Annotated in this window: 55 protein-coding genes; 38 read left to right on the top strand and 17 right to left on the bottom strand. The window is 61.6% G+C overall.

The genetic code is table 11. The features are described from left to right. The 5 genes from MOV61_RS09205 to MOV61_RS09185 form a co-directional block, all read left to right on the top strand. Positions 1–808 (top strand): sensor histidine kinase (locus MOV61_RS09205; protein ID WP_247136348.1); only part of this gene is annotated, 808 nt, incomplete at its 5' end. After that, on the top strand, positions 805–2175 hold the full coding sequence (locus tag MOV61_RS09200; RefSeq protein ID WP_247136347.1) for a sigma-54 dependent transcriptional regulator: 1371 nt from the start codon (positions 805–807) through the stop codon (positions 2173–2175). The genes MOV61_RS09205 and MOV61_RS09200, both read left to right, overlap by 4 nt. A gap of 211 nt (positions 2176–2386) precedes the next feature. Next, positions 2387–3370, top strand: coding sequence for a tripartite tricarboxylate transporter substrate binding protein BugD (locus MOV61_RS09195; RefSeq protein WP_247136346.1), 984 nt, complete (start codon positions 2387–2389; stop codon positions 3368–3370). 195 nt (positions 3371–3565) lie between these two features. Beyond that, on the top strand, positions 3566–4027 hold the full coding sequence (locus tag MOV61_RS09190) for a tripartite tricarboxylate transporter TctB family protein (protein WP_038545707.1): 462 nt from the start codon (positions 3566–3568) through the stop codon (positions 4025–4027). A gap of 9 nt (positions 4028–4036) precedes the next feature. Next, positions 4037–5542: a tripartite tricarboxylate transporter permease gene (locus tag MOV61_RS09185; protein WP_247136345.1), complete on the top strand. Its 1506-nt coding sequence runs from the start codon at positions 4037–4039 to the stop codon at positions 5540–5542. A gap of 75 nt (positions 5543–5617) precedes the next feature. On the opposite strand, the gene MOV61_RS09180 is transcribed toward MOV61_RS09185, so the two are convergent. Further along, positions 5618–6670 carry a LacI family transcriptional regulator gene (locus tag MOV61_RS09180; RefSeq protein WP_247136344.1) on the bottom strand — a complete coding sequence of 351 codons (1053 nt, stop codon included), beginning with the start codon at positions 6668–6670 and terminating at the stop codon, positions 5618–5620. A 266-nt stretch (positions 6671–6936) separates the two neighbouring features. Here MOV61_RS09180 and MOV61_RS09175 point away from each other — a divergent pair, with 266 nt between their 5' ends. The 8 genes from MOV61_RS09175 (at position 6937) to MOV61_RS09140 (ending at position 15641) form a co-directional block, all read left to right on the top strand. Then, on the top strand, positions 6937–8187 hold the full coding sequence (locus MOV61_RS09175; protein ID WP_247136352.1) for an ABC transporter substrate-binding protein: 1251 nt from the start codon (positions 6937–6939) through the stop codon (positions 8185–8187). Positions 8188–8299: 112 nt separating this feature from the next. Then, positions 8300–9226, top strand: coding sequence for a carbohydrate ABC transporter permease (locus tag MOV61_RS09170; protein ID WP_247136343.1), 927 nt, complete (start codon positions 8300–8302; stop codon positions 9224–9226). Then, the gene (locus MOV61_RS09165; protein WP_038545695.1) at positions 9223–10104 is read left to right on the top strand and encodes a carbohydrate ABC transporter permease; all 882 of its coding nucleotides are present in this window, start codon (positions 9223–9225) and stop codon (positions 10102–10104) included. The genes MOV61_RS09170 and MOV61_RS09165 overlap by 4 nt, the downstream gene beginning before the upstream one ends. Before the next feature lie 6 nt (positions 10105–10110). Next, positions 10111–11217, top strand: coding sequence for an ABC transporter ATP-binding protein (locus tag MOV61_RS09160; protein WP_247136342.1), 1107 nt, complete (start codon positions 10111–10113; stop codon positions 11215–11217). A 356-nt stretch (positions 11218–11573) separates the two neighbouring features. Beyond that, positions 11574–12374 (top strand): BON domain-containing protein, encoded by an 801-nt coding sequence (locus tag MOV61_RS09155; RefSeq protein ID WP_309493795.1) that lies wholly within the window; start codon positions 11574–11576, stop codon positions 12372–12374. Positions 12375–12451: 77 nt separating this feature from the next. Next, a complete protein-coding gene (locus MOV61_RS09150; RefSeq protein WP_247136341.1) occupies positions 12452–12667 on the top strand; it encodes a hypothetical protein in 216 nt (71 codons plus the stop codon). A 176-nt stretch (positions 12668–12843) separates the two neighbouring features. Continuing rightward, positions 12844–14544 (top strand): sensor histidine kinase, encoded by a 1701-nt coding sequence (locus tag MOV61_RS09145; RefSeq protein WP_247031063.1) that lies wholly within the window; start codon positions 12844–12846, stop codon positions 14542–14544. Positions 14545–14627: 83 nt separating this feature from the next. Continuing rightward, complete coding sequence (locus MOV61_RS09140) at positions 14628–15641, top strand: DNA topoisomerase IB (RefSeq protein WP_247136350.1); 1014 nt, start codon at positions 14628–14630, stop codon at positions 15639–15641. 60 nt (positions 15642–15701) lie between these two features. On the opposite strand, the gene MOV61_RS09135 is transcribed toward MOV61_RS09140, so the two are convergent. Then, positions 15702–16262, bottom strand: coding sequence for a type 1 glutamine amidotransferase domain-containing protein (locus tag MOV61_RS09135; protein WP_247031062.1), 561 nt, complete (start codon positions 16260–16262; stop codon positions 15702–15704). 51 nt (positions 16263–16313) lie between these two features. Then, positions 16314–16511, bottom strand: coding sequence for a hypothetical protein (locus tag MOV61_RS09130; RefSeq protein ID WP_157885169.1), 198 nt, complete (start codon positions 16509–16511; stop codon positions 16314–16316). Between the two features lie 355 nt (positions 16512–16866). Between MOV61_RS09130 and MOV61_RS09125 the strand changes: the two genes are divergently transcribed. Further along, complete coding sequence (locus tag MOV61_RS09125; RefSeq protein ID WP_247136340.1) at positions 16867–17931, top strand: c-type cytochrome; 1065 nt, start codon at positions 16867–16869, stop codon at positions 17929–17931. Between the two features lie 234 nt (positions 17932–18165). Here MOV61_RS09125 and MOV61_RS09120 read toward each other — a convergent pair whose 3' ends face one another. Then, positions 18166–18429 carry a hypothetical protein gene (locus MOV61_RS09120; protein ID WP_247136339.1) on the bottom strand — a complete coding sequence of 88 codons (264 nt, stop codon included), beginning with the start codon at positions 18427–18429 and terminating at the stop codon, positions 18166–18168. A gap of 115 nt (positions 18430–18544) precedes the next feature. Here MOV61_RS09120 and MOV61_RS09115 point away from each other — a divergent pair, with 115 nt between their 5' ends. The 3 genes from MOV61_RS09115 to glgX all read left to right on the top strand — a co-directional run bounded on the left by MOV61_RS09115 (position 18545) and on the right by glgX (position 21224). Then, entirely contained in the window at positions 18545–18832 is a 288-nt protein-coding gene (locus MOV61_RS09115; RefSeq protein ID WP_038545675.1) for a hypothetical protein, read from the top strand. Then, entirely contained in the window at positions 18829–19074 is a 246-nt protein-coding gene (locus MOV61_RS09110; RefSeq protein WP_247136338.1) for a lipoprotein, read from the top strand. The genes MOV61_RS09115 and MOV61_RS09110 overlap by 4 nt, the downstream gene beginning before the upstream one ends. Before the next feature lie 71 nt (positions 19075–19145). After that, the gene (gene glgX / locus MOV61_RS09105) at positions 19146–21224 is read left to right on the top strand and encodes a glycogen debranching protein GlgX (protein ID WP_247136337.1); all 2079 of its coding nucleotides are present in this window, start codon (positions 19146–19148) and stop codon (positions 21222–21224) included. Between the two features lie 79 nt (positions 21225–21303). Here glgX and glgA read toward each other — a convergent pair whose 3' ends face one another. Beyond that, positions 21304–22788: a glycogen synthase GlgA gene (gene glgA, locus MOV61_RS09100; protein WP_247136336.1), complete on the bottom strand. Its 1485-nt coding sequence runs from the start codon at positions 22786–22788 to the stop codon at positions 21304–21306. A 299-nt stretch (positions 22789–23087) separates the two neighbouring features. After that, complete coding sequence (locus tag MOV61_RS09095; protein ID WP_247136335.1) at positions 23088–23450, bottom strand: DUF2934 domain-containing protein; 363 nt, start codon at positions 23448–23450, stop codon at positions 23088–23090. A gap of 174 nt (positions 23451–23624) precedes the next feature. On the opposite strand from MOV61_RS09095, the gene MOV61_RS09090 reads away from it, so the two are divergent. Then, on the top strand, positions 23625–23873 hold the full coding sequence (locus tag MOV61_RS09090) for a hypothetical protein (protein WP_051899820.1): 249 nt from the start codon (positions 23625–23627) through the stop codon (positions 23871–23873). A 101-nt stretch (positions 23874–23974) separates the two neighbouring features. Here MOV61_RS09090 and MOV61_RS09085 read toward each other — a convergent pair whose 3' ends face one another. Beyond that, the gene (locus MOV61_RS09085) at positions 23975–24472 is read right to left on the bottom strand and encodes a ferritin-like domain-containing protein (RefSeq protein WP_038545669.1); all 498 of its coding nucleotides are present in this window, start codon (positions 24470–24472) and stop codon (positions 23975–23977) included. Positions 24473–24557: 85 nt separating this feature from the next. Then, on the bottom strand, positions 24558–24950 hold the full coding sequence (locus MOV61_RS09080) for a BON domain-containing protein (protein ID WP_051899819.1): 393 nt from the start codon (positions 24948–24950) through the stop codon (positions 24558–24560). 145 nt (positions 24951–25095) lie between these two features. On the opposite strand from MOV61_RS09080, the gene MOV61_RS09075 reads away from it, so the two are divergent. Then, positions 25096–25425, top strand: a complete 330-nt coding sequence (locus MOV61_RS09075; RefSeq protein ID WP_038545666.1) for a hypothetical protein — start codon at positions 25096–25098, stop codon at positions 25423–25425. A gap of 33 nt (positions 25426–25458) precedes the next feature. On the opposite strand, the gene MOV61_RS09070 is transcribed toward MOV61_RS09075, so the two are convergent. Then, positions 25459–25638 (bottom strand): hypothetical protein, encoded by a 180-nt coding sequence (locus tag MOV61_RS09070; protein ID WP_038545663.1) that lies wholly within the window; start codon positions 25636–25638, stop codon positions 25459–25461. 193 nt (positions 25639–25831) lie between these two features. Beyond that, positions 25832–26032, bottom strand: coding sequence for a hypothetical protein (locus MOV61_RS09065; RefSeq protein ID WP_247136334.1), 201 nt, complete (start codon positions 26030–26032; stop codon positions 25832–25834). Between the two features lie 110 nt (positions 26033–26142). Here MOV61_RS09065 and MOV61_RS09060 point away from each other — a divergent pair, with 110 nt between their 5' ends. After that, positions 26143–26949 carry a Ku protein gene (locus MOV61_RS09060; RefSeq protein ID WP_247136333.1) on the top strand — a complete coding sequence of 269 codons (807 nt, stop codon included), beginning with the start codon at positions 26143–26145 and terminating at the stop codon, positions 26947–26949. Positions 26950–26967: 18 nt separating this feature from the next. On the opposite strand, the gene ligD is transcribed toward MOV61_RS09060, so the two are convergent. Both ligD and MOV61_RS09050 read right to left on the bottom strand, forming a co-directional pair. Continuing rightward, complete coding sequence (gene ligD, locus MOV61_RS09055) at positions 26968–29499, bottom strand: DNA ligase D (protein WP_247136332.1); 2532 nt, start codon at positions 29497–29499, stop codon at positions 26968–26970. Between the two features lie 2 nt (positions 29500–29501). Further along, entirely contained in the window at positions 29502–30353 is an 852-nt protein-coding gene (locus MOV61_RS09050) for a Ku protein (RefSeq protein WP_247136331.1), read from the bottom strand. Between the two features lie 202 nt (positions 30354–30555). On the opposite strand from MOV61_RS09050, the gene MOV61_RS09045 reads away from it, so the two are divergent. Then, the gene (locus MOV61_RS09045; protein ID WP_080719211.1) at positions 30556–31047 is read left to right on the top strand and encodes a sigma-70 family RNA polymerase sigma factor; all 492 of its coding nucleotides are present in this window, start codon (positions 30556–30558) and stop codon (positions 31045–31047) included. A 112-nt stretch (positions 31048–31159) separates the two neighbouring features. Here the strand turns inward: MOV61_RS09045 and MOV61_RS09040 are convergent, their stop codons facing one another. Together MOV61_RS09040 and MOV61_RS09035 are read right to left on the bottom strand one after the other, a co-directional pair. After that, a complete protein-coding gene (locus tag MOV61_RS09040) occupies positions 31160–31885 on the bottom strand; it encodes a glutathione S-transferase (protein WP_247136330.1) in 726 nt (241 codons plus the stop codon). Positions 31886–31887: 2 nt separating this feature from the next. Next, on the bottom strand, positions 31888–32523 hold the full coding sequence (locus tag MOV61_RS09035; RefSeq protein ID WP_247136329.1) for a UdgX family uracil-DNA binding protein: 636 nt from the start codon (positions 32521–32523) through the stop codon (positions 31888–31890). 170 nt (positions 32524–32693) lie between these two features. Between MOV61_RS09035 and MOV61_RS09030 the strand changes: the two genes are divergently transcribed. Further along, positions 32694–35036, top strand: a complete 2343-nt coding sequence (locus MOV61_RS09030) for a glucose/quinate/shikimate family membrane-bound PQQ-dependent dehydrogenase (protein WP_247136328.1) — start codon at positions 32694–32696, stop codon at positions 35034–35036. Between the two features lie 64 nt (positions 35037–35100). On the opposite strand, the gene MOV61_RS09025 is transcribed toward MOV61_RS09030, so the two are convergent. Together MOV61_RS09025 and MOV61_RS09020 are read right to left on the bottom strand one after the other, a co-directional pair. Then, entirely contained in the window at positions 35101–35376 is a 276-nt protein-coding gene (locus MOV61_RS09025) for a BON domain-containing protein (protein ID WP_038545642.1), read from the bottom strand. A gap of 52 nt (positions 35377–35428) precedes the next feature. Beyond that, positions 35429–37372, bottom strand: coding sequence for a PAS domain-containing sensor histidine kinase (locus MOV61_RS09020; protein WP_247031048.1), 1944 nt, complete (start codon positions 37370–37372; stop codon positions 35429–35431). A gap of 273 nt (positions 37373–37645) precedes the next feature. Between MOV61_RS09020 and MOV61_RS09015 the strand changes: the two genes are divergently transcribed. The 3 genes from MOV61_RS09015 (at position 37646) to MOV61_RS09005 (ending at position 42665) form a co-directional block, all read left to right on the top strand. Further along, positions 37646–38248, top strand: a complete 603-nt coding sequence (locus tag MOV61_RS09015) for a TetR/AcrR family transcriptional regulator (RefSeq protein ID WP_038549637.1) — start codon at positions 37646–37648, stop codon at positions 38246–38248. A gap of 71 nt (positions 38249–38319) precedes the next feature. Continuing rightward, a complete protein-coding gene (locus MOV61_RS09010; RefSeq protein WP_038545634.1) occupies positions 38320–39477 on the top strand; it encodes an efflux RND transporter periplasmic adaptor subunit in 1158 nt (385 codons plus the stop codon). Between the two features lie 26 nt (positions 39478–39503). Then, positions 39504–42665 carry an efflux RND transporter permease subunit gene (locus MOV61_RS09005; protein ID WP_247136327.1) on the top strand — a complete coding sequence of 1054 codons (3162 nt, stop codon included), beginning with the start codon at positions 39504–39506 and terminating at the stop codon, positions 42663–42665. On the opposite strand, the gene MOV61_RS09000 is transcribed toward MOV61_RS09005, so the two are convergent. Continuing rightward, positions 42611–43600, bottom strand: coding sequence for a LysR family transcriptional regulator (locus tag MOV61_RS09000; RefSeq protein ID WP_247136326.1), 990 nt, complete (start codon positions 43598–43600; stop codon positions 42611–42613). The genes MOV61_RS09005 and MOV61_RS09000 overlap by 55 nt on opposite strands. A gap of 184 nt (positions 43601–43784) precedes the next feature. Between MOV61_RS09000 and MOV61_RS08995 the strand changes: the two genes are divergently transcribed. The 13 genes from MOV61_RS08995 to MOV61_RS08935 all read left to right on the top strand — a co-directional run. Continuing rightward, positions 43785–45011 carry an ABC transporter substrate-binding protein gene (locus tag MOV61_RS08995; RefSeq protein ID WP_258718832.1) on the top strand — a complete coding sequence of 409 codons (1227 nt, stop codon included), beginning with the start codon at positions 43785–43787 and terminating at the stop codon, positions 45009–45011. Continuing rightward, entirely contained in the window at positions 45011–45793 is a 783-nt protein-coding gene (locus tag MOV61_RS08990) for an ABC transporter ATP-binding protein (protein WP_247031046.1), read from the top strand. Before MOV61_RS08995 ends, MOV61_RS08990 begins: the two co-directional genes overlap by 1 nt. Next, positions 45793–46494 (top strand): ABC transporter ATP-binding protein, encoded by a 702-nt coding sequence (locus tag MOV61_RS08985; RefSeq protein WP_038545622.1) that lies wholly within the window; start codon positions 45793–45795, stop codon positions 46492–46494. The genes MOV61_RS08990 and MOV61_RS08985 overlap by 1 nt, the downstream gene beginning before the upstream one ends. A 4-nt stretch (positions 46495–46498) precedes the next feature. After that, the gene (locus MOV61_RS08980; RefSeq protein ID WP_038545619.1) at positions 46499–47386 is read left to right on the top strand and encodes a branched-chain amino acid ABC transporter permease; all 888 of its coding nucleotides are present in this window, start codon (positions 46499–46501) and stop codon (positions 47384–47386) included. A gap of 1 nt (position 47387) precedes the next feature. Further along, positions 47388–48386, top strand: coding sequence for a branched-chain amino acid ABC transporter permease (locus MOV61_RS08975; RefSeq protein ID WP_247136325.1), 999 nt, complete (start codon positions 47388–47390; stop codon positions 48384–48386). Between the two features lie 70 nt (positions 48387–48456). Further along, complete coding sequence (locus tag MOV61_RS08970; protein ID WP_247136324.1) at positions 48457–50052, top strand: GMC family oxidoreductase; 1596 nt, start codon at positions 48457–48459, stop codon at positions 50050–50052. A gap of 13 nt (positions 50053–50065) precedes the next feature. Continuing rightward, positions 50066–51145, top strand: coding sequence for an enoyl-CoA hydratase/isomerase family protein (locus MOV61_RS08965; protein WP_247136323.1), 1080 nt, complete (start codon positions 50066–50068; stop codon positions 51143–51145). Positions 51146–51171: 26 nt separating this feature from the next. Then, on the top strand, positions 51172–52065 hold the full coding sequence (gene mmsB, locus MOV61_RS08960; RefSeq protein ID WP_247136322.1) for a 3-hydroxyisobutyrate dehydrogenase: 894 nt from the start codon (positions 51172–51174) through the stop codon (positions 52063–52065). A gap of 99 nt (positions 52066–52164) precedes the next feature. Further along, complete coding sequence (locus tag MOV61_RS08955) at positions 52165–52368, top strand: DUF1059 domain-containing protein (RefSeq protein WP_038545604.1); 204 nt, start codon at positions 52165–52167, stop codon at positions 52366–52368. A gap of 209 nt (positions 52369–52577) precedes the next feature. Further along, positions 52578–53576 carry a thiosulfate ABC transporter substrate-binding protein CysP gene (gene cysP, locus MOV61_RS08950; RefSeq protein ID WP_247136321.1) on the top strand — a complete coding sequence of 333 codons (999 nt, stop codon included), beginning with the start codon at positions 52578–52580 and terminating at the stop codon, positions 53574–53576. An 80-nt stretch (positions 53577–53656) separates the two neighbouring features. Next, positions 53657–54478 carry a sulfate ABC transporter permease subunit CysT gene (gene cysT / locus MOV61_RS08945; RefSeq protein WP_046666499.1) on the top strand — a complete coding sequence of 274 codons (822 nt, stop codon included), beginning with the start codon at positions 53657–53659 and terminating at the stop codon, positions 54476–54478. Positions 54479–54480: 2 nt separating this feature from the next. Further along, complete coding sequence (gene cysW, locus MOV61_RS08940) at positions 54481–55368, top strand: sulfate ABC transporter permease subunit CysW (protein ID WP_247136320.1); 888 nt, start codon at positions 54481–54483, stop codon at positions 55366–55368. Then, positions 55365–55808, top strand: a 444-nt coding sequence (locus MOV61_RS08935) for a sulfate/molybdate ABC transporter ATP-binding protein (protein ID WP_247136319.1), incomplete at its 3' end; no start/stop codon positions are given. The genes cysW and MOV61_RS08935, both read left to right, overlap by 4 nt.

Below are 55808 nucleotides of genomic sequence, written 5' to 3'. Positions count from 1 at the left end.
CACCGCCGATCTCGCCCGCGTCAACAGCCGCATCGAGGAGGAGATCGCCGAACGGCGGCTCACCGAACAGCGGCTGAGACAGACCCAGGCGGACCTCATCCAGGCCGGCAAGCTCGCCGGCCTCGGCCAGATGTCGGCGGCCCTGTCGCACGAACTCAACCAGCCGCTCGCCGCCGCCAAGACCTATGCGGAGACGACCGGCGTGCTGATCGATCTCGGACGGACCGACGAGGCGCGGGACAATGTCCGGCGCATTTCAGCGCTCATCGACCGGATGGCCTCGATCAGCCGACACCTGCGCAACTTCGCCCGCAAGCCGAACGAAAAGCTCGGGCCTGTCGCGCTCGACGATGTGATGCGCGACACGCTGGAGATCGTCGCGGCGCGCCTGAAGGCGGCGGATGCGGAACTGGACATTGAGATCGATCCCAATACTCCCGCGGTGAAGGCAGGCGCGGTGCGGCTTCAACAGGTGCTGGTCAACATCATCACCAATGCCGCCGATGCCGTTGAAGGCCTTGACGACCGGCGCATCTCCGTCTCCGCCAGCCAAACGGATGGCAAGGTCCTTGTCTCGGTGCGCGATCGCGGGCCCGGCGTCGCCGCGGCTATTCACGAACGCATCTTCGATCCGTTCTTCACGACCAAAGGTGTCGGCAGGGGCCTGGGGCTGGGGCTGTCGATCTCCTACAACATCATCAAGGATTTCGGCGGCAGCTTGAGCGTTGCCGATCATCCGGAAGGCGGCGCGGTCCTCCTGATCGAACTCGAAGTTGCCGACGGCAATCTTCTGGAGGCAGCTGAGTGAGCGAGCAAAGAGTTCTGCTGGTCGACGACGAGGAGGAACTGCGCCGTTCGACGGCGCAGGCGCTGGAACTTTTCGGCCTGTCAGTCCAGACCTTTTCCAATGCCGATCATGTGCTGGAGCTGACCGGTTTCGGCTTCGATGGCGTCGTCGTCAGCGATATCCGCATGCCGGGCACCGACGGCATGACGCTGCTTCAGAAGATCCGCGAGCTCGATGCGGAGATCCCGGTCATCCTGGTCACCGGTCATGGCGACGTGCAGCTTGCGGTCAAGGCCATGCGGGAAGGCGCCTACGATTTTCTCGAAAAGCCGTTCACGCCGCAACATCTCGCCGGCATCATCCGGCGCGCGCTCGACCGGCGCAGCCTGGTGCTGGAAAACCGCCGCTTAAGGGCCGTCGCCGGCAAGCGCGACGATGTCGAAGCCCGGCTTCCGGGTCGCACCCAGGTCATGGTCGATCTGCGCTACAGGATCCGTGCCATCGGCGCCACGGATGCCGATACGCTGATCATCGGCGAAACCGGTGCCGGCAAGGAAGTGGTGGCACGGGCGCTGCACGACATCAGTTCTCGCGCCAACAAGCCCTTCATCGCCATCAATTGTGCGGCTCTTCCCGACAACCTGATCGAGAGCGAGCTTTTCGGCCATGAGGCCGGCGCCTTTCCAGGAGCGCTCAGGCCGCGCTACGGCAAGTTCGAACACGGCCGCGGCGGCACGATCCTGCTCGACGAGATCGGGTCCATGCCGGTCGACCTGCAGGCGAAGTTCCTGCGCGTGCTGCAGGAGCGGGTGATCACCCGGCTCGGTTCGAACGAGACCGTGCCGCTCGACGTGCGTTTTATCGCCACCAGCAAGGTGGATCTGGAAGCGGAAGTGGCGGCTGGCCGGTTCCGCGCCGACCTCCTTTACAGGCTCAATGTCGCGACTATCCATGTGCCGTCGCTGGCACAGCGGCGGGCGGATATTCCGCTGCTCTTTCTCCAACTCGTGCGGGAGGCAGCGGCGCGCTATGGCCGCGAGGACTTGGACGTACCGGCCGAGATGACCTCCGCCATCGCCCAGCGCGACTGGCCGGGCAATGTCCGGGAACTGCGCAATGCTGCCGATCGGCTGGTGCTGGGTCTCGATCCGAAGCCGGGCGAAACCGGCGGTGCAAAGGATGGGGCAGGGCGGCTCGCCGACAAGGTCGCCGCTTTCGAGCGCAACCTGATTGCCGGCGAGATCGCAGCGCATGGGGGCGCACTCAGGCCGGTCTACGAATCCCTCGGCATCTCGCGCAAGACGCTCTACGAGAAGATGCAGAAATACGGGCTGGACAAGAAGTTGCTCGGTCCGGAACACATGCTGCAGGATGACAGGGAGCGCTGATTGCGAGCTGCATGTGTGGAAATCCACCCATGCTTTTTGCGAATTGTTTCCGAATCCACCCATGCTGCGTCGCGGTATTCGCTGAAATGGCGCTTTGTGGCTTCCACAACGATTGCGCGTGCTCCGCGCCCTGCCGCAAATAGTGCTCAGGTTGGCGCCGGAGGAAATTTTGGGCGTCCACTGGTCCACATTTCATCCTGGAGGAGCCCCGATGAAAATCCTGAACGCCGTTATCGGCGCAACCGCTCTTGCGGCGCTTTCCCTTTTCGCCGCTTCCGCCAACGCCGCCGGTTATCCGGAGCGCCAGATCACCATGATCGTGCCGTTCGCGGCCGGCGGCCCGACAGACACCGTGGCGCGTCTCGTCGCCGAGTCGATGTCGAAGGATCTCGGCCAGCAGATCGTCGTCGAAAATGTCGGCGGCGCCGGCGGCACCCTCGGCGCGGCGCGCGTCGCCAATGCCGAAGCGGACGGCTACACCGTTCTCCTGCACCATATCGGCATGGCGACCAGTGCCTCGCTCTATCGCAAGCTGCCCTATGACACGCTGAACGCCTTCGACTATGTCGGCCTCGTCACCGACGTTCCGATGACGCTCCTCGCCCGCAAGGACATGCCGGCGAACGACCTCAAGGGTCTCATCGAATATGCCAAGGCCAACAGCGACAAGGTGACGGTTGCAAATGCCGGCATCGGCGCCGCCTCGCATCTGTGCGGCATGCTGTTCATGAGCTCGATCAAGACGTCGCTCGTCACCGTCCCCTACAAGGGCACGGGTCCGGCGATGACCGATCTTCTCGGCGGTCAGGTCGACATCATGTGCGACCAGACCACCAACACCACGAAGCAGATCCAGGGCGGCACGGTGAAGGCCTATGCGGTCACCTCTCCGGAACGTCTCGGCGTCCTGAAGGACATTCCGACCGTCAAGGAAGCGGGCCTTCCGGACATGCAGGTCGGTATCTGGCATGGTCTCTATGCGCCGAAAGGCACCCCGAAGGATGCGGTCGACAAGCTCAACAAGGCTCTCAAGTCTGCGTTGAAGAGCCCGAACGTCGCCGCCCGCTTCGCCGAACTTGGCACCGTGCCTTCGCCCGACAACGACGTCACCCCGGCGGCGCTGAAGGCTAAGCTCGAAGGCGAAATCGCTCGCTGGAAGCCGGTCATCCAGGCCGCCGGCCAGTACGCGGACTAAGGTGTCCGTCGGCGGCCGCCCCTCATCCGGCTGCCGTCACCTTCTCCCCGTTTTGACCGGGAGAAGGGATATGCTGCACCGTTACCGCCATCCTCGGACGATGGATCGGGCACGTTCCCTCTCTCCCCGCAGGCGGGAGAGAGGGTGAGGGGCAACCCCCTCTGCCCGTGCCTCCTCCAGCCTATCGGAGACACCATGAATTCCCTGAAATTCGATACTGCCAATCTGATCTGCGGGCTGCTGCTGATCGCGACGGGCCTGTTTTTCGCCTACCAGTCGTTCGAGCTCGAACTGGGTACGGCGCTGCGTATGGGGCCTGGCTATTTCCCGTTCATCCTCGCCTGCGCGCTCGTCCTGTTCGGCGCGATCATCCTCATCCAGTCGATGCGGGTGGATGGAGGGCCGATCGGAGCGCTCGCCTGGCGCGGCATGTTCTTCATCCTGCCGGCGCCGATCTTCTTCGGGCTCACAGTCCGTGGCCTCGGCTTCGTGCCGTCGATCTTCGTCACAGCGCTGATTGCGTCCTTTGCCTCGGGACGCATGAAACCGCTCATGGCACTGGTCCTGTCGGCGGCGCTGACCCTCTTTTCGGTCGCCGTCTTCAGTTATGGCCTCGGCCTCCCGTTTCGCCGTTTCGGGCCCTGGCTCGGTAATTGAGGTTGAGTGATGGATCTCTTCAATAATCTCGCGCTGGGTTTTGCGACCGCGACGTCGCTGGAGAACCTGTTCTTCTGCCTGATCGGGGTGCTCCTCGGCACCCTGATCGGCGTGCTTCCCGGTATCGGCGCCACGGCGACGATCGCCATGCTGTTGCCGATCACGTTCCAGCTCGAGCCGGTTTCGTCGCTGATCATGCTTGCCGGCATCTATTACGGTGCGCAATACGGCGGTTCCACCACGGCGATCCTGATCAACATGCCGGGCGAATCCTCGTCGGCCGTCACCGCCATCGACGGTTACCAGATGGCGCGCAAGGGCAAGGCCGGCGCCGCACTGGCGATCGCCGCGATCGGCTCTTTCTTCGCCGGCACGGTTTCGACCTTCCTGGTGGCGATCTTCGCGCCGCCGCTTACCCAGATCGCGCTCAAGTTCGGAGCGGCGGAATATTTCTCGCTGATGGTGGTCGGTCTCGTATCCTCGATCGCGCTTGCCCACGGTTCGATCCTCAAGGCGCTTGCCATGGTCGCGCTTGGCCTGCTGCTCGGCCTCGTCGGTACCGACATCTATACAGGCACACCGCGTTTCACGCTCGGCATTCGTGAATATGCGGACGGGCTGAATTTCGTGGCGGTTGCGGTCGGCGTGTTCGGCATCGCGGAAATCCTCCGTAATCTCGAAAACGAAAAGACGCGTTCGGTCCTGATGGCCAAGGTCAGCGGTCTGATGCCGAGCCGCGAGGATTTCAAGGCCATGGTCGGGCCGGTTCTGCGCGGCACGGCCATCGGCTCGATCCTCGGCATCCTGCCGGGCGGCGGCGCGATCCTTGCAGCATTTGCTTCCTACACGGTGGAAAAGAAGGTTTCGAAACATCCGGAAGAATTCGGCCACGGCGCCGTTGCCGGCGTCGCCGGTCCGGAATCGGCCAACAATGCCGGTGCGCAGACCTCGTTCATTCCGCTGCTCACCCTCGGCATTCCGGCGAACCCCGTCATGGCGCTGATGGTCGGCGCGATGATCATCCAGGGCATCGTGCCCGGCCCGAACGTCGCGACCGAGCAGCCCGCTCTGTTCTGGGGCATCATCGCCTCGATGTGGATCGGCAACCTGATGCTCGTGGTGCTCAACCTGCCGCTGATCGGGCTGTGGGTGAAGCTGCTGACCATCCCCTATTACGTGCTGTTCCCGATCATCATGGCCTTCTGTGCCATCGGGGTCTACAGCGTCAATTCCAACGTCTACGATCTCTACGCCGTCGCCTTCTTCGGCCTCATCGGCTACGCGCTGGTGAAGCTCCGCTGCGAACCGGCGCCGCTGCTACTCGGCTTCGTGCTCGGCCCGTTGCTGGAAGAGAACCTCAGGCGGGCGATGATCCTTTCGCGGGGAGATCCGACGACGTTCGTCACGCGTCCCATCAGCGCGGGCCTCCTCTTCCTCGCAGCCCTCGTCCTCGTCGTCGTCTTCCTGCCGAGTGTGAAGAAGAAGCGCGAGCAGGTCTTCGTCGAAGAGGACTGAGAAGCCGCGGACAGCGCGGCGCTGAAACTCTTCGCATGACTTCCTGACGGGTCATGCGGACGGCGCTCCGGGCGGTCAAACCGTCTGGAGCGCCTGCAATTCCTGGATAGGGGCGGGACCGGCAATCCGCTTCAGCAGCAGCTTGCCCATCAGCAGGCCCGCTTCTGTCAGGTCCTCATAGATCGTCTCGACGCGGGGGCGGATCTGATCGAACAGGCCCGAAGTCTGCTTGGCCACCAGCCTGATATCCTGGCCGAGTTCGAGTTGGTGGTCGTAGACGGATGCCATGACGGCGAGCGCCGACACTTCACCACCGCAGATATAACCGTCCGGGCGCTCAGGCTCGGCCATCCGACGGAACAGATAATCACGGATATCGTCCGACTTGCTGTCGAGCGTGACGCCCTTGGCGATCTCGAAGCCGACGCCTTCCTCGCGCACCGCCGTCATGAAGCCGTGACGTAGATGATGAGCGAAGGTGAAGCGCTCCGGCGGCAGGATGATCGAGAGCTTTCTCGCACCCGCGGCGATCAGCTTTTTTGCGGCCTTGTAAGCGAAGCTGTAATTGTCGTAGTCGACGAATGGGTGAGCGGTGGCAAGCTCGGTGCGGCCATGACAGATGAACGGAAAATTGTTCTCCATCAAAAGCTTGACTCGTTCGTCCGCCGGTTCGGTGCGGGTGAAGACGATGCCGTCGGCCATGCGGTTGCGCATGATGTGGCGCACCGGGTCGATCTGCGGCGTATCGGAAAAATGCGGCGTGATGACAAGATGATAGGCCGTGCCGCGCAGGGCTTCGGTCAGCCCGTTGATCATCGAGGTGGCATAACCGAGGATTTCCTCGTGCGGATCGAGGACCAGGCTGATGACATTGGTGCGGCCGGTGCGCAGGCGCTGCGCTGCCCGGTCCGGCAGGTAGCCGATATCGGCTGCGACCTTGCGGACGCGCTGACGTGTTTCGAGCGCGATCTGCGGCGCATCGGCAAGCGCGTGCGATACGGTCGTGACCGCAAGTCCCGTCAGTTCGGCGATCGTCTTCAAGGTAGGCTTTGCATCAACGCGGGGCTTTTCGGTTGCCCGCTGCGACTTCGCCCGCCGACCCTTGTCCCCCAGGTCTTCCAGCGACATATCCTCTTCTCCTCCGTTCCCGCCCAAAAACCGGAGCGAGCCTCATCTATATCGTTGCAAATCTTGCGGAAGTCGCCAGGGATTTTTCTCGGATCCTGAGGAAAATTTGGCCATTCTATAAATTTGCAAGTTTTTTCATCACGTTAACTGCGGCCACCCCGATATCAAAAACTCCTCCGACCGGGTTGACACCGACAGCAATTATATCGTTATAAATCGCCATATCCGGAGAGGAGCCCGGATGCAAAGGGAGATTCTCAATGAATATTCGAATGATTGCCAAACTTGCCGCCGGTGCGGCCCTTATCGCCATGACCGCCGGTGCCGCCAAGGCCGCAGAACAGGTCGAAGTCCTGCACTGGTGGACTTCGGGTGGCGAAGCCGCAGCGCTCAACGTGCTGAAGGAAAACCTGCAGAAGCAGGGCGTCGCCTGGAAGGACATGCCGGTCGCCGGTGGTGCAGGTTCCGCCGCCATGACCGCGCTGCGCGCCCGTGTTACGGCCGGCGACCCGCCGACCGCCGTTCAGTTGCTCGGCTTCGACCTGAAGGACTGGGCCGAAATGGGCGTCGCCGCAAACCTCGACGACCTCGCCAAGAAGGAAGGCTGGGACAAGGTTATCCCGGCCGCTCTCCAGAACTTCTCGAAGTATGATGGCCACTGGATCGCTGCTCCGGTGAACATCCACTCCACCAACTGGCTGTGGATCAACAAGGCTGCTCTCGACAAGGCCGGCGGCAAGGTTCCGACCAATATCGCCGAACTCATCACGCTGCTCGACGCCTTCAAGGGCCAGGGCCTCACCGCCCTCGCTCACGGCGGCGTTCCGTGGCAGGACGGCACGCTCTGGGAAGCCGTCGTGCTTTCGACCGGCGGTCCGGAATTCTACAAGAAGGCCGTTCTCGATCTCGATCCGGCCGCACTTTCCGGCGATACGATGAAGAAGGTCTTCGACACGATGTCGAAGCTGCGCACCTATTTCGACCCGAACTTCTCCGGCCGCGAATGGAACCTCTCGACCGCCCTCGTCATCGAAGGCAAGGCCGGGGCTCAGGAAATGGGCGACTGGTCGAAGGGCGAGTGGCTGCGCGCCAACAAGAAGCCAGGCACGGACTTCGTCTGCATCCGCTTCCCCGGCACCCAGGGCTCGGTCCTCTTCAACGCCGACCAGTTCATGATGTTCAACGTTGGCGGCGACGCCGAAAAGGCTCAGTTCAAGATGGCTTCGGCCGTCGAAGATCCGGCCTTCCAGATCGCCTTCAACACCGTCAAGGGTTCGGTTCCTGCCCGTACCGACGTCTCGAACGAAAAGTTCGACGAGTGCGGCAAGAAAGGCATGGCGGACCTGACGGAAGCTTCTTCCAAGGGCACGCTGATGGGCTCGCTCGCCCATGGTTACGCTCAGCCGGCTGCCATCAAGGAAGCCATGCTCGACGTCATCACCCAGCACCTCAACGGCCAGCTCACCACCGAAGCAGCGCTGAAGCGCCTGCCGGAAGCGGTGAAGGCTGCCAAGTGACCGCGTTTCCGCGAAAGTTCTGACATCCGAGTGGCCGGGATAATCTCCCGGCCACTTTTCAAATTCCGGCTTGCCGGTCTATTTTTCTGTCTGGTATCTGCCGGAGGTCATCATGACGACAATCGAACCGGTTCCCGTGCTTGAGCCGCACAGAGAGCGCCGCTCCATTGCGGACGGAGTGCGCAACGCTCTGCCGAAGATCGTGCTGGCGCCGTCGTTTGCGGTGATCCTCGTCTTTGTCTACGGCTTCATCCTCTGGACGGTCTACCTTTCGTTCACGACCTCACGCATCCTGCCGGTCTACAAATGGGGCGGTTTCGACGCTTATTTCCGCCTCTGGTCGCAGCCGAACTGGTATGTGGCGATGCAGAACCTGGCGATCTTCGGGGTTCTCTATATCGGCATCTGCATCATCCTCGGGCTCGGCATCGCGATCCTCATGGATCAGAGGATCCGCGCCGAAGGCCTGCTCAGGCCGATCTTCCTCTACCCGATGGCGCTCTCCTTCGTCGTCACCGGCACGGCCTGGAAATGGTTTCTCAACCCCGGCCTCGGGCTTGAGAACACCATGCACAATCTCGGCTGGACGAGCTTCAAGTTCGACTGGCTGGTCAATCCCAAGATGGCGATCTACACCGTCGTGATCGCCGGCGTCTGGCAGGCTTCGGGTTTCGTGATGGCGATGTTCCTGGCCGGTCTTCGCGGCATCGACGGCGAGATCATCAAGGCCGCCCAGATCGACGGCGCCTCGACGGTATCGATCTATCGCCGGATTATCATCCCGCTGCTGCGGCCCGTCTTCCTTTCCGCCTTCATCGTGCTCGCGCATATGGCGATCAAGTCCTACGACCTGGTCATCGCGCTGACCGGCGGCGGACCGGGCAATGCAACCGAGCTGCCGTCGACCTTCATGTATTCCTACACGTTTACGCGCAACCAGATGGCCGTCGGATCGGCGAGCGCCGTGATGATGCTGATGGGGATCACTGCCATCATCGTGCCCTATCTCTATTCGGAGCTTCGGGAGAAGCAGTCATGAGCGCGACACAAGAAACCGTCAGCGCCGGCGGCGCCCGCACCGTCCGTTATTTCATTTATGCCGCGCTGGTCATCCTGGCCCTCGTTTATCTTCTGCCGCTCTATGTCATGCTGTCGACGTCCCTGAAGTCGCTCGACGAAATCCGCGGCGGCGACATGCTGGCGCTGCCGCGCGATCCCTCGGTCGCCGCCTGGGTGCGCGCCTGGGGCGAGGCCTGCATCGGGGTCAGCTGCGTTGGCATTAAGGGGTATTTCTGGAATTCCATCAAGATGGTCGTTCCGGCGGTTCTGATCTCGACCCTGCTCGGTGCGCTCAACGGCTATGTGCTGACCAAGTGGCGTTTCCCGGGCCACAAGCTGATGTTCGGCATGATGCTGTTTGCCTGCTTCATTCCGTTCCAGGCGGTCCTGATCCCGATGGCGCGCGTGCTTGGCACGTTTGGGCTCTCGAACTCCACCACGGGCCTCGTTATCGTTCATGTGATCTACGGCCTCGGCTTCACGACGCTGTTCTTCCGCAACTATTATGAAGCCTTCCCGGACGAGCTGGTAAAGGCCGCGATGATCGACGGTGCCGGGTTCTTCCGGATCTTCTGGCGCATCCTGCTGCCGAGTTCCGGACCGATCATCGTCGTGACGATCATCTACCAGTTCACCAATATCTGGAACGATTTCCTGTTCGGCGTGTCCTTCTCATCCGGCACGTCCTCGCCGATGACGGTGGCGCTCAACAACCTCGTTGCCTCCTCCACCGGCGTCAAGGAATACAATGTCGATATGGCGGCTGCCGTGTTCGCAGCGCTTCCGACGCTGTTCGTCTATGTCGTCGCCGGACGCTATTTCGTGCGTGGCCTGATGGCCGGCGCAGTCAAGGGATAACCGCACATGAGCTTTCTTGAAATCAAGGATATTCGCAAGAAGATCGGCAATAACGAGATCCTGAAGGGCATCAATATCGAGCTCGAAAAGGGCGGCTTCCTGGTTCTCGTCGGCCCGTCTGGCTGCGGCAAGTCGACCCTGCTCAACGCGATCGCCGGCCTGCTGCCGCCGTCGTCGGGCGACATCGTCATCGACGGCCAGGTGGTCAACGACCTGCATCCGTCGAAGCGTGATATCGCCATGGTCTTCCAGTCCTACGCGCTCTATCCGAACATGACGGTGGAACAGAACATCGCGTTCGCGCTGGAAATGCGCGGCGTCGAGAAGACGCAGCGCGAGGCAGCCGTCAAGCAGGTCGCAAAGACGCTGCAGATCGAGCATCTCCTGAAGCGCCGTCCAAGCCAGCTTTCCGGTGGCCAGCGCCAGCGCGTCGCCATGGGCCGGGCGCTGGTTCGCCAGCCGCGCGTCTTCCTGTTCGACGAGCCACTCTCCAATCTCGATGCCAAGTTGCGCGTCGAAGTGCGCGCCGAAATCAAGGCGTTGCACCAGAATACCCACGCGACGATCGTCTACGTCACCCATGACCAGATCGAGGCGATGACGCTTGCCACCAAGATCGTCGTTCTGAAAGAGGGCATGGTGCAGCAGGTCGGCACGCCGGCGGAAATCTATGGCCGCCCGGCCAATCTCTTCGTCGCCGATTTCATGGGCTCGCCGGCGATGAACATGCTGAAGGGCAAGGTGTCCGGCGCCAATGGCCAGCAGAGCATTGCGCTGTTCGGCAATGAAGGCGTCAAGGTCGCGATGCCGCCTTCCGTGACCACCAGCCTTCCGGATGGCAAGGACGTTATTCTCGGCCTGCGCCCGGAGACGATCACCGATGCCGGTCTCGTCGATCCGCACGCACGCGCCACCGCCCAGATCGAGGCGGAAGTCACGATGATCGAGCCGACCGGCTCCGATACCTTCGTCACCGGCAGGCTTGACGGCGCCACCTTCACCGCCCGTACCCGTTCCGACGTACATGTCGAGCTCGGCCAGAAGTTCCCCTTCGCTTTCAATCTCGACAAGGCCGTCGTCTTCGATCCGGAGACGACCAGCCGTATCGATTGAGCCGGCAGGCGAGTTTGACCTGCGGCCTCTTTTGATATCTTCGAGCGCTCCAAGCTGTATTCGGAGCGCGCTCGCGGACCAGAAGCAAGTTCATCGCGATCGCCTGCTGCAGCTACGGGCAAATCTCTCGGCCAAGCCGAAGGCCGTACCACCGATTTCCGGTGCCGTCATCCACACTGACCTGCGGACATTGCTGCCGGTGAAACTCTCCCTGGCGTCTCCATGGTCGTGGCCGTCTCCTCCGATTGAGCCCCCTGCATTTCCTCAGAAAACGCGGAACAATCCCGGACAGGCGGGGTTGAATCAGCGTCCTGTGCGAAACGGGACCAAACCAGACCAGACCGAGGAGACAGACAATGGCCAGTGGAAACTATTCCCAATCGGGCGGGTATCGAAATGACCGGATGCGTGACGAGCGCGATTTTGCGCGCGAGTCGTCCAGCGATTACCGTCCCGGCGATACGGGTTATGTGCGTGGTTTCAGCGACGATCTGCGCAGCGGCGATGCAAATCGGGAGGACGGCGATCGTTCGCGGTTTTCCCGCTACGGCCGCAGCGAACAATGGGCTTCCGATGACGGCGGGTTCGAGGCCGGTTATGGCGACTCGGACCGCTCGCAGGCCTGGGCTCGTGAATCCTATCGCGGCCGGCCTTCGTCGTTCAGCTACGAGCCCGGCCGCAACCGTGTCAACCAGGCCTATGGTGACCGTTACGGTTCGGACTATCGTTTCGGCGGCGAAAGCCGTTCCGGTTCGGACAGTCGCGTCCGCGGATCGGAAGACTATGGCCGCAGACGCGGCTTCGTAGAGCGGGCCGGCGATGAGGTCGCCTCCTGGTTCGGCGACGAAGACGCCGAACATCGCCGGATGATGGATGAGCACCGCGGCAAGGGGCCGAAGGGCTATCAGCGCTCCGATGCCCGTATCGAGGAGGACGTCAACGATCGCCTCAGCGACGATCCGGTGCTGGACGCATCCAATATCACCGTGACCGTCCAGAGCGCCGAAGTGACGCTCGACGGTTTCGTGTCGAGCCGCTGGGACAAGCGGCGAGCAGAGGATCTGGTGGACGATGTTTCCGGCGTCCGGCATGTGCAGAACAACCTGCGAGTCAACAATAGTTCGACCGATACGCTGGCGGGTTCGACCACTGTCTGATCGGTTGAACCATGCGTCAGGCCGCTGTCGGCGGCCTGACTTCGTTGGGGCCTGACTTCATTCGGGAATGAGACATTATGACCGAGAACAATAACAGAGCCAAAATCCACAAGGATGCCGAGGGGCAGTATGCCAAGTCCAAGGCCGACCGCAAGTCGAGCGGCGTCGCAAGTGCCAAACCGACGGTCATCACCGGCTCCGACGATGCCACGAAACACCGCACCCCTCCCGGCCAGAAGGCGCCCAAAAAGAACTGGGACGTGAATTTTGACGTGGCGGAGCGTCCTCGCTGAACCGCAGCCGTCCTTCCGGAAAAACATATCGCCGGCAATCAATCCTTGGCCCGGCTCTCAAAACCAGTTAGAAAAGACCCCGCTAGAATATTAGCAGATGGCGGGATACGGAAATGGACAATGCCGGCAGGTGGCACAGGCACCTGCAGCTTTCTTCTATAGGGTAAACGCGCGGAATGGTTAGAATTTCGCGGTTTTTCCCGACGGCGCCGATTGGTGCGTACCTGGTCGCTCTGGCGGCTGGCGTGGCATTGCCTTTGCTGATTTTCGTCGGTTATCTGATGATGGAGCTGGAGGCGAACGAGCGGGAGATTCTTGCGAGCGAAACCGCCGAGGATGCCCAGCTTATCGCCCGGTCGATCGACCGTGAGCTGCAGGACATGGCGACGACGCTGAGGCTGCTGATTACGTCGCCGGAGCTTGAGGCCGGCGATCTGCGCGCCTTCCACAACCGAACTCAGAACAGCCTCCGGTCCGATTCGCTCTATATCCTCGTCGTTAATGCGGATGGGCAGCAGCGGCTCAACACGCGCGTGGAGTTCGACGCGCCGCTCGGCAAGATCTCCAACATACCGGCGCTCCAATCGGCTCTGAACAACGGCGTGACCGAGGTCTCCAACGTCTTTTTCGGCGCCACCAGCGGCAAGCATGTCTTCAACATCACAATGCCCCTGCCCAAGGAGATTTCCCATTCCGGCGCCGCGATGATCATGACGCAGAACGCCGAGGACCTGCAGAAACTCGTCTCGACGGAAGGTCTTCCTGTCGGCTGGTCGGTTGCGATCGTCGATGGAGCCGGAAAGGTAGTGACCTCGCTCGGCGCCCATGCGCTCAGTTCCGGCACCGCGTTTCCGGCCGATACGCTGAAGCTGATGACGGGGTTCAAGGGCACGATCGAAGATGTCGATGGCAACCGCCGGCAGATGTACGGCTACGCGCAGATCACCGGCTGGACATGGAAGGCCATCGTCTGGGGACCGATCGATGCGGCCCAGGCGAGTATCCTGACGACGTGGCGGCAGTTGATTGCCGGCGGCGCGATCTTCCTTGCCGTCGGAATGCTGATTGCATGGCTTGTCGGCCGCCAGCTTCGCATCCCGATCCGGCAGATCGCCGAAATGGCCGAGCGGATCGGCAAGGGCGAGATCGTCTCTCCGGTGGAGACGAAGATCCGGGAAGCCAACCAGGTCGCGGTGGCACTTTCGAATGCCTCGTTCGACCGCAGCGAAGCGGAGGACCGTATCCACCTCATCCTGCATGAACTGGTGCACCGGACCAAGAACATTCTGACGCTGATCCAGGCGATGATGCGCCAGCTGGCGCGCCAGGACACCACGATGGAGGAGTTCCAGAAGGCAATCAGCACGCGTCTACAGGGTCTCGGAAAATCGATCGAGGCGTTGGCGAAGGAGCAATGGGCGGGAGTCTCGATCCGGCGCGTCATCGAAATCCACATGAGCACGTTCGCGGACGCGGCCGACCGGGTCGAGCTGCAGGGCGCAGATTTTATCCTGAAGGCCGAAGCGGTCCAGAACCTTGGCCTCATCCTCCATGAGCTTGCGACCAATTCGGTGAAATACGGCGCGCTCTCGGTGCCGCAGGGCAAGGTGCTCATCGCCTGGAAGGATCTGGTCGAGGAGGACGACGGCGAAAACCGGCTGGAACTCGTCTGGGAGGAGAGAAATGGCCCCGCGGTCCATGAGCCTTCCCGCACCGGGTTCGGCACGACGATCATCAAGCGCCATGCGGCGGCGGCTTTTGCGGGCCGTGTCGAGATCGACTTCCGCACCGAGGGGCTTTGCTGGACCTTGAACGCACCACGCTCCGCCTTCGAACGAGGCGAGGGCGCCGAAAATCTCAAGGACATCGCTATCTAGCTGTTTATCGTAGCGAGTGCCGGAACGAAGGCGCGGGCCTCGCCGTTTGATCGGCCATGGACGCTATGCTTACCACGATCGACATCGATCAAGACTCCCTCAGGACAATCGGCCTTACTTATGTCAGCGATACGGAGCCCGGCATCCGACGGCTCAAGCGCGGCAAGGGCTTCACCTACCGCCTGCCGGACGGCACCTTGCTTGCCGATCCGGAACATCGCCTGCGGATCGCGTCGCTCGGCCTGCCGCCTGCCTATGAGAATGTCTGGATCTGCCTTGATCCGCGCGGACATCTGCAGGCGACGGGCTACGATTCGCGCGGCCGCAAGCAGTATCGCTACCATCCCGACTGGCAGAATTTCCGCAGCGAACGCAAATTCGATCAGCTCGTCCGGTTCGGCGAGGCCTTGCCGCGCATCCGCCGCAAGGCGAAACGCGATCTGGAGCTTGGCCTCGACACGTCCGATGCGGTGATCGCCGCGCTGGTGGCCCTGATGGATGCGACCCATCTGCGGGTCGGCAACCGTCTCTACGCCAAGAAAAACAAGACCTACGGCGCGACTACGCTCCTGAAGCGCCACATGACGCTGTCGGGCGAGTCGATCATGCTGCGCTTTGTCGCCAAGGGCGGCAAACGCGTCCAGCACACGCTGAAGCATCCCCGTCTGCAGCGCATCCTGGAAGAGATCGCCGACCTTCCGGGCCGGCAGCTCTTTTCCTGGCCGGACGAGCAGGGCGTGCCGCATCCGATCGATTCGGGCCGGCTCAACGCCTATCTCGCCGAGGCCGCGGGGTCCGCCGTCTCGGCCAAGACGTTCCGCACCTGGGGTGGCAGTCTCACCGCCTTGATGGCAGCCTGGGAGGTGGCGGAGGAGGGCGGGCGCCCGAAGATCAAGGCGATGTGCAAGGCGGCGGCAGAAGTTCTGCACAATACGCCGGCGGTCTGCCGCTCAAGTTACATCCACCCGAGCATTCTCACACTCTCGGAGGATGTCTCGCCGCTGGAAAAGGTGATAAGGGATAAGGCGGCGCTGACGCGGCCGAAGGAGTTGCGCGCCAACGAACGGCGGCTTCTCGCTTTTCTAAAGGAAGTCTAGGCTTCCGCGTCGGCCGCCCGCGAGGAGGTTGCGGGCGGCCGGAGCCGAGCTGACGTCAATTTACGCTGCCCGGCGATTGTGGCGCCCTTCCTGGACCTCCTCGACAATCTTCGCCACGAATTGCGGCAGATCTTCGGGTGAGCGCGAGGTGATGATGCCGTTGTCGACTACCACCGCCTCATCCTTCCAGGATGCGCCGGCATTGCGGACGTCGGTGCGGATCGAATGATAGGACGTCGCCTTGCGGCCGCGAAGCGCATCGGCCTCCACCAGCAACCATGGGCCGTGGCAGATCGCCGCGACTGGCTTGCCGCTTTTCACGAAGTCGCGCACGACCTTCATCGCATCTTCGTTGTCACGCAGGATGTCGGGATTGATCTGGCCGCCCGGCAGCACGAGGGCATCGAAATCCTCCGCCTTGACGTTCTTGGCTTGCAGATCGACCGAGACGCTATCGCCCCAGTCCTTTCTGTCCCAGCTTTTGATTTCTCCCGCCTTGATGGACGCGATCTTGACGGCGGCGCCGCGGTTTTTCAGTTCCTCCAGCGGGACGCGCAGTTCCGATCGCTCATAGCCGTCTGCCGCGAGAATCAGGATGTTGGCGGACTCGATGGTGGTCATACTGGTCTCCTTTGGTGGACAGTTCTGTTGTTCGCAAAGTTTCGACCGGGTTTAAAGCCGGCCGGTCGAGAGATCCCGGCCGTTGATGGAGGCGGGGACGCTGATTTCTTCTCGGGGCGATTTGGGTAGCGGAAGGACGACGGCCTCGGGTACGACGACCTGCAGTTCTTCCGGATGGGCCACGGCGAAAGTTTTCTTCTGCTGAGTGCCGGTGAGCCTGTTTCTGAGCATTTTTAGAAAGTGTCTCATGGTTTTCTCCCGTCGCGAATGCTGGGCTATTGCCCGTTCACACGGGAGCAAACCCGTCGTCCAAGGATTCGTTCCATCTTTTTCACAGCCGGTTACACAAAGTTATCACGGGGCTGGAACAAATTTCGGGATGGTACGTTTGGTGCCGAATTTTTCGCCCGCTCCTCTCCCGAAGTCGCCGACCTCTCCTGACGGTGCTGCGGGACGTGCTGCTTTCCCTTTCTCCCCATCCGTTTTACGGTGACGGCCGAGACGAGCCGCCTCGCCGTGGACGCTTGCGCCGTTGCGAACACAGGGGCTGTCGCCCTGCATGCCGGACGGCGCCGCGCTGGGGGCCTTTGTGGAGGAGTGGCCGATGACGATCCGCTGGAAATATCTCGCGATCCTGGTGATCGTGGCGCCGCTTCTGGGGCTCGGGTTCGCCTGGTCCGGACTGATGAGCGTCAAGGCGAGCACCGGTCATTGGGGAATGACCGACTGGTTCCTGCACTGGGTGATGCGTAATTCGATCCGGACTGCGGCTCTTTCCATCGAAGCGCCGCCGCTCGATAATCCGGCATTGCTGCCGCCGGCGGCCGGGCATTTCGAGACCGGCTGCGCGATCTGTCATGGCTCACCGGCGCAGGGGCGCTCCGGCGCCGTGCTCGCCATGCTGCCACCACCGCCGGACCTGAAGACAGTGGTTTCCACCTGGAGCGATGCGCAGCTCTTCGAGATCGTCAAGCACGGCGTACGCTTCACCGGCATGCCGGCCTGGCCCGCGCAGGTGCGCGACGACGAAGTCTGGGATATGGTAGCGTTTCTGCGAAAGCTGCCGGGCATGGACAGCGGTGCCTATCTGCAGGCATCCGGCCTGCATGGCATCGGCACCGCAGGCGAAGTCTCACCGCTGCCGATCACCTGCGAAAGCTGCCATGCGGAAAAGCGGCTCAACGGCAACAGCATCATTCCGCGACTGACTGGCCAGTCGGAAGCCTACCTGCTCAACAGCCTGCGCGCCTATGCGCACGGTGAAAGGGCGAGCGGCATCATGAAGGTTGCGATCGGGACTTTGCCCGACGAGAGCCTGCCGGAGCTTGCAAGCTATTATGCCAAGCAGGCGAGGCCGCCGCGACCCGCTGCGCCTTTGAACGCACAGCTCGTGGAAAAGGGCCGCGAGATTGCGGAAAGGGGAAGAGCGGCAGACAAAATTCCCGCCTGCCTCAGTTGCCACGAAAAGCCCGGCGGCAATCCTGCCTATCCGCGCATCTCAGGTCAAAACGCCCCTTATCTGGAGCGCCAGCTCCGCCTCTTCCACGCAGGTGTCCGAGGCGGGTCTTCCTTCAGCCACCTGATGACGGAGGTGGCAAAAAAATTGAATGAAGAAGATTTTGCTGCTCTCGCGACCTTCTTTGCCAGCCGCGAGAGCAGTTGGCCCTGACCTCAAGGCCGCTCTCCTCCCCAGGAGTTCAAAAAACTCAGACCGGGATGACCATCATGTAACAGGCGGCGATCACCAGCACAAAGCCTGCCGCTTCTACCCATTCTCTGACCATCGTCGCCTCCATCGCTTCGGTCGTGAATGAACGAGAAAGTCGTATTGTAGTTCCACGAAATGGCCATAAACGTGGCGGGATCGCCCTAAATGTGAAATCGCTTGGTTAACAGGGCGTTGTCATTTGTCCGCTTCCGCTCGGGCGCGAGCAGCGCCGAGGATCGAACGAACCTCGCGGGCAGCGGCGTTCTCGATCGCGAAGGCTCCTTCCGGCAGCAGACCCGGGTCCTCCTCATTGTCCTTGAACGTGGCGTCATCGCGCAGCCGTCTGAGGAACGAGGTGATGGTCACTTCGCCGCCGATCATGGCGGACAAGAGCTCGATGAGCACTTCGCGATGCGCATTTAATCGCCCTTCCAGTTCCTGGGGTGTCAGCGTCGACATGGTTTCCTCTCCTTATCCGTACCTCGCCTCTTCAAGGAGATAGTGGAACCTTTCGCAGAGGGAACAATCGCTGTGACCGAAAGTTCATCCTTCAGCAAGAACACGGAGGAAGACCATGGCAGAATTTGCCAGATCGGACGGTAATCAGGGTCGGCGCGATGTACGCGACCGGCTGATCCTTGCCCTTTACGCCCAGCTGAAGGCCGAACGGCAGACCCGCGAGGCATTGGAATATGTCATCCGCAATGGGGCTCTGGCGCCTGAAGTGCTCGAAGCCATTGCCGGCGACCCTATTCCGGCTGCAACCGCCGAGGATGTCGCCGCAGTCGAAAAGGTGATCGCGCTCGATGCGCATCGCCGGCAGGCCGCATTCCGAAAGTCCCATGGAGAAGACAAGACATGAAGCGCTTCGTTGTGGCGCTGTCGGCTGTCGCGCTTTTGAGCGCCTGTAGCGACGGTGGCGAAAAACAGAGCGATCCGATCAACAACACGCCGCCGTCGCAACCCAATAACACGGCGCCCACGGATCGCAGCCCTTCACCGCAGACCGGTACAGGTGGCCAAAGTCCGGCGACGTCGCCATCCGGCACCACCAATACGACGCCAGGAAGCCCGCCGTCGGCACCCGGATCGGGCAATCCATAGTTTTCCCGGAGCCGAAGGAACGAAATGCTGTGTCGCACCATTATGACGCCAGTCTTTCAATTGGGTGCGACATGGATACGAAATCGAACCATTTTGTCATCGAGCCCGGCTCCTGGCTTCAGCTCGGCGCCAACTTTGACGGCGAGGGCGTCAATTTCGCGATTTTCTCGGCCCATGCGGAGCGCGTCGAGCTGTGTCTCTACGACCCAAGTGGCAAGATAGAGATCGCCAGGCTGGAGCTCCCGGAATACACTCATGAGATCTGGCACGGTTATGTGCCGGGACTGAAGCCGGGCGCCCTCTACGGCTTCCGTGTCCACGGCCCCTACGATCCGGAAAACGGTCATCGCTTCAATCCGAACAAGCTGCTGATCGACCCCTATGCACGCGAACTCGTCGGCAAGGTCGATTGGAACGAGGCACATTTCGCCTACGATCTTTTGCACGAAGACAAAGATCTCACTTTCGACGAGCGCGACAGTGCGCCGTTCATGCCGAAATGCCGGGTCATCGATCCGAACGAATTCGATTGGAAGGACCAGAACCGGCCGAACATCGCTTGGCCGGCAACGACCGTCTATGAAGCTCACGTGAAGGGCTTCACCCAGCTGAACCCTGACGTTCCGAAGGACCTGCGCGGCACATTCGAGGGCATAGGGCACAAGGCCTCGGTGGATTATGTCAGGAGCCTCGGCATCACATCGGTCGAACTGATGCCGGTCCATTATTTCCCCGACGATCAGCATCTCCTCGACAAGGGCCTGCATAATTTCTGGGGTTACAACACGCTTGGCTTCTTCGCGCCGGCATCCCGTTATTATGGCCCCAGAGGCATCCAGGGGTTCCGCGACATGGTGCGGTCGTTTCACGACGCGGGCATCGAGGTCATCCTCGACGTGGTCTACAACCACACGGCGGAAGGCAACGAGCTCGGGCCGACGCTGGCGTTCAAGGGGATCGACAACTTCTCCTACTACCGGACCATGCCCGACCAGCACCGCTATTACATCAACGACACCGGCACCGGGAACACGGTGAACACCTCGCACCCGCGCGTGCTGCAGCTGATCATGGATTCCCTGCGCTACTGGACCGAGAGCATGCATGTCGACGGGTTCCGTTTCGATCTCGGTACGATCCTCGGCCGCGAGCCGGAGGGTTTCGACGAGCGCGGCGGTTTCTTCGATGCGATCAGTCAGGATCCGGTGCTCTCCAGGGTGAAGCTGATCGGCGAGCCGTGGGACATCGGTCCCGGCGGTTATCAGGTCGGCGGCTTTCCGCCCGGTTGGGCGGAGTGGAACGACAAGTATCGCGACACGGTGCGCGAGTACTGGAAGGGCACCAATGTCTCGACGGATTTCGCCGCCCGCCTGCTCGGTTCCGGCGATCTCTACGACCAGCGCGGCCGGCGCCCGTGGGCGAGCGTCAACTTCATCGCCGCCCATGATGGTTTCACCCTGAACGATCTCGTCTCCTACAACGACAAGCACAACGAGGCGAATGGCGAGGACAATAACGACGGCCACAACGACAACCGCAGCTACAATTATGGCGCCGAGGGTCCGACCGAGGACGAGGGCATTACCGCAGTGCGCGATCGCCAGAAGCGGAATTTCCTTGCCACCCTGTTTTTCTCGCACGGCACGCCGATGCTGCTTGCCGGCGACGAGTTCGGCCGCAGCCAGATGGGCAATAACAACGGCTATTGCCAGGACAGCGAAATCTCCTGGGTTCATTGGGAGGACTTGCCGGAGACTTGCGAGGAGCTTCGCGAGTTCACCCGCCAGATCATCAGGCTGCGCCGCGAACAGCCGCTGCTGCGTCGGGAAAACTGGCGCGACGGCCTGGACATCAAATGGTTCAACGCCGGCGGCGGTTTTCAGACGCCGGAGCAGTGGGACGAGGGCTCCACGCTCGGCCTCCATATCGGCCGGACCGATCTTCGGGAAGAGGAGGGCATCTGGCACGACGTCCTGCTGCTCTTCAACCCGTTCGAGGGCAATGTGCCCTTCCGCATCCCGCAGTTCGGCGAGGGCGGCTGGGTGCTTGAACTCACCACCTCCGACCTTTCCAAGCGTGGCCTGGTGATCACCAAGGAAAAGGATTTCGAGCTCGAAGGCCGCAGCCTGGCACTCTTCCGGAGGCCGTAAGGGCTTCAACTTCCTCCCATAGCCAAGAAGAACCCGGCTCTCAGGCCGGTTTCTTTTTGTCAGCTGGTTGGTTGGGACCTTAAAGCGTCGCGCGGCGGATATCCGAGCTTGTCGAGACAACATGTCCGGATTTCAGCACAAGATTGGCATAAACGGCAGCATATTGCTGGGCGCTACGTTCCCAGGAGAATTTCGCCTTCATGCCTTGGTTCTGCAGGCGCGCCCACATTTTCGGATCGGCATAGGCGTGCAGCGCGCGGCGAAGCGCCAGCCGCAATCCATCGGTCGTCACCGGATGGAACTGAAATCCGGTCGCAACGCGGGCGGACATCGCCGCGTCATTGGCATCTATGATGGTCTCGGAGAGCCCGCCGGTGCGGGAGACGACCGGTACGCAGCCATAGCGAAGCGCATAGAGCTGCGTCAGGCCGCAGGGTTCAAAGCGTGAGGGCTGGACGATCGCGTCCGATCCGCCGTGGATCAAATGCGCCGTTGGCTCGTCATAGCCGAAATGAACCGCCATCCGGCCCGGAAAACGCGCGGCGGTGTCGGCGAGCGCCCGCTCGATTTCCCGATCACCTTGCCCGAAGACGATTACCTGACCTCCGTGGCGAATGATCTCGTCCGCCGTATCGGCAAACATGTCGAAGCCCTTCTGCCATGTCAGCCGACTGACGGCGGAAAATAGAGGGCCTTCCCGACCGGCATCCAGCCCGAATCTTTCGAGCAGAACGGCGCGGTTCTCGCGCTTGCGGCGCAGCGTGCCGACGTCGTAATTGCGCGGCAGGTGCGGGTCGGTCGACGGATCCCAGATATCGAGGTCGATGCCGTTGACGATGCCGCGCAGGTCGGAGACGCGGGCGTTCAGGACCCCGTCCATGCCCATGCCGAAGCGTGGCGTGAGTATTTCGCGCGCATAGGTCGGGCTGACGGTGGTGATCGCATCGACTGTCTGCAGGCCACCCTTCAGGAAGCTGATATCGCCGAAATATTCCATGCGGTTCATGGAATAGGCCTCCGGCGGCAGGCCGATGCTCATCAGTACGCCAGCAGGATACTGCCCTTGGAAGGCAAGGTTGTGGATGGTCAGCACCACGGGCGTCCTGCAGCCGCGCTCGCGCATGTAGACCGAGGTCAGCGCCGACTGCCAGTCATGGGTGTGAACGAGGTCCGGAACCCATCCGGGGAGCACTCCATCGGCGATTTCCGCCGCGGCAAGGGAAAGTGCGGCGAAACGCCTCCAGTTGTCCGGATGGTCGATGCCGTCTTCGTCGACATAGGGGCCGCCCGGCCGATCGTAGAGAGCTGGCGCATCGAGCACGAAGAGGCTGAGGCCTTCGACCCGGGTGTGGAGGAGCGAGGCTTTTTCGCCCAGCAGATTTTCGAATGTGACGAGCGGCATGGCGCTCTTCAGCTGCTGCATGACCTGCGGATAACCGGGGATCAGAGACGTCGTCTCGATGCCGAGGGGAGCAAGTGCCTTGGGCAGGGAACCTGTCACATCTGCAAGCCCACCTGTCTTCACAAGAGGAAAGATTTCGGACGTGACCGAAAGAATCCTCATTCCCGGAAGCCCCCGCTTTCCATAACCTGTCTTGATCCCCTGATCCATTGCGCTCCGCTCATCTCGACGGGGTTCGTCGAATGGGACGTAAGCGTTCATCATGCGTGCCTCAGCCATCTGCCAGTCTCACCCTCAAGAACGTTTCGGCCTTGGCCAACGTTCCCCGACAGAGTGGAGCCACGGCCAAGTTCAGACGCAAAAGCCATTTCGATTTTTCCAGGGTAAATAAGTCCGGGGCCGCGATGATGTCAGTCGCCGCGACCAATAACGATAGTGATGAAGTTGGGTGGCGGGCGGCGTCAAGCGCCAGCCGGAACCTTCTTGGAGCGCTTCTTGGCCGGTTCGACGGCTTCCGGCATGGCAACGGCCGGTGCCTTGGACGTTGTCTTCGCCGGAGAAGCCTTGGCTGCGGCCGTTTTCACGGCCGGTTTCGGAGTTGCAGCCTTCGCCGCCGCTTTCGGCGACTTCGCGGCGATGGCTGACTTGCCGGCTGACTTGCCGCGCGACCCTGCCGCAGGCTTCTTGGAAGCGGTCGGCCCGAGCGTCGCATATTCCAGCTTGGCCCGCTCCCAATGCTCCCTATCCTTGCCTGAGGGATAGCCTTCTTCTTCCCACAAAATGTAGGCCCGCTTTCTGATCCAGACTTCTTCGGATTCCGCCATTCTTGTCTCCATTCGCCCAAGCGCCGAAACGTGTGCGGCGCAGAAAAGTTCCCTGGTAAAAACGAAAAATCGCAACCCGGCCGAGACGCGGCCAACACTTGAAAAAAACTTCCCCGGAGGCGGAACTTTTGGCTGTCAAATATACTTATGGCCGCCGGGAAGGAGACACATCCAATGGGAAAGTACTGCGATATCGTCCCACACGCAACCGGCTGGGTCTATGTCATCGACGGCGTTCAGTCTGCGTCCTATTATCACACCTATGAGCTCGCCATGGAGGCTGCCAAAGCACATGTGGCACGCGACCGAAGCGGGCGGGTGGAGATTTTCCGGCGGCAGGCGCTGAACGGCGAAATGTTGCCGGTTCCCCCAATGCAAGGGAACCCGGACCCGTCGGCACTAAGGCGATCTTTCCCGGCTTGAGAAGGCCGGAAGGGAGGAAAAGCCCCGGATCGTCTCCGGGGCTTTTTTCGGGTCGATGAAAAGGCGCGGCCGGCGCCGCGCCTCTCATGGGATCGCGAATGTCACGCAGCTTTCTGGGCCGCGGTGTTCACCGCGGTCTTGGCGAGAGCCGTCAGGGCCTCGTCGGTCTTGCTTTCCTCGGCGAGCGTCTGTTCGAGAAGCGTTACGGCGTCCCGGTGACCGAGCTGCTGGGCCCAGGCACGCAGGGTGCCGTAGCGGCTGATCTCGTAATGTTCGACGGCTTGCGCTGCGGCGAGCAGCCCGGCGTCGAGAGCTGGCGTGCCCTTGAACTCGTCAAGGATCTCCTCGCCTTCTTCGATGATGCCGTCGATCGCGGGGCAGGTCTTGCCCTGGGCCCGCTTGCCGATAATCTCGAAGACCTGCTTCAGGCGATCGATCTGACCTTCGGTTTCGTCCCTGTGTTTCTCGAATGCTGCCTTCAGCTTCGGATCCTGGGCGCCGCGTGCCATCTTCGGCAGCGCTTTCACGATCTGGCGCTCGGCGTAATAGATGTCCTTCAGGGTTTCATGAAAAAGGTCGTCGAGGGTCTTACTGGCCATGGGTCTCTCTCCTTGTTGATGGGTGTTCTTATGGGGGGATTGCGAGGCACCTAACGAGCGGAGCGCCTCGCGGGTTCCACGGAAATCAATGCCTTTCGGGGGCAATTCGAAGATTATTGCGGCAGCCGACGACACCCTCGATGTCGAGAACGACGTCTTCGGCACGGGTTTTGTCGGCAAGCTGAGCGACGTATCCCTCCAGCGTCACCTCGCCGTTCTCCACCGAGACCATCATGTTGGTCGGGTCGAGAAAGGCATCCTGGGTCAGGTGCTCATTGACGTCCTGTGCGATCAGATCGTCGGGTCGGTCGTAACCGTTCGGCGCCTTGCCGATCTGCTTTTCCTGTTCCGGTCCCTCGGCGAAGATATTGGCTTCGCCCTGAAGATAACCGCTCGGGCGGCTTTCTGCCGGGCCCTCCCATCGAGGCCATTGCGAGGTCTCGCCGGGACGGCCAGCTTTCGGCTGCTCATTCTTCATCGGCTTTCTCCTTTTCAGGGGCATGATCGCCCGCAGCGGAGGAACCCACGGTTGCCGGAAAAGTTCCATGCGACTTGATGGAACCGGAACGCCCGAAACGCGTTTGGACCGTCAACTAGAAAAATGTTTACGACGGGAGAGACACATGCAGGACAGGCTGAAGATCTATCGGCTGGTGCCGACTGCTGCGCCACATGATCCGAACTGGCAGAACTCGCCACCGCACGGCGAGGTGGTGGTCAGGGCAAAGACCGCTGGCGATGCGCGCCTCGTGGCGAGCCAGGCGGAACTTGATTTCATGGAAATCGACGCTTCCCCCAGCGAAGGCAATTCGACGGAGATGGCGAGCGCCTTCCGTAGCGACAAGCTCTATACGGTGATCGAAGACAGCAGCGGGCGGTTTGCGCCGAATGGGCCGCGGTGCGTCATTGGCGGCCGTGTGCGCACGGACAACCTGATTTCCACCCAGCTCTGATGCTTGGGGCAAAGGTTCGCAGGAGCGAGAATATCAGTCGGTACGACCGTCGATCTTTTCGTTGAGTGCCTTCTGCAGCGCTCGCGCCAGGTCGAGCAGCCGATCAGGAACCTCTTCCTTCTCGATCTCGGTCAGAAGGACCGAAACCTTGCGGCTGACCCGCCGTCCCATCCTGATGTCCTGTTCCGCAACCGGAGTGTCTTGTTTCGCCATCCCGACCTCTGACGTAATCACTACCGGCATCCGTTGCCGAAACAATAGGCGCCCGCCATAACGCTGCATTAGCCTTCCATACATCAGGAAGGCTAACTTCGGATATCCCGAAAAAGTCACAGAGGACAAATGAAATAAGACGACTCCCTATCCAGGAAGCCGCCCAATTTGTTCCATAAGTTTTTCAGAAAGATCAGTGCCGGGGCGGTTTCGGCGTGCCGGAGGGGATCGACGTCACCGTGGTCGACACCGGATCGCTTGCCGGAAAGGTATTTTCCAGGCCCTCGTTGAGCTGTTCATCCAACTCCTTCTTTTCGCCGCGCTCGCGAGCCGACTGCTCGGCTTTTTTGTGCGAGTCTTTCTGCGCAGGGTTCGGGGTGCCGCTGGTGCTCATCTCGTTTGCCTCCTTGGCCTGTTTCGTCATGCAAACGGTTTGGTTCGAAAGTTTGTTCCGGAACCAAGCAGAGGCAGCGCGGGTTATCGGGCAAACGAAGGAGTTTTGTCGTGGCCCCGCGCGTATTCTGGAAAGGTTATCTGAAGCTCTCGCTCGTCACCTGTCGGGTGACGATGACGCCGGCGGTCTCCGAAGGCGCCAAGGTGCGGTTCCACAATATCAACCGCAAGACCAATAACCGCGTCCTCAGCCAGTATGTCGATGTGCAGACAGGCGAGGCGGTCGAGGATGACGATCAGGTCAAAGGGTATCCGAAAGGCGAAGACGATTACGTTCTTCTCGAAGACGAAGAGATCGAGGATGTCGGGCTCGAAAGCACCCGCACCATCGATATCGAAACTTTCGTGCCGGCCGACTCGATCGGCTGGATCTGGTATGATCGGCCGCATTATCTGGCGCCCGACGACGAGGTGAGCGCCGAAGCCTTCGCGGTGATCCGGGAGGCTATGGCGAAGACCAATACTGGCGGCATTGCCCGGCTTGTCATGTATCGTCGCGAGCGGGCGGTTTTGCTGTTGCCGAAGGACAAAGGGATCGTCGTCTGGACCTTGCGTTACGGCGACGAAGTCAGAGACGCTGACGAATACGCGGCTGAGAAACCGAAGGAGAGCGCCGGTTCCGAACATCTGGCGATGATGAAGAAGATCATCGATGAGCGCACCCAAGCCTGGAAACCTTCAATGGCGGACGACCCGGTTCAGGACCGGCTGCTCGAAATCATCGCCGAGCGCAAGAAGAGCCGGAAATCCAGGAAGAAAGTCGAGGAGAAGGGACCCGAGCGCAGCAGCAATGTGATCGATATCACCGCGGCGCTGAAGAAGAGCCTGGAAGCGGAGCGGAAAGCGCCGAGGAAGTGAGGCGTCTCATCCCAGCGTCTACCGTTTCTTCTTTGCCTTGAACTCGATCGGGGCTTCCGCCTTGCGAAAATCTCCCCACGGATCGCTCGTCTGCTGGGCGATGCGCGCCGGGGCGTTGATGACCGTGAAATAGTTGGGGCCGATCGCGCCGCCGAGTTCGTCCCACTCGACCGGCATGGAAACCGGTGCGCCGGGGCGGGCACGGGTGGAATAGGGGGCGACCGCGGTATTGCCGCGCCCGTTGCGCAGGTAGTCGATGAGGATCTTGCCGCTTCGCTTCGACTTGGTGATCGTCGAGACATATTTGGCGGGATCGTCGCCGGCCATGCCGTCGGCGAGCGCCTTCATCGCCGCCTTCACCTCCGGCCATTCTGCCTTTGGTTTGACCGGTGCGACGACATGCAGGCCCTTGCCGCCCGAGGTCTTGACGAAGGCCACCAGCCCCATGTCCTCGAAACGGCGCTTCACCTCATGAGCGGCAGCGATGATATCGGTCCAGGAGACGCCTTCTCCCGGGTCGAGATCGATATTGACCATGTCCGGCTTTTCCCAGTCGTCAAGCGTCGAGCCCCAGGGGTGGATTTCCAGCGTTGCCCCTTGGACGAGGCCGAGCAATCCATCGAGGTCGCGGATGGTGATATCCTCTTCCGCCGGATCGGTGGGGTCCTTCACGAGCACGGCGTTCTTGGTCATGCCCTTCCAGCCATGTTTCTGGAAGAATAGCGGTTTACCGATCCCATCCGGCCCACGCACCAGCGCCAGCGGGCGGTTGACGACGAAGGGCGCCATCAGCCGCCAGACTTCGGTGTAATAATCCGCAAGCCCGGCCTTGGTCACACCGGCATCTGGCCAGTAGACCCGGTCCGGATGGGTAAGATTGATTGTCCGTTTCGGCGGCTTCGGTTCTTCCGCTGCGTTCACAGGCCCGCCCTCCCGGACGATATCCTTCGGATCCTTGTCTTCGCGCAGGCCCCGGAAGGCCGCGTGACGGATATGCGCATCCGCCGTCCAGCCGCGAAACTCCACTTCCGCCACCAGTTCGGGCCGCACGAAAACGACGTCCTTCTTTTCCACCGCTGCGAGCTTTTCGTCAAACGGGCTTTCGCCAGTCTGGATCTCCTGGAGGCGCTTGAAGAGCGATTGCGCCATGGCATTCGAATAACCGGTGCCGACGCGACCGGCATGCCGCAGTTTTCCCTTGTCGTAATATCCCATGACCAGCGATCCGATCGCCGTCCTCGAAACGGAGGAGGGGACAAATCCGGCGATCACGAATTCCTGTCGAGCCGAACATTTCGACTTCACCCAGTCGCGGCCGCGGCCAGGGCGATAGGGCGCATCCGATATCTTGGAAATGATGCCTTCGAGGCTCAGCCGGCAGGCATGTTTCAGGACCAGACCGCCTTCGTCGCTAAAATGCTCGCTGAAGCGCAAGGCCGGGCCGCTGCCGGTTAGCAGTGTTTCCAGCGCCTCCTTGCGCTTCAGAAGCGTCGCGCCGGTCAGGTCGTAACCGTCGAGATGCAACAGGTCGAATGCGTAGAAGGTGAACCGGTCGTCCCGGCCTTCGCTCAGGTCCTGCTGGAGCAGGGAGAAATCGGTGGCGCCGGAACCGGCCTCGACCGCTACTTCCCCATCGATAATCGCATCGGCCGGGCTAAGCTTTCCGAATTCCGCGATGATCTCGTCTCCGAACTTATGCGTCCAATCGAGCCCGGTGCGCGTCAACAGCTTTACCTTGCCATTTTCGATACGGGCCTGCAGGCGATAACCGTCGAGCTTGATCTCGTGGACCCAGCGTTTGCCGGAGGGTGCGCTCTTCACCAGGGTCGCAAGCTGCGGTTCGACGAAATCCGGGAGTTCGGCTTTCCTGGCGCCCTTGATCTTCGAGGCGGCAATGTCGGATTTTTCCGGTCCGCGATCGGATTTCGTCTTCGTCTTCGGTTTGGCCGTACTCTTTCCCGCCGGCGCCTTGCGGCTCCAGATTTCGTCCAGTGTCTTGCCTGACTTTACCGAAAACGGCATTTCGTCGAGAATGTCCTTGTCGCCCTCTGCGCGGGCGAATTCGTCCTCGCCTTTCACCAGCAGCCAGTTCTCGCGTTTTTCGCCCTCTCTGCGGGCCATGCGGATCAGGTGCCAGCGGCCCTCCAGCTTCTCGCCCTTCAACTCGAATTCCATATGGCCTTTCTTATAACCCTTGTGCGGATCGCCGATCGGGTCCCAGGTGCCGCGATCCCAGAGCAGCACGGCGCCGGCGCCGTAATTGCCTTTCGGGATCATGCCTTCGAAACCGCCGTAATCGAGCGGATGGTCTTCCACATGCACTGCCAGCCGCTTTTCGCCGGGGACGAAACTCGGGCCTCGGGTCACGGCCCAGCTTTTCAGCACACCGTCCATTTCCAGCCGGAAATCGTAATGCAGCCGGGTGGCGTCGTGTTTCTGGATCACGAAACTGTTGTCAGATGCCTTGGCCTTGCGACCGCCGGAGACTTTTCCTTGAGGCTCCGGGGACACCTTGAAATTCCGCTTCTGATTATAGGTTTCGAGCGCCATGATCAGCTCGCCTTTCTCTGCGGGGCGGCAGTCTTACGAGGTACGGTTTTCTTGGCTGACTTCTTCAGCGGGGTCTTCTTGCCGCCACCGGCGCTCTGGCGCAGCGCATCGAGCAGGCTGGAAACCTTCTTCGGTTCCGGCTTCGGCTGCTTCCTGAGCTTGCGGCCCTCGATCTTCGCCTTGATCAGCTCGGCAAGTGCTGCCTCATAGCGGTCGTCGAACTCGCTCGGGTCGAACTCGCCGCGTTTGGTGTCGATGATGTGTTCGGCGAGATCGAGCATCTCGCCCTCGATCTTGAAGCTCTTGATATCGGAAAAGATTTCCTTCGCCGGCCGGACCTCGTAGTCGTAGTTCAGTGTGCTGGCGATCAGGCCTTTTTCGCTGGGGCGGATCAGCAGTGTCCGCAGCCGCCGGAAGAGCACGGTGCGGGCGAGTGCAGCGACGTTCTTCTCCTTCAGCCCCTTGCGGATCAGCTCGAAGACTTCCGCGGCCGGTTTGTCGGCCGGCGCCAGGTAATAGGGTCGATCAATGAAGATGGTGTCGACGCCGTCGCAGGGAATGAAGGTTTCGATCTCCAGCGTCTTGTCGCTCTCGGGTACTGCGGCCTTCACCTCGTCGGGCTCAAGGAAGACATATTGGCCGCTTGAAACTTCGTAGCCTTTGACGATGTCTTCGCTTTCGACCTGCCTGCCGGTGTCGGCATCGACCATCTGGCGGTGGACGCGGTTGCCCGTCTCCCGATTGATGATGTGAAAGCTGACACGGTCGGATGTCGAGGCGGCGGTATAAAGCGCCACCGGGCAGCTTAGTTCGCCGACCTTCAGATAGCCTTTCCAGTTTGCACGCGGTGCCATTCCGAACTCCCGGCAGAACTCCGTGAAAGTCCTATCAACAGGCCTGCCGGCCCGTTTGTTCCCTTGAGTGGTGCGCGGTTTTCGTCAGGAAGATGAACAGGGCGTCCATCTTGGCGGAACCAAATACGCGAGGCGTGCGTTTGCCCCCGTCATTCCAGCCATGAAGACTTCGGAGAGGTAGGCAACGGTGTCTGAATCACAGTTGAATGGTGATCCTGCACGTGCAGACATAGTAAGGCTTATCCCGGCTCTCCGCGCATTTGCCCGTACTTTCTGCCGCAATCCCAGCGATGCAGACGACCTGGTGCAGGAGACGTTGATGAAGGCGCTCGCCAATCTCGACAAGTTCGAGCCGGGCACCAAGTTGAAAAGCTGGCTTTTCACCATCATGCGCAACACCTTTTATTCGCGGGCCAAGGTACTTGGCCGAGAGGCGCCGGGGATCGAGGAGAACATTTCCGGCGATACGCCGGTCGCAGCGAGCCAGGAGGTTGCTGCTCGGGCGCAGGAAGTCCAGCGGGCGCTCCAGAAATTGCCTCCGCATTATCGCGAAGTGCTGACGCTGGTGGCGATCCTGGGCGAAAGTTACGAGGCGACGGCGGAGATATGCGATTGTGCGGTGGGCACGGTGAAAAGCCGCCTCAACCGGGCACGGCATCAAATTCTGCAGGAATTGGGAGAAGAAACGAACTGAGCTGCCTCATCCGGCAGCTTTTATGCTTTGGAGGTCGCCGTGAAGTTCACTTTGATCGCGGCGGCGATCGTTCTTGTGACGATCGCCCCGGTTTTCGCATTCATCTAGCAGATCAGGCCGGATCCTGGTCAAGGTCCGGGTAATGCCGGAATATGCCCGACTCATTGAACGCGAGCCGGCGTTTCGACCTTAGATAGGCCTCGATATTCGGACGTTGGGCGACCGCGTCGCGTAGTTTGGCGACATGGGGATAATCATTATCGAAATTTTTCATCGCACGCGGGAAGGCATAGGCGAGACCTTTGGCGAGCTGGAAGAGCGACAGGTCGGCGTAAGTCAGGGTGTCGCCCACCGCATGGCCGCTCTTGGTAGGGTTTGCGGCGATGATACGGTCGAAATAGCCGATGAATTTCGGCACCCGGTGTTTCAGGAAGGCCTTGGAACGCGCCTTGGCCTCCTGCCTCTGATCCTCGTAGTAGTCGGCGGTGCTGATCGGGTGGTGCGTATCATGCACTTCCGCGAGGAAATCGGTGACCGTCAGCTGGAGGCCGTGGGCGAAGAGGCGGGATTTCTCGTCTTTCGGCACCAGATTCAGCTTCGGCCCGAGGTAATTGAGGATGTTGGCGACGTGTGAGACGACCAGGTCGCCATCCTTGAGAAAGGGCGGTGCGAACGGCATGTCGTAACCGTGCTTGCCGTGCATATAATCCATCATTTTCGCAGTGCCGCGTTCGCCGCGGGCTACGTCCACATAGTCGGCTCCAGCCTCTTCCAGCGCCAGCCGCACGAATTCGCCGCGGCCCTGAAGGCCGTCCCAGTAATAAAGTTCGTAAGTCATAGTCACTCCAGAAATTCTGCGATCTTCTTCAAGTCTTCGACGAAGCGGGCCCGGTTGAGCTCCGCGTCCGGCTGATCCAGCGTCCTCAGCAGTGCCGAAGGATGGATGGTCACCAGTACCGGCAGGCCGTCCGGCGATCTCAACATCGTGCCGCGATCACGGGTCACTTTCGCCTGCCTTCCCAGCAAGGCATAAAGCGCTGTCGCGCCGAGCGCTACGGCAAGTTTCGGTTTGACCAGGCGCAGCTCCGCTGCCAGCCACCAGGCGCAGGCCTGGACCTCGCCGGTATTGGGTTTGGCATGGATGCGGCGCTTGCCGCGTGGGGTGAACTTGAAATGCTTCACCGCATTGGTGACGTAGCAGATATCGCGTTCGACGCCGGCTTCCTCCAGACAGCGATCGAGGAGCTTTCCCGCCGGCCCGACGAACGGCTTACCCGCCTGATCCTCCTTGTCTCCCGGCTGCTCGCCGACAAAGAGCACCTTGGCCTTGGGCGGCCCCTCTCCGAACACGAGATGGGTGGCGTTCCTATAGAGGTCGCAACGCGTGCAGCTTTCCGCATCCTGCTCAACGTCCGGCAGTTTTTCGCCCTCCGCGCCCGATGTCTCGAAGGCTGGGCCTTTGCGCGATGTCAGCATGTTCGCACTCCTTGTAGACGGTTTAGAACCGGCTCGCCCGTCTGACTGTTCCTTTAAATTTGCATGGCGCGAATATGGGTTGGAACTTTTGCACAAAGGTTGGGTTGAAGGCTCGTCTGGTTTGGCAACGTTTTTCGCTCGAGATTTTCAAGTTTGGCAGGATTTTGAACATGGCTATCAGGATTACCGCGATCGTTTTTATTTTGATCGGTTTGGCGTTGGCCGTCGGCGGCGGACAACTGGTACTGCTCGGAGGCAGCGCCTATTACATTATCTGCGGTCTTGGCTTCGTGGTGACCGCCATCCTGCTTTTCCTCCGGAATGCCATGGCGCTCAGGGTCTATGCAGTTGTCGTGCTCGCTTCGCTCGCCTGGGCGATCTGGGAGGTCGGGCTCGACTGGTGGCAGCTCGGCCCGCGTGGCGGGCTGATCATCCTCCTCGGTCTCTGGCTCCTGACACCCTGGGTTCGCACCCCGCTCGGCTTTTCGAGCCCGACCGGCATGCGCTACGGCGCCAGTGCACTGCCGCTCGGTATTTCGCTGATGATCGCGATCGTCGTCGCCATAGTTTCGATGTTCCTCGATCCGCTCGACCGGAGCGGCGAGCTGCCGCAACAGTCGGTCGCTGCCGCTCCGCCTATGGGCGGCAACGTGCCGCCCGGCGAATGGCATCAGTATGGACGGACGCCCTATGGGCAGCGTTATTCGCCGCTCGACCAGATCAAGGTCGACAACGTCGCCAAGCTCACGGAAGTCTGGCGCTACCAGACCGGGGACGTGAAACGGCCGGACGATGTGGGCGAGACCACCTATCAGGTGACGCCGCTCAAAGTCGGCAATTCGCTCTATCTCTGCACACCGCACAATCTTGCCATCGCGCTCGATGCGACGACCGGCAAGGAGAAGTGGAAATACGACCCTAATTCCGGCATGAACCCGGATCGCCAGCACCAGACCTGCCGCGGCGTCAGTTATTACAAGGACGCCGCCGCCGCTGCCGGCAGCCCGTGTGCGGAACGGGTCTATCTGCCGACCTCGGATGCGCGGTTGATCGCCCTCGATGCAGCGTACGGCCAGGTCTGCACCTCCTTTGCCGACAACGGAACGCTGCAGCTCACCAGCGGCATGCGGTACAATCCAGCCGGCTACTATTATTCGACCTCTCCGCCAGCGATCGCCGGCAACAAGATCATCATCGGTGGTGCGGTCAACGACAACTATTCCACCCAGTCGCAATCCGGCGTGATCCGCGCCTTCGACGTCAATACGGGACAGCTGATCTGGAACTGGGATTCGGGCAATCCGAGCCAGACCCAGCCGCTGCCGCCGGGTCAGACCTACACGACCAATTCGCCCAATAGCTGGTCGGTGTTCAGCGTCGACGAGGAGTTGGGGCTTGTCTATGTGCCGCTCGGCAACCAGGTGCCGGATCAGCTCGGCATGGGCCGCAGCGAGAGCGTGGAGAAATATTCCTCCTCGATCGTCGCGCTCGATCTCAATACCGGTGCCGACCGCTGGGTGCGCCAGACGGTGCATCACGATCTTTGGGACATGGACGTGCCTGCCCAGCCGGTCCTCCTCAACATCTCGAGGCCGGACAATACGGTCGTGCCGGCTCTCGTCGGCCCGACCAAGCAGGGCGACATATACGTGCTCGACCGCCGCAGCGGCGAGCCGATCATCCCGATCACCGAGGAACCGGCACCGGGAGGTGCGATCCCGGAAGATCGTACTGCGCCGACGCAGCCCACCTCAGCCTTGTCCTTCAAGCCGAGACCGCTCGAAGAACGCGACATGTGGGGCGTCACCATGTTCGACCAGATGGTCTGCCGCATCTGGTATCATCAGTACAATTATCTCGGCCGCTACACGCCGCCGTCGCTGAAGGGCTCGATCATCTATCCGGGCAATTTCGGCACATTCAACTGGGGCAGCGTGGCGGTCGATCCGGAACGGCAGGTGATGTTCGGCATGCCGACCTATCTCGCCTTCACCTCAAGGCTGGTGCCGCGTGCGGATATCCCGCCGAAGGCACAGGATCAGAAGGGCAGCGAACAGGGCCTCAACCGCAATGACGGCGCACCTTACGGCGTCTACATGGGTCCGTTCCTCGGGCCGCTGCAGATCCCCTGTCAGGCGCCGTCCTGGGGGTATGTCGCGGGCGTCGACCTGCGCACCGGGCAGATCGCCTACAAGCAACGCAACGGCACGGTCTATGACATGACGCCGCTGCCGCTGCCCTTCAAGGTCGGGGTGCCCGGCATCGGCGGGCCGATGATCACCAAGGGTGGCGTGGCGTTCCTTGGCGCTGCCGTCGACAACTATCTGCGCGCCTACAACCTCACCAACGGCCGCGAGCTCTGGAAGGCGCGGCTGCCGGCCGGCGGCCAGGCGACGCCGATGACCTATGCGGTCGACGACGGCCGACAGTTCGTGGTGATGGTGGCCGGCGGACACGGTTCGGTCGGCACCAAGCCCGGCGACTACGTGATCGCCTATGCGCTGCCGCGATAGACGCAGCCAAACGAAAGGCCCGGGCGTCCGACGCCCGGGCCTTTCTGGTTCCATTTATCGGGGGTTACATCGGGCGGTTGAAACGGAGTTCGTTGCGCACGGTGGTCACGCCGGCAACGTTCAGGGCCACGTCCTCGGCTCGTGCGATCTCGCTTTCCAACTGGACCGTCCCGCTCAGCGTTATCTCGGAACCGCGGGCGATGACGGCGACGTCGCTTGCATCGACGCCGCCAGCGGAAGCCAGGGCATCGGAAACCGCCCCTTCGAGCGTCGCGCTTGGAGGAAATTCTACTTCGACCTCAGGGGGCGTCTCGTGAAAATGCTGATGCTTCAAGACCATTGTCGTACTCCGTTCTGACACGGCACGACAACGCGCGGCGAGGGCGATTGGTTCAGCGTCCGCCGGCGAGAACCGTGACGATGATCTCCTGAAGCTGGTTCTGCGAGAAGGGTTTGGGCAATCGCGGCAGCCGATTGTCGCCGCCTGTCGGCAATTCCGCGTAACCGGTCGCCAGCACCACCGGCAGGCCCGGTCTCTCTTCGCGGATGACGGCGGCCAGTTCGGAGCCGGTCATACGCGGCATCGAATGATCGGTGATGACAAGATCGATGTCATGGGCGCCGCTTCTCAGCTCCTTCAGGGCGTCGGTGCCGCTATAAGCCTCGATCACGGTGTGGCCGAGATCCTCCAGCATCAGCGTGGTGTTCATCAGGACCAGCGCATCGTCATCGACGGCGAGAATTGTCAAGCGTCCTCTGGGAGTTGCGGCGGGCGAGGGCATGGTCTGCTCCGAAGACTGCGGACAGTCGTTTGCATCGGCCACAGGCAGATAGAGCGAAACCGTCGTGCCCTTGCCCTTTTGGCTTTCGATTTCGAGTTTGCCGCCCGACTGTTCGGTTAGGCCCTGCACCATGGAAAGTCCGAGCCCTGTCCCCTTGCCGACACCCTTGGTGGTGAAGAAAGGTGTCGTTGCGCGGATGAGGGTTTCCTCGTCCATGCCTTCGCCGCTGTCGGCGACAGCCAACCGCACATAACGGCCGGGTTTCAGCCTCTCGGTATTCTTGTCGGCGAAATACTCCTCGGCGCTGATGACGATCATGCCACCGCCCGCCATCGCGTCTCGGGCGTTGACGACGAGGTTCAGAAGCGCGGTCTCGAGCTGAACCGGGTCGCTCGTGACATGCGGCAGGTTTTTGGCAAACCGGGTTTCGACGGATGCGGAGGCGCTGAGCGAGCGCTGAACGAAATCCATCATGCCACTCACGAGTGCCGGCACGTTGATGGCTTGCATATTCAATTCCTGGCGCCGGGAGAACGCGAGCATGCGCTGGGTCAGGGCAGCACCCCGTTCGGCGCCCTGAATGGCATTGTCCAGCAGTGGCGTCAGCGCCGGATCGTCGGGCAGGCGTTTCTTCAGAATTTCCAGGCTGCCCAGCACGGCCATCAGCAGATTGTTGAAGTCGTGGGCGACACCACCGGTCAACTGGCCGATCGCTTCCATCTTCTGGGATTGGAAAAGTTCCTCACGTGCCTGGGTAAGAGCCTTCTGCGCCTCGACTTTTTCGGTGATGTCGCGCGTGATCTTGGCGAAGCCGAGGAGCGTGCCTTCCTCGTTGCGGATCGCATCGATGATCACATGTGCCCAGAAACGCGTGCCATCCTTGCGCTGCCGCCAGCCTTCCTTCTCGAGTCGTCCCTCGCGCCGCGCGGTCTCCAGGCTTCGGTTTGGTTCGCCGCGCTCGCGGTCCTCCGGAGTATAGAACTGCGAAAAATGCTGGCCGACGATCTCGTCCGCCGTATAGCCCTTGATGCGCGTGGCACCGGAGTTCCAGTTGCTGACGCGGCCATCTGGGTCGAGCATGTAGAGAGCATAGTCGGTGACACCCTGGACGAGGATCTGGAATTTCTCTTCGCTCAATCGGAGTTCCGTCTCGGCCCGTTTCCGTTCCGTCAGATCGCGGGTCACCTTGGCGAAGCCGAGAAGTTCGCCGGACCTACTCCAGATCGGGTCGATGATGACGTGGGCCCAGAAGCGGCTGCCGTCCTTGCGGACGCGCCATGCTTCCTTTTCGAAGCGGCCTTCTGTCGCAGCCGTCCGCAACGCGTGTTCGGGCGCCCGCGCCAATCTGTCTTCAGGCGTATAGAAGCGGGAAAAATGCTCGCCCAGGATTTCCCATGCCTCGTATCCCTTGACGCGCTGGGCGCCGGGATTCCAACTCGCGATCTTGCCCTCCGGGTCAATCATGTAAATCGCGTAGTCCGTGATGGAGTCGACGAGCAGACGGTAACGTTCCTCGTCAAGCAACGAAACGTCATAACTTTGCGGCACGCTCATTAATTATCCCCGTCCCACGACGTTTTTGCCCCTGGCGTGATGCAACAACGAACTTCGTAGCTCTGCAGCACGCTCATCGCTGGTCCCTGGTCCACGAAGCTTATGATCTAACGCGACTTAATGCCTAAATCCCATTTTGGTTCCCTGTTTTGCAGATTTTTATCCGGCGTCGAATGGGGCGGTCGTGTGGCAGGGGTTGACTGATGACGGATTTCCGTTTACGAATGACGAAAGATGAAAATCGTCACACATAAAACGAAAGCCATCAGCGGTATGGATACCAACGAAAATACCCTGGACACGTCGCGCCAAGACAATGTCGGCCGTATTCTCGACGCGGCGGAACGGCTGTTCAAGCATTACGGCTATACGAAGACGAATGTGGCGGATATCGCGCGCGATCTCGGTATGTCGCCCGCCAATATCTACCGCTTCTTCTCGTCCAAGGCGGATATCCATCAGGCCTTGGCAAGCCGTATGCTGGACGGCAGCTATCAGGCGGCACTCGCCAATGCAAAGCGGCCGGTGAGCGCCACGGAACGGCTGCGCAATCACGTCCTGCAGCAGCACCGCTTCACGCTCGAGACCATGCTCGACGAAAAGAAGGTGCATGAGATGGTGGTGATCGCCATCGAGCAGCAATGGCCGGTCATCGAACAGCATCTCGAACGCATCCGTGTCGTCATTGCGGGTCTCATCAAAGATGGCATCGAAGCCGGTGAGTTCCGCGAACAGGATCACCAGCTCGCATCCGAATGCTTCATGTCGTCCATGGTCGTCCTTTGTCATCCGCAGCTCATCGCGGATTGCCTTCTGGAGAGTCGGATCGGCAAGCCCGAGGACCTCGTGGAATTCGGCCTCAGGGCCCTCAGATAATTCGCCTGAAATAGTTCCGGGGCGCCAAGGGGGCGTCTTGATCGAAAACCCGCCACCAGGAGTGCGGAACCATGTTTTTCGTAAAGACCAGACGTAATGTCTCGTTTCTCGTCAAAGGCCTTTTAGTCGCGACCGCGTTCGGCGCGCTGACGGCCTGCTCGCAAGAGAAGAAAGTCGAAGCTCCGGAAATCGTCCGCCCGGTGAAGGTGACCGAGGTTGCCGCCGCCGATCACGGCCGCAAGCTTCAATATTCCGGCTCAGTCAAGGCGCGCACCGAAATGAACCTCGGCTTCCGCGTCGCCGGCAAGATCACCGAGCGGCTCGTCGATGTCGGTCAGCGTGTTCGCCCCGGCGACGTGCTCGCAAAGCTTGACGCCGTCGATTACCAACTCGCGGTGCGCCGCGCCGAGGCCGATCTCGCCTCCGCCCAGAAGCAGGTGGAAATCTCCGGCCTCGCCCGCCGGCGGGCCGAGACGCTTGCCGAAAAGAGCATTTCCTCCCAATCGCAGCTCGAACAGGCGCAACTGGCCAATGACCAGGCCGTTTCGCAAAAGGAATCGGCCCAGTCGGCACTCGACCAGGCCCGCAACCAGGTCGCCTATACGGAATTGAAGTCCGACCAGAACGGCATCGTCACCGCGGTCAGCGCCGATATCGGTCAGGTGGTCGCGTCCGGCACCCCGGTCCTCTCCGTTGCGGTAGAGGGCAGCAAGGAAGTGCAGATCGCCGTTCCGGAAATGGACGTCGCTCAGTTCAAGCCGGGCAAGACGGTGAAGGCCCGCTTCTGGTCGGCCACCGATCTCGCGCTCGATGGCAAGGTCCGCGAAGTGGCCGGCAGTGCCGATGCCCAATCGCGCACTTTCGCGGTTCGCGTCAGCCTGCCTGCGGATACACGGGTGCTGCTCGGCATGACTGCGACGATTGAGGCGGACGAAGACAATGCCGTCGCCACCTATGCCGTTCCGCTTGCCGCGCTTTCCAAGAAGGACGGCCAGTCCGTCGTCTGGATCGTCGACCGCGGCAAAGGCACCGTCAGTTCGCGTGCCGTCAAGGTCGCCGATTTCTCCGATGACGGCGTTCGTGTCGCCGACGGCGTTGCCAAGGGCGACCTCGTCGTCTCGGCCGGCACGCAGTTCATGAAGGAAGACATGAAGGTCAAGCTGCCGGAAAACATCGCCTCACGCTTCGGCAGCGTCAGCAGCCTTACCACCGCTTCGCTCGCGCCCTGATCGCCCGGCTTAAAGGACCCAAGACCATGAGCTCCTCTCATCAGGCCAATCCCCCGGAAAAGGCCCGGTTCAACCTGTCCCGCTGGGCGATTGCCCATCCGAGCATCGCCCGTTTTCTCTTCGGCCTCATCATCGTCATGGGCGCACTCGGCGTCATGAACATGGGGCAGAAGGAAGACCCGGACTTCACCTTCCGCGTCATGGTCGTGCAGACCGTCTGGCCTGGCGCCTCCATTCAGGAGATGCAGGACCAGGTCGTCAACAAGATCGAGCGAAAGCTGCAGGAAACCCCGCATCTCGACTGGGTCAAGTCCTATACCCGCGCCGGCGTGGCGATCACCACGATACAGATCAAGGGCGACACCAATACCGCCCAGGTCAACGACGCCTTCTATCAGGTTCGCAAGAAGGTCGGGGACATCGCCCAGGATCTGCCGGCCGGCCTGCTCGGTCCCTATTTCAACGACGAGTTCGGCGATACCTACATCACCCTCAACTCGATCAGCGGCGAAGGCTACAGCTATCCTGAACTGAAGCAGTTCGCGATCCAGGCCCGCGACATGCTGCTCGCCACACCCGGCGTCGAAAAGGCGGTCATCCTCGGCGACCAGCCGCAGAAGATCTTCATCGACGTCTCGTCGAAGGCGCTCGCCGAGCGCGGCCTCACTGTCCTCAACATCCGCGATGCGTTGTCCGGCCAGAACAATATCGATCCCGCCGGCAACGTTCAAACCGCCGATCGGTCGGTGCGGATCGCGGTCGAAGGCGGCGTCACCACGCCGGAAGACATCCGCGAACTACGCCTCAAGGCCGGCAGCCAGGTGATCCGGCTCGGCGATATCGCCACCGTCACCGCCGGCCTCGAAAACCCCTATCAGCGCAAGTTCCGCTTCAACGGCCACGACAGCGTCCAGCTTGGCGTCGTCATGGCCAAGGGCTTCAAGGTCACCGATGTCGGCCATCAGGTCGAGGCGACCTATGAGCGCTTCGAACAGACGCTACCGGTCGGCGTATCCGTCGAGCAGGTCTCCAACCAGCCGGAAGTCGTCACCGAAGCGGTCGGCGAATTCACCCAGGCCCTGCTGGAAGCTCTCGTCATCGTCCTCATCGTCTCGCTGATCTCGATCGGCTGGCGTTCGGGCATCGTCATCGCCATCACCATTCCGCTGGTTCTGTCAGCTACGTTCGCGATCATGTTCTACATGGGCATCGAGCTGCAGCGCATCTCGCTCGGCGCGCTGATCATCGCGCTCGGCCTGCTCGTCGACGATGCGATGATCGTCGTCGAGATGATGGAACGGAAGCTGGAGGAGGGGCTCGCACGCCTCGATGCCGCTACCTTCGCCTATTCATCCACCGCCTTTCCAATGCTGACCGGCACATTGATCACCACTGCCGGCTTCATCCCGGTCGGGTTCGCCGATTCCACCGCCGGCGAATACGTGCGCACGCTGTTCTACGTGGTGGGCATCGCGCTCGTCGTGTCGTGGTTCGTGGCCGTCTATTTCACTCCCTGGCTCGGCTACATGATCCTCAAGCAGCGGGCGCACGCAGGCACCCATCACGATGCTTACGACACACGGATGTATCGTGGTGTCCGACGTGCGGTCGGCTGGTCCGTGCGTCACAGGGCGATCGTGCTGCTCCTCACCCTCGGCGTCTTCGCGGGCAGTCTCTGGTCCTTCCAGTTCATCCCGCAGAGCTTCTTCCCGCAGTCCTCGCGGCCGGAAATCCTCGTCGATCTGTGGCTGCCGGAAGGCACGGCCATCGAGGAAGTGGAACGCCAGGCAAAAGCCCTTGAAGACAAGATCCTGCCCGACCAGGACAAGACCTTCGTCGCGACCTATATCGGCGAAGGCGCCCCGCGCTTCTTCCTGCCGCTCGACCAGCAGCTCCGCAACCCGAACTACGCGCAGCTCCTCATCATGTCGAAGGACGTGGATGCCCGTGAACGGCTGATCGTCAAGCTCAGGGGTATCCTCGCACAGGACTTCCCGACCGTACGCGGCAAGGTCGATCGTCTGTTCCTCGGCCCGCCGGTCGGCTGGCCCGTCCAGATGCGTGTCACCGGTCCCGACGCGGCGGAAGTCCGCCGGATCGCCGACCAAGTCAAGGAACGTTACCAGCAGCAGCCGCTGTTCGGCGCCATCCACGACGACTGGATGGAACCGGTGACGGCGATGAAACTGGTCATCGACCAGGATCGTGCCCGCGCTCTCGGGGTCACCTCCCAGCGCGTCCGCCAAATGCTGCAGTCCGCTACCGCCGGTGCGCCGATCAGCGACTTCCGCGATGGCGAAGAAACGGTCTCGATCGTTGTCCGCGAGCCGGATGCCACCCGCAACCTGCTCTCGGCCGTCCAGTCGGTCTACGTGCCGACGGATTTCGGCGGCTTCGTGCCGGTCTCGCAGATCGCCAAGGTCGTGCCGGTTCTCGAACAGGGTATTGAGTGGCGCCGCGACCGCCTGCCGACGATCACCGTCAAGGCGACGCTGCCAGACGGCGTCGAACCGACCCAGGTGTCGCTCAACCTCTACAACAGCATGGCCGACCTGCGCGCCAGCCTGCCTGCCGGCTACCATGTCGACATCCAGGGCGGTGCGGAGGATGCAGCCGAAAGCCAGAACTCGATCGCTGCCAAGGCCCCGATCATGCTTCTGGTCATCCTCGTGCTGCTGATGATCCAGCTGCAGCATTTCGGCAAGGCGATGATGGTGCTGGCAACCGGCCCGCTCGGCATCATCGGCGCCGCCATGGCGCTGCTTCTGACCGGCGCGCCGTTCGGCTTCGTGGCGATCCTCGGGGTCATCGCGCTGCTCGGCATCATCATCCGCAACTCGATCATCCTGGTCGACCAGATCGACCAGGACATCGCGGCCGGCATGGAGCGGATGGAGGCGATCGTCGGCGCGGCCGTGCGTCGTTTCCGGCCGATCATGCTGACGGCGCTGACAGCCGTGCTGGCGCTCTACCCGATCTCGCGGGGCGTGTTCTGGGGTCCGCTCGCCTATGCGATGATGGGCGGCATCCTGGTTGCCACCGTGCTGACCATCCTGGTCCTCCCGGCCGCCTATGCGCTGTTCTTCGGCCGCGAGCCGAAGAAGGCCAAAACCGACGACAGGACGCCCGCCAATCAGGGCGACCTTTTCGACAGCCGCGACGACGACCTGCCGATGGCAGCGGAGTGACGGCGAGCGCCTTCCTCGGGAGCCTGGTAACTCCTGAGGAAGGCGTGCTGATTGGCCCGGACGGACTGGAAGATATAGTCCGTCACCATCCGCACGCGCGGGATCTGGCTCAGGTCCCGATGGCACATCAGCCAGTAGCCGCGTCTCAGCTCCACCTCGTCAGGCAGCACGATTTCGAGGTCAGGCTGGACGCGGGTGATGAAATGCGGCAGCACGCAGAGGCCGAGCCCGTTCAGCGTCGCGGTCAATTGCGCAAAAATGCTGGAGCTCTGGAAGCGCGCCTTGATGCCCGGATGGACGTCGCCGAGATAGTCTAGCCCTGGCGCGAAGATCATGTCCTCGATATAGCCGATGAACGGATGCGACAGCAGATCCTGCCGGCTGCGGATCGGACCCACCTTGGACAGGTAGGATTTCGCCCCATAGACGTTGAGGCTGTAGTCGGTAAGCTTTTCCGTAAGATAAGGCCCTTCCTTCGGCGGATCGAGCGAGACCGCGATATCCGCCTCCTTGCGCGACAGCGACATGATCTGCTGGATCGTCACCAGTTCCAGCGAGATGTTCGGATGGCTGTCGCAGAAGCTGCGGATCTTGTCGGCGAAGAAGAAATTCGCAAACCCTTCCGGGGTGCTTAAGCGCACCACGCCGCGCTGTGCCGTGGTGCCCGAGGCGACATCCGCCTGCAGCCGGTCCGCCTCGGTCTCGATCCGTTCCGCGGTCTCGATGAACCGCTGGCCCATGCTGGTCAGGACATAACCACGTGGATTGCGCTCGAACAGCTTGACCTTGAGTGCGAATTCCAGCCGGTCGATACGCCGGGACACGGTGGCGTGGCTGGTGCGCAATTGGCGAGCCGCGGTGGACAGCTGGCCGCTGCGCGCCACTGCCAGAAAATATTGAAGATCGTCCCAGGTGAAGTTCTGATTGTTGCTCAATACGTTCCCGTCTGTTCAAAAATGCACAGATGCTGTTTGCAATTAATTACAGAGACCTGCTTGCGTCAACGGCGGTTTTCCTGAACCATGCAATCCGGAGCAGCCGCTTTGAGGAGAACGGCTCACCAATTTTGAACAGACCTCTGGCCAAATTTTCTGGGCACATTCTCTGGGAGGAGAAATCATGCACAAGACAATTCTGACATCACTTGTAACATCCCTGGCAGTGCTTCTCGCAAACAGCGCGGCATTCGCGCAGAGCGCGCCCGGGGGCGTGTCCGACAACAAGGTCAAGATCGGCATCCTGAACGACCAGTCGGGCGTCTATTCCGAGTTCGGCGGCAAGTCGTCGGTCGAGGCGGCCAAGATGGCGGTCGAGGATTTCGGTGGCAAGGTTCTGGGGCAGCCGATCGAGATCGTCGATGCCGACCATCAGAACAAGCCGGACATCGCCTCCAACATCGCCCGCCAGTGGTACGACACGCAGCAGGTCGATGCGATCATGGAACTGACGACCTCGTCTGTCGCGCTCGCCGTGCAGGCGATCGGCAAGGAAAAGAAGAAGATCGACATCGTCACGGGCGCGGCGACCACCGATTTGACCGGCAAGGCCTGCACCCCCTATGGCTTCCACTGGGCCTATGACACGCACGCGCTCGCGGTCGGCACCGGCGGCGCGCTCGTCAAGCAGGGCGGCGACAGCTGGTTCTTCCTCACCGCCGACTACGCCTTCGGTTATTCGCTGGAACAGCAGACCGGCGATTTCGTGAAGTCTTCCGGCGGCAAGATCGTCGGCGCGGTCCGCCATCCGCTCGCCACCACCGATTTCTCGTCCTTCCTGCTGCAGGCCCAGTCTTCCGGTGCCAAGGTCATCGGTCTTGCCAATGCCGGTCTCGACACGGCGAACGCCATCAAGCAGGCGGCGGAGTTCGGCATCACCGCCGGCGGCCAACGCCTTGCGGCGCTGCTCTTCACGCTCGCCGAAGTGCACGGCCTCGGCCTGCAGGCGGCACAGGGCCTGACCCTGACGGAAGGTTATTACTGGAACCTCGACGACAAGAGCCGGGAGTTTGCGAAAAAGTTCTTCGCCCGCACCAAGAAGATGCCGAACATGGTCCATAGCGGCACCTATTCGGCGGTCACGCAGTATCTGAAGGCGGTCCAGAAAGCCGGCACCGACGATGCGGATGCCGTTTCCAAGGCGCTGCACGAAATGCCGGTGGACGATTTCTACGCCCGCGGCGGTACAGTCGCCAAGAACGGTCGGATGATCCACGACATGTACCTGCTGCAGGTCAAGAAGCCGGGCGAAAGCAAGGAGCCCTGGGATTATTTCACGGTGCTGGCCACCATCCCCGGCAAAGAGGCCTACATGGATCCCGCCAAGAGCGGCTGCGATCTGGTGAAGTAATGGCGGTCGCCGCAACAGCAAAACAAGAAGAGCCGCGGGTGGTGTTATCCGCCCGCGGCCTCTCGAAGAGCTTCGGCGCCTTCATGGCGGTGAAGAACGTCGATCTCGACGTCCGTCACGCGCGTGTCCACGCCTTGATCGGCCCGAACGGCGCAGGCAAGACCACGGTCTTCAACCTGCTCACCAAATTCCTGCAGCCGACGGCGGGTTCGATCACGCTTCTGGGCACCGACATCACCAGAACGCAGCCGGACAGGATCGCGCGGATGGGGCTGGTGCGGTCCTTCCAGATTTCGGCGGTCTTTCCGCATCTGACGGTGCTCGACAACGTGCGCGTCGCGCTGCAGCGACAGAGCGGGCTTTCGACGCAGTTCTGGCTGCCCGTCTCCTCGCTCGATCGGCTGAATGCGCGGGCCGACGAATTGATCGAGTCGGTCGGCCTGAAGCGCGAACGCAATGCGCTCGCCGCCGACCTTTCCTATGGCCGCAAGCGCGTGCTGGAGATCGCGACGACGCTGGCGCTCGATCCCAAGGTGCTGCTGCTTGACGAGCCGATGGCCGGCATGGGGCAGGAGGATATTGGCACCGTTTCCAACATCATTCGCGAGGTGGCAAAGACCCGTGCGGTGCTGATGGTCGAACACAATCTCTCTGTCGTCGCCGACATCTGCCACCACGTGACGGTGCTCCAGCGTGGCGAAATCCTCGCCGAGGGCGACTATGCCACCGTCAGCCAGGATCCGCGGGTCCGCACCGCCTATATGGGCACGGAGGAGGCTTGATGGCACCCTTGTTGCAAGTTTCCAACCTCAATGCCTGGTACGGCGAAAGCCACGTCCTGCACGGCGTCGACATGACGGTCGGCGAGGGCGAGACGATCACCATTCTCGGCCGCAACGGCGTCGGTAAGACGACGACGCTGAGGACCATCGTCGGCATCATCCGCGAGCGGAAGGGCGAAATCCGCTTTGCCGGCAAGGATATGGCCAACGTGCCGCTGCACAAGACCGCGCATAACGGCATCGGCTTCGTGCCGGAAGAGCGCGGCATTTTTTCGACATTGACGGTCGAGGAAAACCTGATGCTGCCACCGGTGGTGGCCGAAGGCGGCATGTCGCTCGAGGAGATCTACGAGCTCTTCCCCAACCTTCAGGAACGCCGCTCCAGCCCCGGCACCAAGCTTTCCGGTGGCGAACAGCAGATGCTGGCAATCGCCCGCATCCTGCGCACCGGCGTTAAGCTTCTGATATTGGACGAGCCGACCGAAGGCCTGGCTCCGGTTATCGTGCAGCGGATCGGCGAGGTGCTGAAGACGCTGAAGGAACGCGGCATGACGGTGCTTCTGGTGGAGCAGAATTTCCGCTTCGCGAGCCGCGTCGCCGACCGGTTCTATCTGATGGATCATGGGCGGATGGTCGCGAATTTCCCGGTGGCTGAGCTGCCGGGGAAGATGGACATGCTGCATAAAGTGCTGGGAGTGTGACGTTATGACGATGATCTTCGGCATACCGCTTCAGGCCTTTCTCGGGCAGCTCCTGATCGGCCTGATCAACGGGTCCTTCTACGCGCTCCTGAGCCTCGGCCTTGCGGTCATCTTCGGCCTTCTGCGCGTCATCAACTTCGCCCATGGTGCGCAATACATGCTCGGCGCCTTTGCGGCGATGCTGATGCTGGAATATTTCGGCATCAACTATTGGGTCGCGCTGATCCTCGGGCCGATCGTCGTCGGCCTGTTCGGAGCCGTCATCGAACGGACGATGTTGTCTCGGCTCTACAATCTCGATCCGCTTTATGGCCTGCTCTTCACGTTCGGCCTGGCGCTGGCCATCGAAGGCACGTTCCGGTATCTCTATGGTGCCGCGGGCCAGCCTTATTCGGTGCCGGCGCAGCTGGCCGGCGGCACCAACCTCGGCTTCATGTTCCTGCCCATCTATCGTGGCTGGGTGGTCGTCGTGTCGCTGGTCGCCTGCATTGGCACATGGCTGCTGATCGAGAAGACCAAGCTTGGCGCCTATCTGCGCGCCGCTACGGAAAACCCGGTCCTGGTCCAGGCTTTCGGCGTCAACGTGCCGGTGCTCCTGACGCTTACCTACGGGCTGGGGGCAGCACTCGCCGCCTTTGCCGGCGTGCTGGCTGCGCCGATCTACCAGGTCTCGCCGCTGATGGGATCGAACATCATCATCGTCGTTTTCGCGGTGGTCGTGGTCGGCGGCATGGGCTCGATCATGGGCGCCATCCTCACCGGCTACATGCTGGGCATTGCAGAAGGCCTCACCAAGGTGTTCTATCCGGAAGCATCCAATATCGTGATCTTCGTGATCATGGCGATCGTGCTTCTACTCCGGCCAGCCGGCCTTTTCGGACGGGATGCGTGAGATGAGCGAGATGACCCAAACCGCTGCCAAGCCGCGTATCGAACGGTCGGCCACCGCTTCCAGAACCTATGCGATCTTCCTGATCATCGGTCTCGTGGCCCTGATCCTCGCGCCGATGTTCTTCTACCCGATCTTCCTGATGAAGCTCTTGTGCTTCGCGCTGTTTGCATGCGCCTTCAATCTGCTGCTTGGCTATACCGGGCTGCTCTCTTTCGGTCATGCGACCTTCTTCGGGGGCGCGGCCTATTTCACCGCCCATGTGGTCAAGGAATGGGGCTTTCCACCGGAACTCGGCATTCTGACCGGCGTCGTGGGCGCTGCGTTGCTCGGCCTGATCATGGGGTTCTTCGCGATCCGCCGGCAGGGCATCTATTTCGCGATGATCACGCTCGCTCTGTCGCAGATGTTCTTTTTCTTCTGCCTGCAGGCGAAGTTTACCGAGGGCGAGGACGGCATCCAGTCGGTGCCGCGCGGTCATCTGTTCGGCTTCATCGATCTCTCGGGCTCGACCAACATGTATTACTTCGTGCTTGGTGTGTTCCTGATCGGCATGGTGATCATCTGGCGGTTCATCAACTCGCCCTTCGGCATGATCCTCCGGTCGATCCGCGAGAACGAGCCGCGCGCGATCTCGCTCGGCTACTCTGTCGCCCGCTATAAGCTCGGCGCCTTCGTGATGTCGGCGGCGCTGGCCGGCCTTGCGGGTGGACTGAAGGCGCTGGTCTTCCAGTTCGCGACGCTGACGGATGTCGCCTGGCAGATGTCCGGCGAAGTGATCCTGATGACGCTGCTTGGCGGGATAGGCACGCTGATCGGGCCGATCTTCGGAGCCGGCCTGGTGGTCACGCTGCAGAACTATCTGGCGACGTCGCAATTTCCGGTAACGATTGTCACCGGCGTGATCTTCATGGTCTGCGTCCTCGTCTTCCGGCGGGGCATTATCGGAGAATTCTACGCCTCCCGGCTCGGCCGGAAGCTCGGTTTCGAGCATAGACGATAAGATAGAGGGAGGGCGCATGGATGCGGCTGCGGACATGGTTCGCGGGGCGCATTCCCCTGGAGCATGAAGCATGGAAAATTACGACTACATTGTCATCGGGGCGGGCAGCGCCGGCTGCGTCCTCGCCAATCGGCTATCGAAGGATCCCGGCAACCGTGTACTGATCCTCGAAGCGGGCGGCAACGATAACTATCACTGGGTGCATATTCCGGTCGGTTACCTCTACTGCATCAACAATCCGCGCACCGACTGGTGTTTCACGACCGAGAAGGAAGAGGGGCTGAACGGCCGATCGCTCTCCTACCCGCGCGGAAAAATCCTCGGCGGCTGCTCGTCGATCAACGGCATGATCTACATGCGCGGACAGGCTTACGACTACGACATGTGGCGGCAGATGGGCTGCACCGGCTGGGGCTGGGACGACGTCCTGCCGATCTTCAAGAAATCTCAGGATTTCTACAAGGGTGCCGACGACATGCACGGCGCCGGCGGCGAATGGCGCATCGAAAAGCAGCGTCTTCGCTGGGCCGTGCTCGACAGCTTCCAGAAGGCGGCCGAAGAGTCCGGTATTCCGATCGTCGACGATTTCAATCGCGGCAACAACGAAGGCTCAAGTTATTTCGACGTCAACCAGCGCTCCGGCATCCGCTGGAACACGTCGAAGGCCTTTCTGCGCCCGGCGATGAAGCGGCCGAACCTCACCGTGCTCACCAAGGCGCATGTGCGGAAGCTGATCATCGAAAACGGCGAGGTGAAGGGCGTAGAGTTCCAGCACGATGGGGTGGCGAAGAAGGCCTATGCGAAACGCGAAACCGTGCTCAGCGCCGGCGCGATCGGTACGCCGCATATCCTCGAGCTCTCCGGCATCGGCCGCGGCGATGTCCTGCAAAACGCGGGCGTCGAGGTGGTCAAGGAAGTGAAGGGCGTCGGCGAGAACCTGCAGGACCACCTGCAGCTCCGCCTTGTCTACAAGGTGACCGGCGTTCCGACGCTCAACGAAAAGGCGTCGAGCCTGATCGGCAAGGCCTCGATCGGGCTGGAATACGCCTTCCGGCGCTCCGGGCCGATGTCGATGGCGCCGAGCCAACTCGGCATCTTCACCAAATCCGGGCCGGACAAGGAGACGCCGGACCTCGAATACCACGTCCAGCCGGTGTCGCTCGACAAGTTCGGCGAACCGGTCCACTCGTTCCCTGCAATGACTGCCAGTGTGTGCAATCTTCGTCCCGAAAGCCGCGGCTCGGTGCATCTCAAAAGCCCGGACTTTGCGGCAGCGCCAGGTATCCATCCGAACTACCTGTCGACCGCGACCGACCGCGACGTTGCCGTCAAATCGATCCGGATCACCCGCGAGATCGTCAAAAAGCCGGCGTTTGCGCGCTATCATCCGGAGGAATACAAGCCGGGTCCGTCCTACGAGACCGATGCGGACCTCGAAAAGGCAGCCGGCGACATCGGCACGACGATCTTCCATCCGGTCGGCACCGCGCGGATGGGATCCGATCCGGACAGCGTCGTCGATCCCCGCCTGAAAATGCGCGCAGTCGGAAGGCTGCGTATCGCCGATGCCTCGATCATGCCTAATATAGTCTCCGGCAACACCAATTCGCCGACGATCATGATCGCCGAAAAGGCGGCGGAGATGATCCTGGCGGACAATCGGTAGACCGGAGAAACGCATGCCCGATACCTCCATCCAGAGCGACGAAGTCCTCATCTACCGCATCGGTTCGGCCGCCGTCGTTCTGCTCAACCGGCCGAAGGCGCTGAACAGCTTGAACTCCGCCATGGTGCGAGCGATGAAGGCCGCGCTGGAGGAATTTGCCGGCAATCCGGAAATCTCCTGCGTCGTCGTCAAGGGCGAGGGGGGGCGTGGCCTCTGCGCTGGCGGTGACATCCGTGTCATCTACGAGAGCGGCAAATCGGACGATCCGGAGGTCACGCGGTTCTGGCGCGAAGAGTTTCCCCTTAACTACATGATCTCCCGTTACGAAAAACCGTATGTGGTGCTGATGGACGGCATCGTCATGGGCGGCGGCGTGGGGATCGCGTCGCATGGAAAACACCGGATCGTCACGGAACGCACCCGTCTTGCCATGCCCGAGACCGGCATCGGCTACGTGCCGGACGTTGGCGCCACCTGGCTGCTTCCCCGCGCGCCCGGCGAGACCGGCACCTGGATGGGGCTGACGGGCGAGGTGATCGGCGCGGCGGACGCCATCTATACCAATCTTGCCGATGTGAACGTGCCCTCGGAGCGGCTCGGCCCGCTTGTCGAGGCGCTGGGAGATCTGAAGGGCGGCGCGTCCGACGAGCAGGTGAGGGCGGTGATCGATCGTTTCGCCGTTGCGCCGGGCGAAAGTCAGCTCGAAGGCCATCGCGACCTGATCGACCGGGTTTTCCGCTTCGAGACGGTCGAGGAGGTTGTGGAAGCACTGAATAGAGAGGATGATGAATTCTCCATCAGGACGCGCGACATCATCGCCAAGCGCTCGCCGACCAGCCTCAAGCTCGCGCTTCGGCTCATCAGGTTCGGCCGCGAAAGTTCGAGCCTTGTCGAGTGCCTGGAGCGGGAATTCACCGCCGGCGCCGAAATCCTGCGCAACCACGATTTCTACGAGGGCGTGCGCGCCGCGATCATCGACAAGGACCGCAATCCGAAATGGTCTCCGGCAACGCTGGAGGAGGTCGGGGATGCGGATCTCGACCGCTACTTCGCTGCGCGGCATCCGGTTCTGTTTCCGGACCACAGGCTTTAAAACAGCAACGACGACGGGAGGAAGACATGAGCAAGATCGCTTTCGTGGGACTTGGCAATATGGGCGGGCCGATGGCCGCCAATCTTGTGAAAGCCGGCCATGAGGTGCGCGGCTTCGACCTGTCGGAAGCGTCGGTAAAGGCAGCCGCCGAGACGGGCGTGAAGGCCTCCGGAGCGCTGGCGGAAGCCGTTAGCGATGCGGAATGTGTCATCACCATGCTGCCCAAGGGCCAGCATGTGGTCGCCGTCTGGACCGATCTCACCACGCTCATCCCCGAGGGTACCCTGGTCATCGACTGCTCGACCATTGATGTGGAAAGCGCCCGCAAGGCGCATGAACTGGCCGACGTCATGAACTGCATCTCGCTCGATGCACCGGTCTCCGGCGGCACAGGCGGGGCCGCCGCCGGCACGCTCACCTTCATGGTCGGCGGTTCGGAAAAGGCGTTCGGCCTGGGCAAGCCGATCCTCGAGGCGATGGGAAAGAAAATCGTCCATTGTGGCGACGCCGGCGCCGGCCAGGCGGCAAAGATCTGCAACAACATGATATTGGGCATCTCGATGATCGGCGTCTGCGAGGCATTCGGTCTCGCGGAAAAGCTAGGTCTTTCGCATCAGGCGCTGTTCGACGTTGCCTCCACCTCGTCGGGCCAGTGCTGGTCGCTCACCACCTATTGCCCGGTGCCGGGTCCGGTGCCGACTTCGCCGGCGAACAACGACTATAGGCCGGGCTTTGCCGCAGCGCTGATGCTGAAGGACCTGACGCTGTCTCAGGAGGCCGCAAGACAGTCTGGTGCAGCCACGCCGCTTGGCGCCCACGCGGCCGAGCTTTATGCCGAGTTTGAAAGGATGGGGCACGGCGCGGACGATTTCTCCGCCATCATCCAGATGCTGCGGGAGAAGGCGGGCAGGACGAGCTAGGCCGATTGATCAGGCCGGCGACGTTTGTTTCCTCTGCGCAAAGGGAGTAGATTTCCCGTCCTCTGGCCAATCGGTTCAGGGCTTGTGATGGAGGCAGACATGGGACGCCAATACATCGATTGCCGCGAATTTCCGAGCGAGATGAAATGCACCGTTGCGATCTCGGCGGACAACGCGGATGAACTCGTCAACGCAGCCGTGCAGCATGCCATTTCCGTGCACGGTCACCACGACACTCCGGAATTCCGCACGGAGATCAGGAAGGCTATCCACGAGATGGATGTCCCGCGCGTCGTCGCCTGACGATGCAGCGACAGGGCTTTGCCGAGACTTCCGGTGCTGCCTCTTCCAATGACGCAGCGCCGGTTCGGATGACGCGCGAAAAGCTCCGCCGTTCATGGCGAATAATGGACAAAATTTCTAACGCCGTACCAAAGGAAAGTCCGCGGTTCCTCGCCGTTTGCTGGGCGTACCGGTAGTTTCACCGGCACAATCCAACACCGGAGACTTGCATGAACCGCCTCCTGATCCTCGGCACCGCGCTTATTGCGCCCTTGGCCGCGCTTTTTGCTACCCCCGCGCTGGCCCAGTCTCCGACGAAGCTGCTCAACGCCTCCTACGACGTTTCGCGCGAGCTGTTCGTCGCCGAGAATGAGGCCTTCATCAAGAGCCATCCGGGCGTCACCATCGACCAGTCGCATGCCGGCACCTCGAAGCAGGCCCGTTCGATCGCCGAAGGCCTTGAAGCCGATGTCGTGACCTTCAACCAGTCAACGGACATCGATTTCCTCGCCAAACAAGGCTTTGTTGCCAAGGATTGGACCAAGGCATTCCCGAACAATGCCTCGCCCTTCTATTCCTTCCCATCGTTCCTGGTGCGCGCCGGCAATCCGAAGAACATCAAGGATTGGGGCGATCTGGCTCGCGCTGACGTGCACGCCGTTTTCCCGAACCCGAAGACCTCGGGCAACGCCCGCTACACCTATCTCGCTGCCTACGCCTGGGCCAAGGAAGCCTATAAGGGCGACGAAGAGAAGATCGATGCCTATATCACCAAGATCTTCGACAACGTGCCGGTCTTCGATACCGGTGGCCGCGCCTCCACCACCACCTTCGTCGAGCGCGAAACCGGCGACGTGCTGATCACATTCGAGGCCGAGACCCGCGGCATCGTCAAGCAGTACGGCGCCGACAAGGTGCAGAGCGTCATCCCGTCGGTCAGCCTTCTCGCCGAATTCCCAGTTGCGGTGGTCGACAAGGTTGCCAAGAAGCACGGCACGGAAGCCCTCGCAAAGTCCTATCTCGACTTCCTCTACACGGAAGAAGGCCAGCGGATCGCTGCCCAGTTCGGCCATCGTGTCCAGAACGAAAAGGTCGCCGGCGAGTTCAAGGATCAGTTCCCGGCAATCCGCCTCGTCAAGGTCGATGACGTCTTCGGTGGCTGGGACAAGATCCAGAAGGATCACTTCGCCTCCGGCGGCACTCTCGACAAGCTGTACGGCAGCCGCTAAGCGCAGACTGGACTTCAACCAAGTCTCGCCCGGCGAACGAAAATTCGCCGGGCTTTGCCGTGCAAAGAGGAAACGACCGCTTGAGACGCAATGTCCTGCCCGGGTTACGCCTGTCGCTGGGGGTGACGCTGTTTTATGTCGGGCTGATCGTGGTCCTGCCCCTGGCAGCGCTGGTCTTCAAGGCCGCGAGCCTCGGCCCGGAGGATTACTGGCGGATCGTCTCCTCGTCGCGGGCGCTCGCGAGTTACCGCGTCACCGTGCTCTCGGCGCTCGGCGCCACCGTCTTCAACCTGTTCTTCGGCCTGGCGCTTGCCTGGGTGCTGACGCGTTATCGGTTCCCGGGCTGGCGGATCGTCGATGCCATGGTCGATCTGCCCTTCGCGCTGCCGACGGCGGTGGCCGGCATTGCCCTGACGGCACTTTTCACCACCAATGGCTGGTTCGGTTCCATCCTTGCCGACCTCGGCATCAAGGTCGCCTATACGCCGCTCGGCATCATGATCGCGATGTGCTTCACCTCGCTGCCGTTCATCGTGCGCACCGTGCAGCCGGTGCTGGAAGATCTCGATCCGGCGCTGGAAGAGGCGGCGCAGTCGCTTGGCGGCTCGGACTGGCAGATTTTCCGCAAGGTCATCCTGCCGCTTCTCACCCCGGCGCTGCTTGCCGGCGTGTCGCTGTCCTTCGCCCGCTCGCTCGGTGAGTTCGGTGCGATCATCTTCATCGCCGGCAATCAGCCGATGTCGACGGAGATCACCGCACTTCTCGTCTTCATTCGGCTGGAGGAATACGATTACCAGGCCGCCGCCGCCATCGCCTCGGTGCTGCTGATTGCGGCCTTCGTCATGCTCGCGCTCACCAACTGGATGCAGTCGCGGGCGCTTCGCTACACGGTGAGGGGGTGACCATGGGGGCGACCCGTACAGGCAGAAAGCCGCCGCGCGTCGGCGACCAGCCGCTCTTCCGCCGAATGCTGATCGGCATCGTTCTAGTGATCGTCGCCCTGCTCATCGTCGCGCCGCTGGTGGTCATCGGCGTCGAGGCTTTTTCGAAGGGGTGGGCTGTCTATCGCGACACGATCATTCATCCGGATACGCTGCATGCGATCGGGCTGACGGTGTTTGCAGCAATCGTCGCCGTGCCGGTCAACACCGCTTTCGGTGTCGCAGCCGCCTGGTCGATCACCAAGTTCGACTTCTGGGGCAGGCGTTTCCTGCTGGTCGTCATCGAGATCCCGTTTTCGGTCTCGCCGATCGTCGCGGGTGTCGCCTATCTCTTCGTCTACGGCCTGCAGGGCGTCTTCGGTCCGACGCTGGACGAATACGGGGTCAAGATCCTGTTTGCGATCCCCGGCATCATCCTCGCCTCGATGTTCGTCACCGCACCCTTCGTCGCCCGCGAACTGATCCCGCTGATGCAGGCACAGGGCCGCGATCTTGAGGAAGCCGCCACCTCGCTCGGCGCGTCCGGCTGGCGGACCTTCTTCTCGGTGACGCTGCCGAACATCAAATGGGCGCTGCTTTACGGCGTCGTGCTCTGCAACGCCCGCGTCATGGGCGAGTTCGGCGCGGTCTCAGTCGTCTCGGGCAATATCCGCGGGCAGACCAATACGCTGCCGCTGCATATCGAGCTGCTCTATCACGACTACCAGGCGGCCGGTGCCTTTGCCGCAGCCTCCATCCTGGCGCTCATCGCTGTCTTCACCATCATCGCCAAGGTGACACTGGAGCGCCAGGGAGCCGGCCGCGTCCGTCGCCCAGCTCTGGTCGCCAATCCCGCGGAGAAAACCCAATGAAAATCCGCCTCGAAAACGTCGTCAAAACCTTCGAGACCTTTCGCGCCGTGCGGGATGTCTCACTCACGATCGAAAGCGGCGAACTCGTCGCTCTGCTCGGCCCGTCCGGTTCCGGCAAGACGACCATCCTGCGCATGGTCGCCGGCCTCGAATATGCCGATGGCGGCCACATCTATTTCGGCGACCAGGACGCCACCGACATTCCGGTGCGCGACCGCGGCGTCGGTTTCGTCTTCCAGCATTACGCGCTGTTTCCGCATATGACGGTGGCCGAAAACATCGCATTCGGCATGAAGGTCTCGAAGGTGAAGCGCGAGAAAGCGGCGATCGAGGCGCGCGTCGTGGAGCTGCTGAGATTGGTGCGCCTGGAAGGTCTCGGCGACCGGTTCCCGGCGCAGATTTCCGGCGGCCAGTGGCAGCGCGTGGCGCTGGCCCGGGCG

Source organism: Neorhizobium sp. BETTINA12A (assembly GCF_023006485.1).
Lineage (GTDB): Bacteria > Pseudomonadota > Alphaproteobacteria > Rhizobiales > Rhizobiaceae > Neorhizobium.
Note: the sequence above shows the minus strand (reverse complement) of the source record. Positions and strands in the feature narration are given on the sequence as shown.

Bases quoted from the DNA above. Each gene is read 5' to 3' on its own strand.
- MOV61_RS09065 (WP_247136334.1), bottom strand. From the start codon at position 26,032: ATGAGCACCAGCGGCACCCCGAACCCTGCGCAGAAAGACTCGCACAAA.
- MOV61_RS08995 (WP_258718832.1), top strand. From the start codon at position 43,785: ATGCACAAGACAATTCTGACATCACTTGTAACATCCCTGGCAGTGCTT.
- MOV61_RS09185 (WP_247136345.1), top strand. From the start codon at position 4,037: ATGGATCTCTTCAATAATCTCGCGCTGGGTTTTGCGACCGCGACGTCG.
- MOV61_RS08955 (WP_038545604.1), top strand. From the start codon at position 52,165: ATGGGACGCCAATACATCGATTGCCGCGAATTTCCGAGCGAGATGAAA.
- MOV61_RS09085 (WP_038545669.1), bottom strand. From the start codon at position 24,472: ATGGCCAGTAAGACCCTCGACGACCTTTTTCATGAAACCCTGAAGGAC.
- MOV61_RS09155 (WP_309493795.1), top strand. From the start codon at position 11,574: ATGGCCAGTGGAAACTATTCCCAATCGGGCGGGTATCGAAATGACCGG.
- MOV61_RS08970 (WP_247136324.1), top strand. From the start codon at position 48,457: ATGGAAAATTACGACTACATTGTCATCGGGGCGGGCAGCGCCGGCTGC.
- ligD (WP_247136332.1), bottom strand. From the start codon at position 29,499: ATGGCGCTCGAAACCTATAATCAGAAGCGGAATTTCAAGGTGTCCCCG.
- MOV61_RS09005 (WP_247136327.1), top strand. From the start codon at position 39,504: ATGAGCTCCTCTCATCAGGCCAATCCCCCGGAAAAGGCCCGGTTCAAC.
- MOV61_RS09125 (WP_247136340.1), top strand. From the start codon at position 16,867: ATGACGATCCGCTGGAAATATCTCGCGATCCTGGTGATCGTGGCGCCG.
- MOV61_RS09030 (WP_247136328.1), top strand. From the start codon at position 32,694: ATGGCTATCAGGATTACCGCGATCGTTTTTATTTTGATCGGTTTGGCG.
- MOV61_RS09145 (WP_247031063.1), top strand. From the start codon at position 12,844: ATGGTTAGAATTTCGCGGTTTTTCCCGACGGCGCCGATTGGTGCGTAC.
- MOV61_RS09090 (WP_051899820.1), top strand. From the start codon at position 23,625: ATGGGAAAGTACTGCGATATCGTCCCACACGCAACCGGCTGGGTCTAT.
- MOV61_RS09135 (WP_247031062.1), bottom strand. From the start codon at position 16,262: ATGACCACCATCGAGTCCGCCAACATCCTGATTCTCGCGGCAGACGGC.
- MOV61_RS09165 (WP_038545695.1), top strand. From the start codon at position 9,223: ATGAGCGCGACACAAGAAACCGTCAGCGCCGGCGGCGCCCGCACCGTC.
- MOV61_RS09195 (WP_247136346.1), top strand. From the start codon at position 2,387: ATGAAAATCCTGAACGCCGTTATCGGCGCAACCGCTCTTGCGGCGCTT.
- MOV61_RS09190 (WP_038545707.1), top strand. From the start codon at position 3,566: ATGAATTCCCTGAAATTCGATACTGCCAATCTGATCTGCGGGCTGCTG.
- MOV61_RS08980 (WP_038545619.1), top strand. From the start codon at position 46,499: ATGACGATGATCTTCGGCATACCGCTTCAGGCCTTTCTCGGGCAGCTC.
- MOV61_RS09120 (WP_247136339.1), bottom strand. From the start codon at position 18,429: ATGTCGACGCTGACACCCCAGGAACTGGAAGGGCGATTAAATGCGCAT.
- cysW (WP_247136320.1), top strand. From the start codon at position 54,481: ATGGGGGCGACCCGTACAGGCAGAAAGCCGCCGCGCGTCGGCGACCAG.
- MOV61_RS09080 (WP_051899819.1), bottom strand. From the start codon at position 24,950: ATGAAGAATGAGCAGCCGAAAGCTGGCCGTCCCGGCGAGACCTCGCAA.
- mmsB (WP_247136322.1), top strand. From the start codon at position 51,172: ATGAGCAAGATCGCTTTCGTGGGACTTGGCAATATGGGCGGGCCGATG.
- MOV61_RS09150 (WP_247136341.1), top strand. From the start codon at position 12,452: ATGACCGAGAACAATAACAGAGCCAAAATCCACAAGGATGCCGAGGGG.
- MOV61_RS08985 (WP_038545622.1), top strand. From the start codon at position 45,793: ATGGCACCCTTGTTGCAAGTTTCCAACCTCAATGCCTGGTACGGCGAA.
- MOV61_RS08975 (WP_247136325.1), top strand. From the start codon at position 47,388: ATGAGCGAGATGACCCAAACCGCTGCCAAGCCGCGTATCGAACGGTCG.
- MOV61_RS09170 (WP_247136343.1), top strand. From the start codon at position 8,300: ATGACGACAATCGAACCGGTTCCCGTGCTTGAGCCGCACAGAGAGCGC.
- glgX (WP_247136337.1), top strand. From the start codon at position 19,146: ATGGATACGAAATCGAACCATTTTGTCATCGAGCCCGGCTCCTGGCTT.
- MOV61_RS09095 (WP_247136335.1), bottom strand. From the start codon at position 23,450: ATGGCGGAATCCGAAGAAGTCTGGATCAGAAAGCGGGCCTACATTTTG.
- MOV61_RS08965 (WP_247136323.1), top strand. From the start codon at position 50,066: ATGCCCGATACCTCCATCCAGAGCGACGAAGTCCTCATCTACCGCATC.
- glgA (WP_247136336.1), bottom strand. From the start codon at position 22,788: ATGAGGATTCTTTCGGTCACGTCCGAAATCTTTCCTCTTGTGAAGACA.
- MOV61_RS09130 (WP_157885169.1), bottom strand. From the start codon at position 16,511: ATGAGACACTTTCTAAAAATGCTCAGAAACAGGCTCACCGGCACTCAG.
- MOV61_RS09160 (WP_247136342.1), top strand. From the start codon at position 10,111: ATGAGCTTTCTTGAAATCAAGGATATTCGCAAGAAGATCGGCAATAAC.
- MOV61_RS09015 (WP_038549637.1), top strand. From the start codon at position 37,646: ATGGATACCAACGAAAATACCCTGGACACGTCGCGCCAAGACAATGTC.
- cysP (WP_247136321.1), top strand. From the start codon at position 52,578: ATGAACCGCCTCCTGATCCTCGGCACCGCGCTTATTGCGCCCTTGGCC.
- MOV61_RS08990 (WP_247031046.1), top strand. From the start codon at position 45,011: ATGGCGGTCGCCGCAACAGCAAAACAAGAAGAGCCGCGGGTGGTGTTA.
- MOV61_RS09070 (WP_038545663.1), bottom strand. From the start codon at position 25,638: ATGGCGAAACAAGACACTCCGGTTGCGGAACAGGACATCAGGATGGGA.
- MOV61_RS09025 (WP_038545642.1), bottom strand. From the start codon at position 35,376: ATGGTCTTGAAGCATCAGCATTTTCACGAGACGCCCCCTGAGGTCGAA.
- MOV61_RS09075 (WP_038545666.1), top strand. From the start codon at position 25,096: ATGCAGGACAGGCTGAAGATCTATCGGCTGGTGCCGACTGCTGCGCCA.
- MOV61_RS09115 (WP_038545675.1), top strand. From the start codon at position 18,545: ATGGCAGAATTTGCCAGATCGGACGGTAATCAGGGTCGGCGCGATGTA.
- MOV61_RS09180 (WP_247136344.1), bottom strand. From the start codon at position 6,670: ATGTCGCTGGAAGACCTGGGGGACAAGGGTCGGCGGGCGAAGTCGCAG.
- MOV61_RS09050 (WP_247136331.1), bottom strand. From the start codon at position 30,353: ATGGCACCGCGTGCAAACTGGAAAGGCTATCTGAAGGTCGGCGAACTA.
- MOV61_RS09020 (WP_247031048.1), bottom strand. From the start codon at position 37,372: ATGAGCGTGCCGCAAAGTTATGACGTTTCGTTGCTTGACGAGGAACGT.
- MOV61_RS09040 (WP_247136330.1), bottom strand. From the start codon at position 31,885: ATGACTTACGAACTTTATTACTGGGACGGCCTTCAGGGCCGCGGCGAA.
- MOV61_RS09110 (WP_247136338.1), top strand. From the start codon at position 18,829: ATGAAGCGCTTCGTTGTGGCGCTGTCGGCTGTCGCGCTTTTGAGCGCC.
- MOV61_RS09035 (WP_247136329.1), bottom strand. From the start codon at position 32,523: ATGCTGACATCGCGCAAAGGCCCAGCCTTCGAGACATCGGGCGCGGAG.
- MOV61_RS09010 (WP_038545634.1), top strand. From the start codon at position 38,320: ATGTTTTTCGTAAAGACCAGACGTAATGTCTCGTTTCTCGTCAAAGGC.